Below are 55,792 nucleotides of genomic sequence, written 5' to 3'. Positions count from 1 at the left end.
CTGAAGAGTCAAGAGATTATTCATTCGAATCGTCTTCTTTATCTTCCTCACCGAGCGACTTCTCAGTCGTTGTTCCCAGTCAGTGGAGGCGCATTATAGGGAGTTCTCAGAAGGCCGCAACCCCTAATTTCAAATAAATTACTAACCGTTCTTTTTTTCAACAAAACCGCCCATTTTGGGCGAAAAACAAACAAAAAAGAGGCCCAAATTAGCTTTGGGCCTCTTAATTAGGCTTCTAACCGCTAAAAAGCGAATTATTGCCGTGCGACGATATGATCATTTTCAACATCAATCGTGATCGGTTTACCTGGAATTAGCTTGCCGGACAGAATCTGCTGAGCCAGCGGGTTTTCAATTTCCTGCTGAATCGCGCGTTTCAGTGGGCGAGCACCGTAAACCGGGTCAAAACCAGTGTTGCCTAACAGCTCCAGAGCAGCATCGGTCAGGGTGGCGGTATAGCCATGTTCCTCGAGGCGTTTATAGAGACGCCCCAACTGGATTTGCGCAATGTTCTTGATATGCGCGTGGCCCAGCGGATGGAACACGACAACTTCATCTATACGGTTAATGAATTCAGGGCGGAAGTTGTGTGTGACCACTTCCATTACCGATTCTTTCATTTGTGCATAGGTTGCCTGCCCGAAATGCTGCTGGATCAAGTCCGAACCTAGGTTCGACGTCATGATCACCACGGTATTACGGAAATCGACCGTTCTACCCTGCCCGTCGGTTAAGCGGCCATCATCCAGAACCTGCAACAGAATGTTGAAGACATCCGGATGCGCCTTTTCTACTTCATCTAATAAGATGACGGAGTAAGGACGACGGCGAACCGCTTCTGTTAAATAACCACCTTCTTCATAACCGACATAGCCTGGAGGCGCACCCACCAGCCGCGATACGGAGTGTTTCTCCATAAACTCGGACATGTCGATACGCACCATAGCGTCATCACTGTTGAACAGGAAAGTTGCTAAGGCTTTGCAAAGTTCGGTTTTACCGACACCCGTTGGCCCAAGGAACAGGAATGAGCCAATTGGGCGATTCGGGTCGGAAAGCCCTGCACGGCTACGGCGAATGGCGTTGGAAACAGCTTCTACAGCTTCATTCTGGCCAATCACGCGCTGATGCAACTCATCTTCCATGCGCAGCAGTTTTTCACGCTCGCTTTCCAGCATTCTGGCCACCGGAATCCCGGTCCAGCGCGCCAACACATCGGCAATCTCAACATCCGTTACGCGGTTACGCAGCAGCTTCATGGTTTTGCCTTCGGCCTGAGTGGCAGCAGCCAGCTGTTTTTCCAATTCTGGAATTTTGCCGTACTGCAATTCAGACATGCGGCCCAAGTCGCCGACGCGGCGCGCTTGTTCGAGCGTTATCTTGGCTTGTTCAAGCTCGGACTTGATGTTCTGAGTCCCGGTCAGCGAGGCTTTCTCGGCTTTCCACTCTTCATTAAGCTCAGAGAATTCGCGCTCTTTATGATCAAGCTCGGTATTAAGCATCTCCAGACGCTTAACGCTGGCGTCATCTGACTCTTTCTTCAGCGCCTGCTGTTCCAGTTTCAGCTGGATGATACGGCGCTCCAGACGGTCAAGGGCCTCTGGCTTGGAGTCCATCTGCATACGAATGCTGGAAGCCGCTTCGTCAATCAGGTCAATGGCTTTATCGGGCAACTGACGATCCGAAATGTAGCGATGCGACAGGGTCGCGGCCGCCACAATGGCCGGGTCAGTGATCTGCACGTGGTGGTGCAGCTCGTAGCGCTCTTTTAAGCCACGCAAGATGGCGACGGTGTCTTCTACCGACGGCTCGGCCACAAACACTTTCTGGAAACGACGTTCCAGTGCGGCGTCTTTCTCAATAAACTGGCGATACTCATTGAGCGTGGTTGCACCGACACAGTGAAGTTCACCGCGCGCCAACGCAGGTTTGAGCATATTACCGGCATCCATCGCGCCGTCAGCTTTACCCGCGCCAACCATGGTGTGTAATTCATCAATGAATAAGATGACATTACCTTCCTGCTTAGCCAAATCGCTCAGCACGCCTTTCAGACGCTCTTCGAATTCACCGCGATATTTCGCACCGGCCACCAGCGCGCCCATATCTAAAGAAAGCACGCGTTTGTTTTTCAGGCCTTCCGGCACCTCACCATTAATGATGCGCTGGGCCAGGCCTTCGGCAATGGCGGTCTTACCTACACCCGGCTCACCAATCAGAACGGGGTTGTTTTTGGTACGACGCTGCAATACCTGAATGGTGCGGCGAATCTCTTCATCACGCCCAATAACCGGGTCGAGTTTGCCAAGCTCCGCACGCTCGGTCAGATCAATAGTGTATTTTTTCAAAGCCTGACGCTGGTCTTCAGCACCCTGATCATCCACTTTGTCACCACCTCTCATTTGATCTATTGCTGTACTGACTTTTTCAACCGTTGCCCCACTGGCTTTCAACAGATCGGTCAAGCTACCGCGATCTTTAAGAACGGCCAGTACAAAGAGTTCGGATGAAATGAATTTATCTGCGCGTTGCTGCGCTAACTTGTCACAAAGATTTAAAACGCGTACCAGTTCACTGGATGGTTGAACATCACCACCGGTACCTTCAACTTGCGGCAGTCGCCCCAGAGCCTGTTCGACGTCCGTGCGCAGTTTCGGGGTATCAATCCCGGCAGCGGTAAGTAACGGACGAACGGTCCCGCCTTCCTGAGTAAGCAGAGCGCTCATCAGGTGAACAGGTTCGATAAACTGGTTGTCGCGCCCAAGTGCGAGAGACTGGGCGTCGGCGAGGGCAAGCTGGAATTTACTAGTAAGACGATCCAGACGCATAACACCTCCAATACTGAACAAAATTGCTACTGGAGATTAGATGAGGTCAACCCTCACGTTTTCAAGGTTATCTTGCCAGTATAAATTGAGTACAACGTTAGGCGTCCGTGGATCGTCTTGATTCAATAGGTTATATCAGCCAAATTAAACTTGCCAGCCGGCCAGTCGTAACCTCTCTGCGGTAAGAGTAAAATTTTGTGCTGTCGCTTACAGTACAGAACTCCCCACCATAGATGTCAGTCACGCCGCTCGCGCGTAAACGCAAACGAGCCAGTTGGTAGATATCAGCCAAGAATTTTTGCCCTTTAGGCACAAAAGCCTGGGCGGCTAGAGGATCGATTGCCATGAAAGCGTCGCGAACTTCTCCCCCCACTTCAAACTGCTGCGGGCCAATTGCAGGTCCGAGCCAAGCCATAATGTCAGTTGGCACGGCAGCAAATTCAGCCAGGGTATTTTCGAGAATTCCCGCACACAGCCCTCTCCAACCGGCGTGAGCCGCCGCCACTTCATCACCCGACTTGGTGGTGAACAGCACCGGCAGGCAGTCCGCCGTCATTACACAGCAGACGACGCCCGGCTCTTGGGTATAAACCGCGTCGGCAACTAAAGTGATTTCTTGGGAAGTGTTTTGGGTGAGGCGAATAACCTGCGTGCCATGTACCTGCTCCAGCCAGTGCGGGGCGGCGGGAAGTTCGGCAAATTCGATCAGGCGCTGGCGGTTAGTAAGGACTGACTTGGGAACATCACCGACGTGAAGGCCCAAATTTAAAGAGTCGTAAGGAGGCAGGCTAACGCCTCCATGACGCGTTGTGACACAAGACCGCACCGATGCAGGCTGCGGCCATTGGGGCAGAATCAAATCGCGCATTACCAGTTCATCTGATCCTTGAACTCTTCGGTATCAGCCTTGAGTGCATTGATCAAATCGACCATATCTTGTGGCAGTGGCGCATGCCATTCCATCTGGATACCGGTCACTGGGTGGAACAGGCGCAGCATGGTGGCGTGCAGAGCCTGACGATCAAAACCGCGCAGAATGGAGATAAACTCTTCTGACGCACCTTTCGGTGGACGCGGACGGCCGCCGTAAAGCTGATCGCCCACCAGCGGGTGGTTGATATGCGACATGTGCACACGGATCTGGTGAGTACGGCCCGTTTCCAGACGCAGACGCAGACGCGTATGAGCACGGAAATGCTCCATGATGCGGTAATGCGTGGTGGCAGGTTTACCCATTGGGTGAACGGCCATGTGCGTGCGCTTGGTGGAGTGGCGTGAAATAGGCTCATCTACGGTGCCGCCAGCTGTCATCGTACCGATGGCAACGGCTTCATATTCACGGGTGATTTCACGTCTTTGCAGCGCGTCAACCAAGTGAGTTTGTGCAGGAACGGTTTTCGCCACCACCATCAGGCCGGTAGTGTCTTTGTCCAGACGGTGTACGATGCCACAGCGCGGCACGTCCATGATTTCCGGATAGTGATGCAGTAACGCATTCAATACCGTGCCGTCTGGATTCCCCGCGCCGGGATGCACAACCAGATCTCGGGGTTTATTGATAACCAAAATATCGTTATCTTCATAGACGATGTTGAGTGCGATATCTTGTGGCAACCAGCGCGCTTCTTCTTCAATTTGCGCGTCGATTGCGATAGCCTCGCCACCCAACACTTTTTCTTTTGGTTTGGAGACTTTCTTGCCATTGACCAGGACGCGATCTTCCAAAATCCAATCTTTTATGCGAGATCGTGAATAATCAGGGAACAATTCGGCCAAAGCCTGATCTAAACGTTGACCGAGTTGCGATTCGGCCACGGTCGCCGTGAGTTGTACTTGTTGTGCCATATGCTGCTCTTGGGTAACCTTGGGTTTTCACGGCGATGCCGTTTAAAATAATGTGCTATTGTAGCTGGTCTTTGTCGGGAGCTTAACGGACAGTCTCCCAGAATAACACCTGAGGATAATCAAAACGTCATGACGCGTGTGAAATATCTGGTGGCAGCAGCCACGTTGAGCCTGGCGCTGGTCGGTTGCTCCGGTTCCAAAGAAACGGTTCCCGATAACCCACCAAACGTACTTTATGCTACTGCCCAAGAAAAACTGCAGGACGGTAACTTTAAAGGCGCAATTGCTCAATTAGAAGCGTTGGATAACCGCTATCCATTTGGTCCTTATTCGCAGCAAGTGCAGTTGGATCTGATTTACGCTTACTACAAGTCTGCTGATTTACCATTGGCTCAGGCATCAATTGATCGCTTTATGCGTCTGAACCCGACCCATCCAAATATTGATTACGTCATGTATATGCGTGGTCTGACGGATATGGCGCTTGATGACAGTGCGTTACAAGGCTTCTTTGGTGTTGATCGCTCAGACCGCGATCCACAACATGCTCGTGCCGCATTCCGTGATTTCAGCCAGCTGATTCATAGCTACCCGAACAGTCAGTACGCAACAGATGCTAATAAGCGTCTGGTGTTCCTGAAAGATCGTCTAGCCAAATATGAGCTGTCAGTCGTGCAATACTACACTAAACGCGGTGCATACGTCGCCGTTGTTAATCGTGTTGAGCAAATGCTGAAGGATTATCCGGATACCAAAGCAACGCGCGACGCACTTCCAGAAATGGAAAATGCTTATCGTCAGTTGCAGTTGAATGGTCAAGCGGACAAAGTGGCGAAAGTGATTGCGACTAACAGCGCATCTTAATTTCGTAACTGGCATCACAGTCCCAAAAAACGGTAGCTTCGGCTGCCGTTTTTTATGCGCGCTAACTTGATGTTTTTTAAAGCAGAAAGGCAGGAATTCGCGGAATTTCTTTTCAATCGATCCTATCGATAATGCGTCATCTCATCGAAAGTCACAACCCCTATCCGGCAGTTAATTACCTCAGCTCACAGTTTTGTCCGCCTTGACAAAAAGTGACAAAAAAGTGTGATCTTTATCACGTATTTTGTCGCAAAGGCAGGTATGCTGAACCTATCCTAGACGGAAAGACAGAGAGGTAAGTTATATGACACTGAACATTACCAGTAAACAAATGGACATCACCCCAGCAATTCGGGAGCACGTCGAAGACCGTCTAAAAAAACTGGAAAAATGGCAAACTCAATTAATTAACCCACATATTGTTCTTTCAAAAGAACCTCAGGGATTCGTCGCCGACGCGACCATTACTACGGCCAATGGCCCGCTGGTAGCCAGTGCCACCCATGATGATATGTATGCTGCAGTCAATGATTTGATTTCCAAACTTGAACGTCAGCTGAACAAGGCACAACACAAGGGCGAGGCCCGCCGCGCAGAAAGCTGCGTGAAAGAGATAAACCTCGAGCCGCAAGAAGAACCAGAGTGATCTTCAGGCTCCCGCAACATAATCAGCGCGCTCCCCGGAGCGCGTTTTTTATGGCCTCAACCCAGTTTCCCCTCTTCAAGACAAATCACTCTGCAAAACAAATTGTATTGACACAATGAAAAGCCAGCGGTTACTTTAGAGCCATCTTCATTAAGAGAAAACGCTACGCATGAACACCAAACTGTTTTTCTTCGCATTCTTTTTTACCTTCCCCTGATTGGGAGGCGTTTCGTCGTGAAAGAATGAATGCGAAGACGAACAACGAAGCCTCCTGAAAAGGGGGCTTTTTTTATGCTCATAGTTTGGCAAATTCGAAAGAAAGAAAGCACATAAAAAGGGTGAAATAATGACCGAGAATCCATTGCTGGCTCTACGTGAACGCATCAGCGCGCTGGATCTAAAATTACTGGCTTTACTGGCAGAAAGACGCCATCTCGCGGTAGAAGTCGCACAGTCCAAAATGCATTCTCACCGCCCTATCCGTGATAAAGAGCGCGAGAAAGAGTTGATTAACGCGTTGATTCTGGAAGGTAAAAAGCAGGGGCTGGATGGCCATTACATCACTCGCGTTTATCAGCTAATTATTGAAGACTCGGTGCTAACCCAGCAAGCTCTGCTGCAACAGCACCTGAATCAGACCACCTCTGACTCCGCCCGCGTCGCATTCCTCGGCCCGAAAGGCTCTTATTCGCACCTCGCGGCCCGTCAATACGCCGCCCGCCATTTCGAGCAATTCATCGAATGCGGCTGCCTTAAGTTCCAGGACATCTTCACTCAAGTTGAAACCGGCCAGGCCGACTACGCCGTGCTGCCGATTGAGAACACCAGCTCCGGATCTATCAACGACGTGTATGACATTTTGCAGCACACCAGCCTGTCAATTGTTGGCGAGCTGACCAACAATATTGACCACTGCGTGTTAGTGGCGGCGGATACCGACCTGTCGCAGATTCAGACCGTCTACAGCCACCCGCAGCCGTTCCAACAGTGCAGCCAGTTTATCAATCGCTTCCCGCACTGGAAGATTGAGTATTGCGAAAGCACCGCGGCGGCGATGGAAAAAGTGGCAGCTGCTAACTCTCCGCACGTGGCGGCTCTGGGCAGTGAAGCCGGTGGCGCGCTCTACGGCTTGCAGGTGCTGGAGCATAATCTGGCCAACCAGCAGCAAAACATCACTCGCTTCATCGTGCTGGCGCGTAAAGCCATTGAGGTGACGGAGCAGGTCCCTGCTAAAACCACCTTTATTATGGCAACAGGCCAGCAGGCCGGTGCCTTGGTGGAAGCGCTGCTGGTGCTGCGTGAGCACGGTATTATTATGACTAAGCTGGAATCGCGCCCAATCTACGGTAATCCGTGGGAAGAGATGTTTTATATCGACGTGCAGGCCAACTTGCGCTCGGCAGAGATGCAGGCAGCCTTGCTCGGGCTGGGCAAGATCACCCGTTCATTGAAAGTGCTGGGCTGCTATCCAAGCGAAAACGTGGTGGCGGTAAATCCAAACTAACTTTCTATTGCGAGAAAAGTCTCCATACATAGAAAGCAAAAAGGCCATCTCGTTTCCACGAATGGCCTTTTTAATTCAATCAATTATCTGAGAATTCAACGCTTAGCGGCGAATGTCGTTCGCCTGACGCAGTAGCGCCCCACTCTCTTTGAGGAATCGCGGCGCGTAATCACCAAACCAGTTTTCAACCTGCTTAAACTTGTCGATGAAGGCCTGCTTGTCGCCGTTTTCCAGCAGAGATAACGCATCACCAAAACGCTGGTAGTAACGTTTGATCAGCGCCAAATTGCTTTCTGAAGACATAATAATGTCCGCGTAAAGTTGCGGGTCCTGCGCAAACAGTCGGCCAACCATCGCCAGTTCGAGACGGTAAATTGGCGAAGAGAGCGACAGCAACTGCTCTATCTGCACATTCTCTTCCGACAAATGCATGCCGTAAGCGAAAGTAGCGAAGTGGCGCAGCGCCTGAATAAATGCCATGTTCTGGTCATGCTCGACGGCGCTGATTTTATGCAACCGCGCGCCCCACACCTGCAACTGCTCAAGCAGCCACTGGTAAGCCTGCGGCTCACGGCCGTCGCAGTACACCACGACCTGCTTGGCGAGGCTGCCAACATCAGGGCCGAACATTGGGTGCAGACCTAACACCGGACCTTCGTGCGCCGCCAGCATGGCTTGCAGCGGGCGATTTTTGACGGACGCCAAATCAACCAGAATGCAGTCCGCAGGCAGTTTTGGTAAGCGACCAATCACCTCTTCTGTCGAATGAATTGGCACGCTGACAATCACCATTCCGGCATCAGCCAACAGGCTTTCGGCACGCGGCCAATCTTCCTGCTCCAGCACTTTCACCTGATAACCAGACAGTTCGAGCATGCGAGTGAACAGGCGCCCCATCTGGCCTTTACCGCCAACAATCACGATGGGGCGCAGCTCGGGATTCAGGGTTTTAAAGCCTTTATCATTTTCACTGGAATAGGATTCACGCATCACGCGACGCAGCACGTCTTCAATCAAATCAGGGGGAACGCCCAGATTCTGCGCCTCCTGACGGCGCGAAGCGAGCATCGCCGCTTCACGCTCGGGAACATAAATCGGCAAGCCGTAGCGGCTTTTCACTTCACCAACTTCAGCCACCAGATGGAGACGACGAGACAGTAAATCTAATAAAGCCTTGTCGACTTCATCAATCTGATCGCGCAATGCGTTAAGTTCAGCCACCATAAAACCATTATTCTCCTGCGATTCGTGCCGCCAGCGACTCGCCCAATTCCTGATGCATAGTACGCAGCAATGTTTCAGTGGTTTCCCAGTTAATGCAGGCGTCAGTCACGGACACACCGTATTTCATCTCTGAACGCGGCTGCTCGGAAGACTGGTTGCCTTCGTGCAGATTACTTTCCAGCATTAAACCGGTAATAGAACGGTTACCCGCTTTGATTTGATCTATGACCGACTGCGCCACAATCGTCTGGCGACGGTAGTCTTTATTCGAGTTGCCGTGGCTGCAATCTATCATCAAGGAAGGGCGGAGTCCCGCGTCCTGCATCTGTTTTTCACAGGCTTTTACATCTTCGCTGCTGTAGTTCGGGGTTTTGCCGCCGCGCAGAATCACGTGACCATCCGGGTTGCCCTGCGTCTGCAACAAGCAAACCTGACCAGCCTGGTTGATACCGACAAAGCGGTGCGCCATTTCAGCCGCACGCATAGCGTTGATGGCGGTGCCTAAGCTGCCGTCAGTACCATTTTTAAAGCCAACTGGCATGGAAAGGCCGGACGCCATTTCGCGGTGCGTCTGAGATTCCGTGGTACGCGCGCCGATGGCCGACCAGCTGAACAGGTCGCCGAGGTACTGCGGGCTGTTCGGATCCAATGCTTCGGTAGCCAGCGGCAGGCCAATACCCACCAGTTGCAGCAGCAAATCACGGGCAATGTGCAGACCGGCTTCAACATCAAAAGTGCCGTCCATGTGTGGATCGTTGATCAAACCTTTCCAGCCCACGGTGGTACGCGGTTTTTCAAAATAGACGCGCATAACAATGTACAGACGATCGCTCAGCTCAGCCGCCAACGTTTTCAGATGACGCGCGTAATCCAGCGCGGCATCCACGTCGTGAATAGAGCAAGGCCCGCAGACCACCAACAGGCGCGGATCACGTCCATGCACGATATCGGCAATGGTCTTACGCGCTTCGGCGATGTTGGTTTCATCATTAATGCCCAGAGGGAAACGAAGTTTCAGCTCCTCTGGAGTAATAAGGATCTGTTCTGCGCTGATATGTACGTTGTTAAGTGCGTCTTTTTGCATGATGGCTGTCCACGGTCAGATAAGTAGATTGCTGGATATCAGCATGCAGTGACGATAACACAGCGCGAAAAACTTTCAAACCACCGATGTAAACTTTTAATTACCAATATCACCACCATTCAGTCATTACGTAAACATAAGTTTCCATTTATCAATTATGGAGGTCATTGATGTCCGTTTTAATTTCCACACAATAAGCAAACATACTGAAAGCTACATAAATTGAAGAAATTTCGCACAAGCATGGGAGGACGCGAGGCAGGGCTCTGAAAATAAAATAACGCGGGAGAAAATAGAGGGAGTGAGGCCGAGATGCCACCCGCCATCGTCGCCATTAAGGCGACACTGACGGAGTGAGATGCCCCACCCTGAATGCGACAACACTGCGAGGCGGGTTGGCTGGAAGCCGTCTTAGAGGTTACGTTCGAGGGTGATGAACACTTGGCCTAAGGCTTTCACATCGTCGACATTACAGTCGAAGGTGGTGGCCTGACTGGTGATTTTTAAACGGTTTCCGGGCAAACGCGCCACGTCATACACGTCAACATCGCCATCGATATCAAGCAGCCAGCGGCCATTGCCGATATTGGCGCTGCCTAAATCGATGATCCAAGAGTGATTGCCTTTAACCAGATAGGTCGGCTTTTCCACGGAAGCGTCCACCAGCGAGCTATCAACCGCCCACAGGCCCTCGTCTTCCAACGCGCCGCCGCGCAATCTCAATTTTGCAAGTTTAGTGATGGCGTCGCCCGACTGTTGCGCATTCGGCTGATTGTCATGCATATCGCCCTTGCCCGTCGCCAGCCAACGCAAAGAAACGCCGGTGTCGATAGCGCAAGCCACCACCACATCACCGGGGAAATAATCTCTTCTTACCCAAGTACTTATCGTACCCGAGGAGAGACCATACAAGTCACCTAACTCTTTTTGCATGCTGAAACCGTATGCCTGTAGCATCCGTCCCAGCACGGCTTTACCACCTTCGAGTTCATCCAGCCGCATCTCGCAAAAACCTCTCAAACTTTAAAAACCATCTTGACGACTTGCAAAATCAAGTTTAAATTTCATCTATAGCCTGAAATTGGACGCGTAATGATAACAAATTTCGCGCCAAGGCGATCATTATCTATTCATTCTCAACTTCCAAACCGTGAAAACTGGGAGGAAACCATGTTTATGGGCAGCAAAACCCAGCGTGAACAAGGATTACATCACCTTGAAATGATTAAAAAACGGCATTTCCACACCACGGGCAATCAGATGCAGACGCTATTTGATAACGCGCCGGAAGAGTGGAAAAGAACCCTGTGTTTCCTCGCGGGATTGAAGGTCAGGCATGTCAGCATGACTTTTGAACAGCTCTCTCCCGGTGAAAAACAGTCAGTGATTGACGCCGTGCTGGCGATTAAGCAGTTCGGCAGCAGGCTGAATAATCTCTTCAGGTAAGTCTAGAAACTCGCTCTCCACCTTTAACTCAACAATGACGTGTAACCCGTCGGGCCTCCCATTAGCTAAAACCGGAGTCTGGCGGCTGACGATTTATAAGGAAAACACCATGCCCGATTGGATAGACGATGCGCAAGAGTGGCAGGCCAAAGTGCTCGATGCCCAGATTGCGCAGGCGAAAACGCCGGTACGCCAAGCTTCCGCCTTCTTTTGTGAGGATTGCGCCGAAGAGATACCTGAGCCGCGACGACGATTAATTATCGGCGTGCAGCGCTGTATACATTGCCAGGAAATTGTTGAAAAGAATGCCCGGCATTTTCGACACCCTTAATTGGACATCTGCCCTATGCATCACCTTCATAGCGGGCGTTTCGCCCCTACGCCACCGCCGCGTTTTTCCCCACCCGCCGCCGCGCCCTTTGTCGGCCAGTGGTGGTGGAATGCGCCGCGTAAGGCGATCACTCGCGAAGTTTCCGCGCCAATCTATCAGGTAGATAGCCAAGCCCAGGCGGCGCTGAGCCAGCTTCTCGCACTGCCCGCCTGCCTGCGCTTTCCATTGCAACAGCGCTACCAGCACCTGTTAGATGATGAAGGCAGGCAGAAGGCAAATGCCTTTCTCAAGCAGACATTTGCCCAGCGGCTGTGGCCAAGGGTGCAAAAAGTCACGGGGAAGAATCAACTCAAACGGCAAATTTCGCTGCGCTTTCTGGCCGAAGAAGAGACATATAACCGCCTCCCCGATCTGAATGAAAAACAGCTGAAAAGTCTGGCGTGGCGAGTGGCCGCTCACTGTCACGAAGCTTATGAACACCTGTGCGACCGACAACTTGCGCTGACAAGCTCTCCGGAGGATTTGCTCAGCGATGCCACGCAAAACCAACTCTATTCAATAGTCGCTGGCATGGCGCGCGCCTTAAACGTCACGCCTTTATACTGGTCGCGTTTCAGTGAGGGCAAGCTGGATGCTCGGTCAGCCGTCGCCAGCTTGTCGCGGCTGGTGAATGCCGACTGGTGGCGACGCCAGCTACTTGCTCAACAGGCGCGCTGGCGCGAGGCGTTGATGATTGCCGGAGGTTATGTCAACCGCCGCGTCTCGGCCTATGTCAGCAAAAACGCCCAGCGCGAGGTGCGCTCGCGCCGCCTTTCGATGATTAATTACCTCAAGCAAAACGATTTGCAGAACCAGCAGACCGGCGAGCGCATCAATATGCTGGAGACGGTTATGTCGAGCATTGCTAACCCGGCCATTCGCCGGATGGAGCTGATGACGCTGATTGCCGGAGTCGAGCAGGTCGCCAGCGATCAGGGCGATCGCGGCCTGTTTATCACCCTGACCACGCCGTCGAAATACCACCCTACTCGCATGTTCAACGGCCATGTGAATTTCAACGGCCGCTGGGATGAGCAGGCTTTTTCGCCGAAAGAGGCCCAGCGCTATCTGGTCGCCGTGTGGGCGAAAGTCCGCACGGCGTTCAAAGATAAAAACATCAAAATCTACGGCGTCCGGGTGGTAGAGCCGCACCACGACGGCACGCCGCACTGGCATCTGATGCTGTTTACCGCGCCGAGCCAGCAACAAACCGCCATCGACATTATGCGCCGCTACGCCTTGCAGGAAGAGGGCGACGAGCCGGGCGCAGCTAAAAACCGTTTCGACTGTAAGCCGCTGAATCGCGGCGGCGCGGCGGCTTACATCGCTAAATACATCTCGAAAAATATCGACGGCTACGCGCTGGATGGCGAAGTAGATTTCGACTCCGGCAAGCCGCTGAAAGAGAGCGCCGCCGCCGTCACCGCCTGGGCGTCCACTTGGCGCATCCCGCAATTTCACCCCATCGGACTGCCCTCGGTGGGTACTTACCGCGAGTGTCGGCGCATTCGCGGCGTCAGTCTGGAAAACAGCTTCGATCGCCGAGTGGAAGAGGTGCGCCACGCCGCCGACTGCGGCGACTACGCGGGCTACATTCACTCGCAGGGCGGCACCAATGTTCCGCGCCACCAGCAAACGGTGCGCGTTGCCCGCCAACCCCGCGGGCGTTTCAATTGTTACGCCGAAGAGCAGAAAGAGGTGGTCGGCATCTATGCTCCGCATCTGGGCGAAGATCATTGCTACCAGACACGTTCCAGCCGCTGGCGGGTGGTTCGCCGTGAGCCAAATAGCGAAAGAGTTTCCACCGATAAAGATATTCCTATGCCTTGGAGTTCTGTCATTAACTGTGGAAATGCTTATGTATTAAAGGAGCAGCAAACCACTGGTAAGCCGTCAAAAACGCCGGTTAATGGCTGGGATTCTTTAAAGATGAAAAATGAGTATCGGCGCAAAGAAATAACACTAAATCAATCAATTAGTGCATTTCAAAGACACACAGTATTGACGTGATCCTTTAATTAAATAATACTGTATATAAACACAGTGAATGAAGGGCCGCACGGTGGAAAACCTAAATAAACAACAATTAATACTCTCGCGTATTCAGGTCATTGCCGACATCTCGCAGACGGCGCAATGCAATTCGCAAGAGTTCCTTATTGTCATGTCGTTGATTTCAGAACTGGCGAGTCAGGCCCTGCCTGATAACCATAATGAAACCTTGCTGTGCAATGTGGATGACGATCCCGGTCGCAAAAATCCATAACGCAAAGAGTCAGGCGCTTACGCCACCTTGTTTCGGTTCGCCGAAAGTTGGCTAAGCGCGCCTGCTTTCACCCTGTTGTTTCGCGTCTCCTCCTGTTGCTCCACTCTCCTTAAAAAACGTCTCGCCCCTCGCCCCACTCTCTGTTGTGCCATCAGGTTCACAACCGCGCCTCGTTGCGCCCATAAGCTACATTCCAGACACTAACTACTCCTACCAGCTCATCTACACAAAACCGGAAAACCATCATGAAACTTTATGCACAACAAGGGGATACCGTTGATTCGATGTGCTGGCGCGTTTATGGCCGCACCGCCTCAATGGTGGAAAAAGTCTACAGCCTGAACAAAGGCATTGCGGATTTTGGCCCCATCCTGCCCCACGGCACCCCGGTCGAGATGCCGGATCAGGTGGAGAAGTCAGTCAAAGAGTCCATCAGATTATGGGACTAACCGCCGAACGCGTGGCTTCGGCCTGCGCTTACCTCATCGCGACGTTCATGGCCTGGCTGGGTGGGCTGTCGCTGGAGGATATCGCCTTTCTGGTCGGCTCCGGCGTCGGCATCGGTACCTTTTTAGTCAACTGGTACTACCGGCGAAAAAGCTATCTGCTGCTGGCCCGAAGCGGGCTGAGTAAGGAGAAATATGAACGCCTCAATTCTTAAAAAATGCAGCGCCGCCGTGGTTCTCGGGCTGATGTTTCTGCTGCCGGGCTACTTGTCTATCTCTACCTCGGTCGAGGGGCTGAAGCTGATTGCCGATTTCGAAGGCTGCCAGTTATCGCCTTACCAATGCAGCGCCGGGGTCTGGACCAGCGGTATTGGTCACACGGCGGGCGTGGCGCCCACCGGGCAGATAACCGAGCAGCAGGCCGCCGAAAACCTGCTGGCGGATATCAAAAATGTCGAAAAAGGCCTGCAAGCCTGCATGCCGGTGGAAATGCCGCAAGCGGTGTATGACGCCGTGGTGGCGTTTACCTTCAACGTGGGCGTGCGCGCCTCGTGCAACTCGACGCTGGCGTTTTTCATCAAAAAACATCAGTGGCGCGATGCCTGCGAGCAGCTGCCGCGCTGGGTGTTTGTCAACGGCGTGCGCACCGCCGGGCTTGAACGCCGCAGAGCCGCAGAACGGGCTTTGTGCCTGAAAGGAGCCTGATATGCGCGTGCTGTTTATCGCCCTTTTCGTCTTGGGTCTGGCGCTGCTGGGGATGATTGTTTACAGCCACGGATTGCAACGCGACAAGCACGAACTGACCCAAAGCCGCGACGCGCTGGCCCAGCAGCTCAGCCAGCGCGACCAGCTGATCGCTGAACTCAACCAGCAGATGCAAACCCGTGAACAGGCTGAGGCCACGCTGCGCGATGCGTTAGCGCAGGCCAACGGGCTGGTTTGGCAACGAGAACAACTTTTTCAGAGGAGCCGCAATGATGATCCCTTGGTTAAAACCTGGGCTGATAGTGTTCTGCCCGCTGCTGTTAGCCAGCTGCACCAGCGCCCCGCCTTCAGCTCCGCCACAGATTATTTACATTGGCTGTCCGCCAGTCAGCGCCTGCCAGATACCCGCCAGCCATCCCAAAAATAACGGCGATTTGAGCGCCGACGTCCGTCAACTTGAAGCCGCGCTGCTCTCATGCGGCCTACAGGTCGACGCCATTAAACAGTGTCAGGAGACTTATCGTGTTAAAACCCAAGCAACTTCAACAGCGGCTGATTGAGCAAATCCCCGAGCTGGGCGCGCATCCAGAGATCTTAAAAGTGACCACAGGTCCGGGGAGCGTGGTGGCCACGCCGGCGCCCTCCCTCTCCTTTGAATATCACTATCCCTTAACGCTGACCGTCACCACGGCGGACCTCAGCGAATCCCTTGCCGACCCTATCGTGGTCGAGGTGCTGGACTGGCTGACCGTCAACCAGCCGGAAGTGATGAGCAACAGCGCGCGGCGGCTGACGGACTTCACCTTCAGCCAGTTGGCCGACACATTAACCCTGACGCTGCAACTCACCGAGCGCGTGCAGGTGAAGGACGCCGACGGCGTGCGCACCATCACCCACTTGCCCGAGCCGCCGCTGCCGGAAAACAACGCGCGACCGCGCCAGGTTTACCTCAATGGCGAGCTGATCAGCCAATGGGCTGAGTAACCTTTTCGGCTACCGCTCGTTGTGCCACGGCCCGCCGGACGGTCTCCGATTGTCGACTTCCCTCGTTAAACGGCATCCTTAATCCCATGAACACATACACACAAATCAACGACATGATGCGGCTGATCAACAACCTGATACGTATCGGCAATGTCAGCGCGGTCGACCTCGAGAATGCGCGCTGCCGCGTCGCCAGCGGCGATAACACCACAGCCTGGCTACCGTGGCTGACCAGCCGCGCGGGCAAGAGCCGCAGTTGGTGGGCGCCCTCGGTGGGCGAGCAGGTGCTGCTGCTGTCGATGGGCGGCGAGCTGAACACGGCTTTCGTGCTGCCCGCGATTTTCTCCGACGCCAACCCGGCCCCTTCGGCCTCTGCCGACGCGGTTCACCTCAGTTTCCCGGACGGCGCGGTTATCGAGTATGAACCGGCAACCAGCGCTCTGACCGTGGTCGGCGTGAAAACCGCCACCCTGAGCGCGGCGGAGAAAGTGACAGTCACCGCGCCGCAGATTGAATGCCACGCCAGCACTCGCATCACCCTCGACAGCCCGGAAGTGGTCTGCACCCACAAGCTCACCACCGGTTCGCTCGAGGTGCAACAGGGCGGCAGCATGACCGGCGATATCAGCCACAGCGGCGGTAGCCTGACCTCTAACGGCATCGCCTTACACACCCACCGCCACGGCGGCGTTCAGACCGGCGGCGGCCAAACCGGAGGACCGCAATGAGTGAAGCTAAATATCTCGGCATGGCTCGCGACACGGGACTGGAGATTGAAGATCTCGACCACATTCGCCAGTCGGTGAGCGACATTTTACAGACCCCGATTGGGTCACGAGTGATGCGCCGCGAGTACGGCTCATTGCTTTCCGAACTCATCGACCAACCGCAAAACGACGCGCTGCGCCTGCAAATCATGGCGGTTTGCTACACCGCGTTGTTGCAGTGGGAGCCGAGAGTTTCGCTGACTTCCATCACCTTTAATGCCGACTACAACGGCAAGATGGTGGTGGATATGACCGGCAGCCGTAGCGATACGGACACCGAATTTTCCCTGAGTATTCCTGTGAGCTGAGACTATGGCGACTATCGATTTGAGCCAGTTACCCGCCCCCAACGTGGTGGAGCAACTGGACTATGAAAGCTTATTTGCAGAACGTAAATCTACGCTGATTTCGCTCTATCCGCCCGAACAGCAGGAGGCGATTAGCCGCACCCTGTCGCTGGAATCCGAGCCGTTGGTCAAGCTGTTACAGGAGAACGCCTACCGCGAAGTGATCCTGCGCCAGCGTGTTAACGAAGCCGCGCGCGCCGTGATGGTGGCCTACGCCACCGGCAGCGATTTGGACCAGCTGGCGGCCAATAATGGCGTGCAGCGTCTGGTGCTCAAACCCGCCGACAGCACCACCATTCCCCCTACTGACGCCGTAATGGAAAGCGACAGCGATCTGCGTATGCGCATCCCGCAAGCCTTCGAGGGGCTGAGCGTCGCGGGGCCGAGTGGTGCTTACGAGTATCATGGGCGTTCAGCCGATGGCAGAGTCGCGGATATTTCGGTCATCAGCCCGACGCCAGCCAATGTCACCATTTCGGTCCTTTCTAGAGAAGCTAATGGTGTGGCACCGGAAGACCTGTTGGTGAAGGTGCGTAATGCACTTAATGACGAAAATGTTCGGCCCATCGCTGATCGCGTCCTGGTTCAGTCCGCGAGCGTGGTTTCTTATGAAATTGATGCGACGCTATTCCTCTATCCAGGCCCTGAATCTGAACCTATCACCCAAGCGGCCGAAGAGAAGCTAAAAGCCTATATCAGTGCGCAGCACCGGCTAGGGCGCGATATTCGCTTATCCGCTATCTACGCGGCATTGCACGTTGAAGGCGTTCAACGTGTAGAACTCGCTAAACCGCAAGTAGATATCGTCTTGGATAAAACCCAAGCCTCTTTCTGCACACATTACGCCATCGCGGTGGGAGGTTCGGATGAATGAATCGCTTCTACCGACCGGTTCCTCAAAGCTTGAGCGAGCCGCCGCGGAAGCCTGCGCTCAACTGGCAAATGTCAGGGTTCCCTTAAAAACGCTTTGGAACCCGCAAACCTGTCCGCCGCCCTTTCTTCCCTATCTTGCTTGGGCACTATCAGTTGATCGTTGGGATAGTGAATGGCCAACCGCGACTAAGCGCAGCGTGATTCAGAAGGCGTGGTTCATTCATCAGCACAAAGGAACGATTAGCGCAGTCCGTCGCGTCGTCGAGCCATTGGGATATGTCATTAATATCACCGAGTGGTGGGAGACAAATGACCCTCCGGGCACGTTCCGCCTTGATATTGGCGTACTGGAAACCGGCATTGATGAAGCAATGTATGAAGAAATGGAACGCCTGATTGATGACGCTAAACCGGCCAGCCGCCACCTGATTGGTTTGACCATCACGCAAGATATTCCTGGCACGATTTATATGGCAGCAGCGGCATATGACGCAGAAGTGCTGACCGTTTACCCGAACTGATAAGGATACTTATGAGCAAATTTAAATCAGTCGTTACCACTCTTGGGCAAACGCTTATTGCTGCTGCTATTGAGAGTGGTAAAGACATCAATATCTCCCATATGGCTGTCGGCGACGGTAACGGCTCTCCAACAGAGCCTTCTGTTGAGCAAACGGCACTCGTCCATGAAACCTATCGACTGTTACTCAATTCAATCAAAGTCGATAATAAAAATGCAAATTGGATCATCGCTGAGGCCATTATTCCTGCCAGCGTCGGCGGTTTTTGGATGCGCGAAATGGGGCTGTTTTCTGATCAAGGAGAGCTGATCGCAGTTAGCAATATGGCTGACAGCTATAAGCCAACCCTTGAAGAAGGTTCAGGCCGAACGCAAACACTGCGCATGGTTATCACAGTCACAGACACTGAGGCTGTGAGCCTGAGTATTGATGACACATTGATTATTGCCACAGAGGAATACGTCAATAATCTGCTTGCTGAGCACGAAGCCTCTCGCCGCCACCCTGATGGCACCCTCACAGATAAAGGTTTTGTGCAGCTAAACAGCGCGGTTGATAGTAATAGTGAAACCTTAGCTGCAACACCTAAAGCGGTGAAGGCTGCAAATGATAATGCTAATGGTCGACTGCCTTCAGGTGGAACAGCAGTCGCCGCTAATAAACTCGCTGCTGCAAGAAATATTGCCGGAGTTGCCTTTGATGGGACAGCGGATATTAGTATCACAGCAGCAAATGTCGGTGCATTACCTACTGGCGGCACAGCAGTTGCGGCTAATAAACTCGCCACTGCAAGAAATATTGCCGGAGTTGCCTTTGATGGGACAGCCGATATTAGTATCACAGCAGCAAATGTCGGTGCATTACCTACTGGTGGAACAGCCGTTGCGGCAAATAAACTCGCCACTCCAAAAAACATTTCAGGCGTGCCCTTTGATGGAACAATGGATATTAATTTATCACCTTATAATGTGGGAGCTGTTCCTGCTAGCGGCGGTGATGTCGGATATTTAAATAACGCGTTACATTATGCGAGTAGGTCTGGGACTTGGGAAGGAGCGGGAGCATTCGCCGGACAATACTTGAATAACACCGCTCCATTTATTGTTCCAGCGGGCCTTTCCGCTCCGCTTAATGCAAGCCAATATCATCCTATTGTAAAAGGCATAGTAAATACTCAGGAAGTTAACTATGGGGCAGCCATTAGTTTTGGAGCGCTTACATCAGGAGGTTCCCAATTCCCTAGCGGAGTTATCCATATAATTGGGGATAGTGGATTGTCTCAAGCATGGTCATTCAATGTGAGCGATGGTACTTTTAATAGCCCAGGAAATATTCTTGCAGGTGGTGCAGTTTATGAATCATCAGGCGGAGTGCGTGTCTGGAGTCCGAACAATAGGCCTTCTCCATTAGATATCAACGCAATTGCGGCGGATACATGTAGTTATGCAGGCTTTGCTGCTGGTAACGCCCAACAACCCTATATGCGAAACTCAAATTCTGGTGAAGTTGTCAATCTGGCTCGTCAAGATTGGGTCTATGGCAATTTTGTTAATAGCGTTCGCTTAGCGGGTAGAGCAATTATAGGAGATACCGGCGGTAGGGTGGATCTCCCGAATGGTTGTGTTTATACAGGAATGTCAGGCGCAAATTATTATCCTCCGAATTGGGGGGCCTACTCAGCCATCCAAATTTTGGTAAATGGAAACTGGTTCACTATTGGGACGGTATGAATTATGAAAAACATGAATAACTTTAAATTATATACACCTGTTGAAAATAATTTAGTTGAAGGCGTGTTATTTTTAAAAGATGAAAAGGAGAATGACTGGTATGAAAGCCAAAATAAATTCAAATCTGATTCAATTAAAATAGCTTACAACAGTGAAGGTGTAATATGTTCAATGAATCAGGATGCATCAAAGCTCTGGCCAATAAATCTTTCCGTGACTGAACTTAAGCCCGAAGATCTCCCTAAAGATTTTGTTGTTGATGGGAATTGGATATTCGATGGCTATGGTATTAAGCAGAAGGTCTATAGTAAGAATGAGGAAATTGAGAGGGCCGAATTAGAACGGGTAAATATGATATCCAAAGCCTCGGCAGTAATTTCTCCTCTTCAAGATGCAATTGATCTCAACATGGCAACTGATGAAGAAGAGCAGAGTTATAAAGCATGGAAACTTTATCGAGTACTACTCAGTCGAGTAGATACCACACTAGCGCCAGATATCTCTTGGCCGACTTCACCAGAGTAAAACCAAGCCCCTAATGGGGCTTTTTTTATTCCCTTTTCTTTACTATTTCCCCCGCCCTGTTGTGCCATTCCCCCCACGCCTGCCATCGAGTGCAGGCTTCTCTCTTTGTCGGCATCCTTGCTTCACCACCCACAAAAGAGAGAGTCAACCCGATGGCTGATTATCACCACGGCGTACGTGTTGTTGAAATCAACGACGGTACACGCGTTATTTCCACTGTTTCAACCGCTGTTATCGGCTTGGTTTGTACTGCCGAAGACGCGGACAAAACCCTGTTCCCACTCAACACTCCGGTGCTGATCACCGACGTCCTGGCTGCCAGCGGCAAGGCGGGTAAAACCGGCACGCTCGGCCCGGCACTGCTGGCAATCGCCGACCAATGTAAGCCGGTGACGGTGGTTGTGCGCGTTGCTGAAGGCGAAGATGAGGCAGCGACGACCACCAACATCATCGGCGGTTCTGATGCCAACGGTCGCTACACCGGCATGAAAGCCCTGCTTTCGGCACAAGCCGAACTGGGCGTTAAGCCGCGCATCCTTGGCGTACCTGGGCATGACAACCAGGCCGTTGCGACGGCGCTGGCGGCAGTGTGCCAGCAGCTGCGCGCTTTCGGCTATGTCAGCGTTTATGGTGCGAAAACCATTTCTGATGCCATCAAGTACCGCGAGAACTTCAGCCAGCGCGAGCTGATGCTGATCTGGCCTGATTTCGTTAACTGGAACACCACAACCAGCCAGTCTGATATTGCGTTTGCTTCGGCTCGCGCGCTGGGCCTGCGTGCCAAAATCGACCAGGAAACTGGCTGGCATAAAACCCTGTCTAACGTCGGCGTCAACGGTGTTACCGGTCTGTCCGCCAGCGTGTTCTGGGACTTGCAAGCCACCGGCACCGACGCAGACCTGCTGAACGAAGCTAGCGTCACCACGCTGGTACGCAAAGATGGCTTCCGTTTTTGGGGCAACCGCACCTGTAGCGACGACCCACTTTTCGCCTTTGAAAACTACACTCGCACAGCACAAGTTCTGGCTGACACTATGGCCGAAGCGCACATGTGGGCGGTCGATAAGCCACTCACGCCGTCCCTGATCCGCGACATGATTGACGGCATCAAAGCCAAAATGCGCGAGATGAAATCCGCGGGTTATATCATTGATGGCAACTGCTGGTATGACGAATCGGCCAACACGCCTGAGACGCTGAAAGCGGGCAAGCTGTACATCGATTACGACTACACGCCGGTTCCACCACTGGAAGATCTGACCCTGCGCCAACGCATCACCGATAAATATCTGGTGAACTTTGCCGCCTCCGTGAACAGCTAAGGAGAATTTGACTCATGGCACTCCCTAAGAAACTGAAATACCTGAACCTGTTCAATGACGGGAACAGCTACCTCGGCGTGGTCTCCTCGCTGACTCTGCCAAAACTGACTCGCAAGCTGGAAAACTACCGTGGCGGCGGCATGAGCGGCTCGGTCTCCGTGGACTTCGGCCTGGACGACGACGCGCTGGCGCTGGAATGGACCATCGGCGGCATGGACGAACTGGTGTTGCAGCAGTGGGGCAGCACGGCGGATATCCCGCTGCGCTTTGCTGGCTCCTTCCAGCGTGACGACACTGGCGATATCTCCGCAGTCGAAGTGGTGATGCGCGGCCGCCACAAAGAGTTCGACTTCGGCGAATACAAGCAAGGCGAAGACACCGAAACCAAGATTTCGACCCAGTGTACTTACTTCAAGCTGACCATTGATGGCAAAGAGCTGATTGAAGTCGACACCGTCAACATGGTTGAAATCGTCAACGGCGTTGATCGTCTGGCAGAGCATCGCTCGGCGCTCGGCCTGTAATCCCCCCTGCTCTCTAGCCGGCAGCAATTGCCGGCTTCTTATGCATTAGTCTCCAATATCGTATCGAGGAAATCTCATGAGCACAGTTGAAAACCACGACAACACCGTCGTTCTTGATGTCCCGCTAAAGCGCGGCGATGTAGAAATTAGTGAAATTCAGGTGACCAAACCCAATGCCGGCAGTCTGCGCGGTATCGGCCTGGCGGCGCTGGCGAATGCTGACGTTGACGCGCTAATCACCATTCTTCCCCGTATCACCTACCCGAACCTGACCAAAGAAGAGTGCTCACGCCTGGAGTTGCCGGACCTGATTGCGCTAGCAGGCAAGGTGATCGGTTTTTTATCGCCGAAACAGGACGGGTAGAGATATCCCCCCGCCTGACCGTGGATGATCTCATGGCAGATATCGCGGTGATTTTTCATTGGCCGCCGTCCGAGATGGACGGCATGTCGCTAACCGAACTGATGAACTGGCGATATAAGGCGTTGCAACGCAGCGGAGTAAAAACTGATGAGTAATCTTGAGCAAATGCCCGAGACGCTGGGGCGGATCAGGCAAGAAATGTTGTCGCTGAAACAGGCGACGGGGGACGTTTGGAAACGCTTCACCAAGCTGCCCGAAAAAAACCTGTTTTCCACGGTTTCAGAAGATATGTTTACGGCTTCGGAACAGCTAAAAGTCCTTAACAAACAGTCTGGTCAGTTGGAGAAAATAAATAAGTCGCGAGAGAAGCTAGCGACTGACGGCCCGACGCTTTTTAATACTCAATATTCGATCAATAAACGGGCTAAAAAGCTTAAAAAACAAGGTGTCAATACCGACAAAGCACCCGAGGCGCTGGCCGAGATTAATAACAAAAAGCAGCCCGTCATTGAAAACCTCATTAAATTACGCCAGCAGCGCACCGACCTTATCGAACAAAAAGGCGCGGCAGTGGGTACGCAATATAAAAACCGCGCCGATAAAATCAGTCAATTGAGCAATGCTAGCGCCAAAGCCAAGGCTTTCGCACAACCCAAACTCGAGCTGGCGAAAAACCTGCTCAAGCCCGGTGCCGATTTAGAGGCGGGGCTTTCTGAGGTGCAAGCCCTGCTGCATCTCAATAATGGCGATCCGCGCACGGCGGCGCTGCGCCAACAGAGTCTATCGATGGCGGCTTCTGGCCATGCTCCTTCCGACGTCGTGGCGAAGCAAAAAGAGCTGGCTAAAGGCGGCATGAACGCCGATCAGGTTTTAGCTGAGACTCCGGCGGCGCTCAATGGCGCAACGCCAGCGGAACAAATGGCCGTCACGGTCAAAGGCGACAATCTGGATGGCGATATCACCAAGCTATTCGCCAGCTGGGCCACCATCCGCATCAACCTGTTTGCAGGCCAAAGCGACGCATTGCGCCAGCTAACCCAGACCGCCACCGGCTGGCTGAACACCCTCAACACCTGGATAACCGATAACCCGCAGATGGTGAATGCTCTGCTCGGCTTAGCTTTAGGCGTCACCGGCTTGATTAGCGGACTGGGCTTCTTAGGCGGCGTTATCGCGCCGGTACTGAGTGGCGTAAATATGCTGATGGCCGGCGCCGGGTTGTTGGGGACGGTGTTTAGCACGGTCGGAGCCACTATTGCGGCGGCGTTTGCTGTGATCGGATGGCCGGTCATTGCCCTTATCGCGCTGATTGTTGGCGTAGGTGTAGCTATCGCCAAACTCTGGGAACCTATCAAGGCATTTGTCGGCGGGGTTATTGAAGGATTTAGCTCAGTGCTTGGGCCTATTGGAGAAGCGTTCGCGCCCTTCAAAACGGCATTCAACCTGATTACAGATCTGTTGAAACCGATCAAATACACGCAATCAGAACTGCAAAACCTGAGTAATTCAGGCCAGCAGTTGGGGGAAATGTTTGCAAGGGTCCTGACATTGCCGACCAAGCTGTTCGGCCTGTTGCGCTCAGAAATTAGCAGCCTATTGCAAAAGCTTAATTTCTTTAAAAATTCGGATGATGATGAAAATAAAGCAGATATGGGTAATCAGCCTCAAACTGCGGCTATTGAATCTGCGGCCCAAGCAACTTCGCTGACCACCAATTATCAGGCAGTTAAATCAGCGAATAGCAGTTCAACGGTTAATAACTCTTCCGTTATGAATAACCAAATAACGATCACAGAGGCCAACGATCCTCACGCGACTGCTCGGCTTTTGACGGATCATCTTTCCCAAGAAAAGCAGCGTCAAGAACTTGCCGCCCTCTCTGGTTTTTAAGGAACGAGACTATGTTAATGACATTAGGACTGATGGTGTTTGAACGCCAAACACTCCCCTTCCAGACTCAAAAACAAACCACTAACTATCGCTGGGCTAAAAACTCTCGCGTGGGGCTGCGGCCGTCGATGCAGTTTGTTGGCTTGGGCGATGAAACCATTACCCTTACGGGCAACTTAATGCCTTCGAGAACGGGGGGCATGCTTTCATTGTTAGCATTAAGAACCATGGCCGATGGAGGTTACGCCTGGCCACTTATCGGTGGAAATGGTGCGATTTACGGTATGTATGTGGTCACTGACGTAACCAACACCAATACAGAGCTAACCTCGGATGGCACCCCAAGGAAGATCAATTTCGAGGTCACCTTAAAACGCATCGATGAGTCTATTTTTTCGATGTATGGCGATCTTAAAACCCAGAGTGAATTGCTTTACAAAGACGCAGCAAACTTAGGGAATCAGGTCGTGGGGTGGTTCTCATGATCAGCCCTTCGCGCATGCGCCCAAACAAAATCACTGCTGATTACAGCATTAAGCTTGAAGGTGATCATCGCACCTCTGACATTAGCGCTCGTGTTAACAGCATAGAACTGACGCTCAACAGAGGCATGTCGGCAGATAGCCTGATTATTGAATTTGATGATGCAGATGGCCAGCTCGAACTGCCCAAGCGTGGCAGAAAATTGACATTAGAACTTGGATGGAGCGGAACGGGAAACGCGCTGATTAAACAGGGTGAGTTTATTATTGATGCCGTTATCCACAGCGGAGCTCCGGATAAAATCAAAGTCTCAGGCAACAGTCTCGACTTCCGTAGTTTGACCGACCAAAAGAAGACCGCCAGTTATTCTGATTCAGACACGGACGTAGTAACGTTGGGCGAGATTGTTATCAGCATTGCCAAAAGTAATAATTTAAAACCGGCGGTTTTACCTGAAATCGCCCAGATAAAGGTGGTTCGCGCTCACCAGAAGGAACAGTCGGATCTTAACTTCTTGGGCAACCTGCTAAAGCTTTATGGTGGGGTGGCCATGATAAAACGCGGATATTTAATCGCGACTATTCCAGGCACCGGCCAGAACGTGTCCGGAATGCCGCTCCCTCCGGTACTTATCAATCGCAGCGACGGCGACTCACACTCTTTTTCTGTCAAGGATAGAAATATTTATACCGGGGTTAAAGCTCGCTGGCTGGATATCAAAGCGGCCCAACAGAAACAACTCTTTTTACAGCAAAAAAGTAACGCTAAGAATGCGCCTTCAATTGCTCATCCTGATGCCAAAGCAGCCCAAAGCGATGATGAAAATATCTATTCACTCACAGCCGGTGCTGGCAGCAAGCCATTTGTATTAGACCAATTGATGCCAGATCAGCAGACTGCGCTTCAGGTCGCCAAAGGGAAATGGAATGAGTTGCAGCGAGGTACGGTGGAGTTCAGCCTCAACCTTGCTGTCGGCCGCGCGGAGATAGATGTTGAAACGCCGGTGATACTTCAAGGGTTCAAACAGGAGGCGAACGCGATGTCATGGGTGGTAAGCAAGGTGGTCCATAAACTTGATGAGTCTGGTTTCACTTCCAACCTCAGTCTCGAGCCACTGCCTTATGACTCAAATTTCACAATTAGTTATGAATAAAACAAATCAAACTTGCTTTTGCAAGATTCATGTTTCATAATCACTACAACGCTTACCCAAACGCTGGAGGTTTTTATGATGCATTGCCCACTTTGCGGAAAAGTCGCTCATACCCGCTCGAGCCGCTATCTCAGTGAATCTACGAAAGAACGTTATCATCAGTGTCAGAATATTGAATGCAGCTGTACCTTTGCAACTCATGAATCCGTGGCTCGGGTTATTTCCAAGCCGGGTGTGAATTTGCAAGCTGGAATGCGCGCAGTCTAAGCTTCTTCAGTATCGACAACACCCTCTATTTTTTGCTCCTCCCTTTGCCTGCTACCCCGCAGGCTTTTTTGTGTAGCCAATTTGTAGTCACTGAGCACAAAAAAAGGGGTTAGCCTATGGCTAACCCCTTGTTCTATATTAACTATTAGATGTCGCGTTAGCGATACCTTAGTTAAGACGCTCTTTGATACGAGCTGACTTACCAGTACGCTCACGCAGGTAGTACAGTTTAGCTTTACGAACGGCACCACGACGTTTAACAGCAATGCTGTCGATTACTGGGGAGTGAGTTTGGAATACACGCTCAACACCTTCGCCGTTAGAAATTTTGCGAACAGTGAATGCAGAGTGCAGACCGCGGTTACGGATAGCGATAACCACGCCCTCGAATGCCTGCAGACGCTTTTTAGAACCTTCAACGACCCATACCTTAACTTCCACGGAATCACCCGGACGGAATGAAGGTACGTCTTGCTTCATCTGCTCTTGTTCGATTTGTTTAATGATATTGCTCATAATATGTCTCTTACCCTAGGTAAACTGATATATCGGGAGGGCTCAGCGCTAAGCTTGAGCGTTCCCTTCATAGTCTTGTTGACTGAGTCGATGTTCCTTTTGGAACTCTCTCAGCAACACCTCTTGCTCGTCAGTCAGAGCTAGGTTTTCTAGAAGTTCAGGTCTTCTAAGCCAGGTTCGACCCAGCGACTGTTTCAGGCGCCAGCGACGTATATCAGCATGATTTCCCGACAGCAGAACTGGCGGTACCTCCATACCTTCTAACACTTCAGGGCGGGTGTAGTGAGGGCAATCCAGCAAACCATCCGCAAAAGAATCTTCCTCTGCTGAGGCCTGACGACCCAAGACGCCCGGTATAAAGCGGGAGACTGAATCAATCAGCGTCATTGCCGGTATTTCTCCACCACTAAGAACGTAATCGCCAATTGACCATTCTTCGTCAATTTCGGTTTTGATCACGCGCTCATCAATCCCTTCATAACGACCACAAACCAGAATAATTTTCTGGTGGGCCGCCAGTTCGCAAACACCGGTTTGATCCAGTTTGCGACCCTGAGGTGAAAGATAAATCACTTTCACACCTTCGCCTGCCGCCGCTTTAGCTGCGTGGATCGCTTCCCGCAAGGGTTGCACCATCATCAGCATTCCGGGACCGCCGCCGTAAGGCCGCTCATCCACGGTACGATGTCGATCGTATGCGAAGTCACGAGGACTCCAGCAATTTACGCTCAACAGGCCATTCTTTACTGCCCGGCCAGTTACCCCGTAATCGGTAATTGCGCGGAACATCTCAGGAAACAGGCTAATTATACCGATCCACATAGCCCACTCCCTTCAAACGATTGTCCACCCAACCTGCCTTTAGCTACTTCGGTACAAAATACGTCAGTAAAAGCTACGGAGGTCAAAAACCAGGATCCCAATCTACTTCAATACTTTGAGTAGTGAGATCGACTTTCTTGATAACCTGCCCATCGAGGAACGGAATCAACCGCTCCTTGATTCCGAATGCATCCTTCAGGTTTGCTTTTACAACCATCACATCGTTAGAACCGGTTTCCATCATATCGATGACTTTGCCCAGCTCGTAACCGGAAGTTGTCACTACCTGGCAACCAAAAAGGTCTTTCCAGTAATAGTCACCCTCTTCCAGTGGTGGAAGTTGCTTTGAATCGACGATAATTTCGCAATTAGTCAGAAGATTCGCGGCATCGCGATCATCAACGCCTTTGACTTTGATAATCAGATCCTGAGTGTGGCGTTTCCAGCCTTCCAGCTCGATAACTTGCCACTGACCACCCCGTTGGATAAACCACGGTTGGTATTCGAAGATGCTTTCGGCGTCTTCGGTGGATGAAAACACTCTGAGCCAACCGCGAATGCCGTACGTTGACCCCATTTTGCCGAGAACTATCGGCTCAGCGGGCGTCACTGGATTGAGTTGTTTGCTCATTGTTACCACCGCGACAGATTAAGCCGCTTTCTTAGCGTCTTTGATCAGCGCGTGAACGCGATCAGAAACGGTTGCACCCAGTTCTTGCCAGTGGGCAATACGATCCAGGTCCAGACGCAGTGCTTCAGCCTGGCCAGAAGCCAATGGGTTGAAGAAACCTACGCGCTCGATGAAACGACCATCACGAGCGTTGCGGCTGTCGGTCACTACTACTTGATAAAACGGACGCTTTTTTGCGCCGCCACGTGCTAAACGAATTGTTACCATAACATCCTCTTTAGTTAATAAAACAACCAGACCCCATCGGGGAACGGGGTCTGGTTGCAATATAAAAAGCCCGAAAATTTTACTCATTTTGGCGCAAAAAGCAATCGAAAGCGTAGATTAACCCCGACGCTATTTGCTTGAGTGAGGTAACTGGCTAAAAAGCTAGCCAGTTATGTTGATTAACGGCCTGGGAAACCCGGTGGCATCATACCCTTCATGCCACGCATCATTTTGGCCATGCCGCCTTTCTTCATCTTCTTCATCATGCGTTGCATGTCGTCGAATTGTTTGAGTAAGCGGTTTACATCTTGAACCTGCATACCGGAACCCAACGCGATACGGCGCTTACGGGAACCTTTAATGATTTCAGGCTTGGCGCGCTCTTTCAGCGTCATCGAGTTGATGATAGCTTCCATGCGAACCAGCACTTTATCGTCCATCTGCGACTTGACGTTGTCCGGCAGCTGACCCACACCCGGCAGTTTGCTCATCATGTTGGCCATGCCGCCCATGTTGCGCATTTGCTTGAGTTGATCGAGGAAGTCGGTCAAATCGAAGCCGTCGCCCTTCTTCAGTTTGCTCGCCAGCTTCTCAGCCTGCGCGCGGTCAACTTTGCTCTCAATATCTTCGATAAGCGACAGAACGTCGCCCATGCCCAGAATACGTGAAGCCACGCGATCCGGGTGGAAAGGCTCGAGCGCGTCGGTTTTCTCACCCATACCGAGGAATTTAATCGGCTTGCCGGTGATGTGGCGAATAGACAGCGCGGCACCGCCACGGGCATCACCATCGACTTTCGTCAGGATCACGCCGGTTAATGGCAGAGCTTCGTTAAAGGCTTTGGCGGTGTTCGCCGCATCCTGACCGGTCATGGCGTCGACCACAAACAGGGTTTCAACCGGCTTAATAGCGGCGTGAACCTGTTTGATCTCTTCCATCATCGCTTCGTCGACGTGTAAACGGCCGGCGGTATCGACAATCAGGACATCATAGAATTTGAGTTTGGCTTGTTGCAGCGCGCGGTTAACGATATCAACCGGCTTCTCTTGTGCGTCAGAAGCAAAGAAATCCACACCGACTTGTTCAGCCAGCGTTTCCAACTGCTTGATTGCCGCCGGACGATAAACGTCGGCAGAAACAACCAGCACTTTTTTCTTTTTCTTCTCTTTAAGGAATTTTGCCAGTTTACCCACACTGGTGGTTTTACCGGCACCTTGCAGGCCCGCCATCAGCACCACAGCTGGCGGCTGCGCGGCGAGGTTCAGCTCAGCGTTCGCCTCGCCCATGGCTGTTTCCAGCTCTTTCTGGACAATCTTGACGAATTCCTGACCCGGCGTGAGGCTCTTGTTGACTTCATGGCCAACGGCGCTCTCTTTCACACGGTTAATGAAGTCACGCACCACCGGCAGAGCAACGTCCGCCTCAAGCAGCGCCATGCGAACTTCACGCAGCGTTTCTTTAATGTTCTCTTCGGTCAGCCGCCCACGGCCGCTGATATTGCGCAGTGTGCGCGACAATCGATCGCTTAAATTCTCAAACATCGTCTCTTGCTCAACGTAATGACAGGCCGCCTTGGCGACACAATTGCGGGATTATAACACGAAGCGTTGACGATCTCTGCTTTGGCGTCTCAGATAGGTTGGAGCGTGACGTGCGTAACGTTATACTGTCAGTCTCATTCATTTTTGGTGCTAACGAACGCTATGTCAGTTTTTGCACTTATCGCCATGTTGGCCTATCTGCTCAGCCTTGCCCTGATCGTTCCAAGTATTATCAGGAACAAAAGTGCTTATCGGCGTTTAGCATTGATTTCAGTGATCGTCGCGCTGATTTGCCACGCGGTGGCGCTCCAGCAACGCATCTTCGATGTCAGTACGGGTCAGAACCTAAGCTTGGTCAATATTGGCTCGGTCATCAGTCTGATCATCTGTACGGTAATGACCATCGTCGCTTCGCGCAACCGTGGCTGGTTTATTTTACCCATTGTTTACAGCTTTGCGCTGATCAATCTGGCCTTTGTGACCTTCCTGCCGGGCGAATTCATTACTCATTTGGAGGAGAGCAAAGGGCTGCTGGTGCATATCGGCCTGGCCCTGTTCTCTTACGCCACTTTAATTATTGCGGCGCTCTATGCCCTGCAACTGGCGTGGCTGGATTACCAGTTGAAGAACAAGCGGCTGTCATTCACCGCGGATATGCCGCCGCTGATGACCATTGAGCGTAAGCTGTTCCACATCACCCAAGTTGGGGTGATTTTGCTGACCCTGACGTTATGCACCGGCCTGCTTTATATGGACAATTTGTTCAGCCGGGAAAATATCGACAAGGCGGTATTGTCGATTCTCGCATGGTTTGTCTATATCGTTTTGCTGTGGGGGCACTATCATGAAGGTTGGCGCGGTCGTCGCGTGGTGTGGTTTAGCATGGTAGGAGCAGTATTGCTGACGCTGGCCTATTTTGGCAGCCGCATGATTCAGCAGTTCATGACTCACTAATAAACATTGGCGGATTGATCGCCATCTATCTCATAAAGAAGGAATTTCCCGTTGGAGCACGTCTCGACAACTACCCTCATTATCACGCTGATCATTATGGTAGTGGTTTCGGCTTATTTTTCTGCCTCCGAGACCGGCATGATGACTCTCAACCGCTATCGGTTACGCCACCTTGCCAAGCAGGGCAATCGCGGTGCCCGCCGTGTGGAAAAACTTCTTAAGCGCCCGGACCAACTGATCAGCCTGGTGCTTATCGGCAACAACCTGGTCAATATCCTTGCTTCTGCACTGGCAACAATTGTGGGTATCCGCCTATATGGCGACGCCGGTGTGGCGATTGCGACCGGTATTCTGACCTTTGTGGTTCTGCTGTTTGCCGAAGTATTGCCGAAGACTTTTGCCGCGCTGAATCCTGAGCGTATCGCCTTCCCAAGCAGCCTGCTGCTGCGCCCGCTGCAAACCATCATGATGCCGCTGGTGTGGATCCTCAACAGCCTGTCACGCCTGCTGATGCGCATGTTTGGGGTCAAAACCAACGTGGGGATCAGTGACGCGGTGAGTAAAGAAGAGCTGCGCACCATCGTGAATGAGTCCCGCTCGCAAATTTCTCGTCGCAATCAGGACATGCTGCTTTCGGTGTTGGATCTGGAAAAAGTCACCGTGGACGACATCATGGTGCCGCGCAATGAGATAGTGGGTATCGACATCAATGACGACTGGAAGTCAATCATTCGCCAGCTGACGCACTCCCCGCACGGGCGCATCGTGCTGTACCGCAACTCTCTGGATGACGCCATTGGCATGCTGCGCCTGCGCGAAGCATATCGTCTGATGACCGAGAAAAAAGAGTTCACTAAAGAGAACCTACTGCGCGCCGCAGATGAAATCTACTTCATTCCAGAAGGTACGCCGCTCAACATTCAGTTAGTGAAATTCCAGCGAAACAAGAAGAAAGTGGGCATCGTGGTCGACGAATATGGCGATATTCAGGGCCTGGTGACGGTGGAAGACATCCTTGAAGAGATTGTCGGCGACTTTACTACCTCGATGTCACCTACCCTCGCGGAAGAAGTCACGCCGCAGAGCGATGGCTCAGTCGTGATTGAAGGCAGTGCCAACGTGCGTGAATTGAATAAAGCCTTCAACTGGACATTGCCGGAAGATGGCCCGCGCACCATGAACGGCATGCTGCTTGAAGTGCTGGAAGAAATTCCGAAAGTGGGCGCTCACCTACGCATTGAAAATTACGAGGTGGAGATTCTGGCGGTGCAGGACAATATGATTAAACAGGTTCAGGTCCGGCCGATGCAGTCACTGCAAACCTCGGTGAATCGGCACTAAATCGTTGAATCTGCTGCAAAGAAAAAGACGCGAAATCGCGTCTTTTTTTGTGCTCTGAAGTTCTACACCAAACTAGATGTGGAGTTCAGTCAGCTTCTCTTTTGGCAAAGCTAGATCATCGTTGTGGTTAACACCCACTTCACTGTCCACAATGTGCTGAGCAATTTCTTGCGCTTCTTTCAGAGAATGCATCTCGTAAGTCCCGCACTGATACTCGTTCAGCTCAGGGATTTTGCGCTGATCAGTGACTTTCAGCACATCTTTCATCGCGGCTTTCCATGAATCAGCTACCAACTGCTCACTCGGTACGCCAATCAGGCTCATGTAGAACCCTGTGCGGCAGCCCATTGGTGAAATATCAATGATTTCAACACCGTTACCATTGAGATGGTTACGCATGAAGCCTGCGAACAGGTGTTCCAGTGTGTGGATACCACGCTCAGGCATCACTTCGATATTCGGACGGCAGAAGCGCAGGTCGAATACTGTAATAGTGTCTCCATGTGGAGTTTTCATGGTTTTCGCGACGCGAACGGCAGGTGCTGCCATACGGGTATGGTCTACGGTAAAGCTATCCAACAGTGGCATATCGTCACCTCTCCTAAAGAAAAAAATGTTTTTTATCGAACTCAGGAAACCTTTTCCCATAATGCGGGTCTGATTATTTGAAAGACGCGCATTTGTTATCATCATCCCTGTAAACAGAGATGTTTGTTTGGCCACATTGATTGTGGCCTTTTCTTTTTTAGCCAGCCGCTAACGCAGCCAGATACTCTTCAAAGCTTAGTTTATCATTCGCCTCAAGGTCACGCTGTCTCTGCCAAGATGCAGCACATTCAGCCGCGAGCGCTTCAGGTGTCAGAATTTCTAAAGGTTCCTGCAGCAGCATTTGGCGATACTTATCCGCCCACTCCAGACCAAGACTGCTTTTTCCAGCGGCCTTAATCTCGCGCAGTATGCGCGCCGAGTAAGTCTGATCTGGGTCATCAAACCCTACCACCAACTCACTGCACACGTCCTGGTACTCTTGGTTGCCATTCTGGCTATCCAAAACTTCGGCCACGCGACGCAGATCAGCAAACAGGGCCTTGCCTACTTCGGCGAGCGGTTTACGCTCATCGTGACAACCCATACCAATAGTTTGCCCCGGCTTGCGTCCTTCCAGAATGACGCGATTCCAGTTTTGACGAGTACAAAGCAGCTCGTCACTGTCCATCTCTGGCGCATCGGCCAAAGCACACCATATCAAAAACAGATCGAGGAAACGCGCCTGAGAGGCGTCGATGCCGATCGGCGAGAATGGATTGACGTCCAGCGAACGCACCTCAATGTACTCAATCCCACTGCGCATCAGAGCATCTGAAGGCGTTTCCCCTGAGCGCGTAACGCGTTTTGGGCGAATCGGAGCATAAAGCTCGTTCTCAATCTGTAACACATTGGTATTGAGCTGCAGGTATTTGCCATCCTTTTTCACGCCCATAGCGGCATATTCAGCCGATGGCGTACGAATGGCCTTTTTAACGCCTTGAACATAAGTCTCAAGATCGTTAAAGGTGATACCTAAATTGCTCTGGTTTTTATTGGTGTAGCCCAAATCGCTCAATCGCAGCGACGTGGCGTACGGCAAGTAGCACATCCCTGATTCGGTGTACTCGAACGGTAAATCCGTCTCACGTCCTTTGATGAACGAAGAACAAATAGCCGGTGAAGCACCAAACAGATAAGGGATCACCCAACCAAAGCGATAGTAGTTACGGATCAACTTAAAGTACGCCGCAGAAATTTCGTTTTTACCGCTTTCCGCGTCAGCAATCCCTAAGCGCGCCTGCCAGAACTCAATCGGCAAAGAAAAATTATAGTGGATGCCAGAAATAATCTGCATCAAGGCACCATAACGATTCTTCAAACCTTCGCGATAGAGCGTTTTCAAGCGGCCGATGTTCGAGGAGCCATATTGCGCCAGCTCGATGTCCTGCTCCGCTTCCACGAAACAAGGCATACTGAATGGCCACATTCTCTCTTCACCCAGCTCACGAGCCACGTGGCGATGAATGTCGCGCAGGAAAGTCAGCAGGTGATCGATATCACCATCAACCGGAGTAATGAACTCCAGTAAAGATTCAGCGAAGTCAGTGGTGATCCAATCATGCTTCAGCGCAGAGCCTAAAGATTCCGGGTGTCCAGTGGTCGCCAGCGAGCCATCGGCATTGACGCGAAGTGTTTCGCGCTCAACGCCGCGGCGAATTCCTTTTACTGCGTGAGGATGGGCTTCCAACCAGGAAAGCGCCTGAGATACATCCGGGATCAAATTGACCTCCCGCTATTTGAAGACATTAATTTGCAAGCATACTGAATCTGCATAGATGTAACCATTATGATAAGCGATCTCAATCTAATTCCACCAAGAGAGCCCCTGTAACGTTATGGCAGTTAACACCACATAACGCACTGTTTTCCCTATCAACAGGAAAAACACCACGGGTCCCCAAGGCATACGCAACCAGCCAGCTAACACACATAAAACATCGCCCACCACCGGCAACCAACTGAGCAGCAGCGCGGCTGGGCCAAAACGGTTCAACCAACCCAGCGCAGTGTCTAAACCTCGCTGAGGTTTAAGCTTAGGCAGTAATCGGCCGATTATGATATTGGTAATACCCCCTAAGGTATTGCCAAAAGATGCAGCGAGCACTAATAAAAGTGGTGACGCACTGCCTGCTGTCAGCAGGCCAACTAACAAAATCTCTGAGTTCCCCGGCAACAGTGTTGCGCTGAGAAAGCTGCTACTGAATAACGAAATCAGTGCCAGCGTACTGCTCAAAGTTTGCGGACATCCACGACGGCCATGTTGGCGCGTTTCGCCGCCTCAATACCAAAATCTGCATCTTCGAACACCACACACTTCTCTGGCGGCACGCCAATCAATTGGGCACACAACAAGAAGGTGTCTGGGGCAGGCTTATGGTTCTGAACATCGTTAGCACCGACGATGGCATCAAAGCAGTGGCGCAGGCCAAGGTGGCGCAGGAGAGCGTCCGCCATGTCGTGCTCACTGCCTGTTCCTACCGCCATAGGGCGTCGGCCATGATAAAATTTCACCACCTCGATCAGAGGCAGAGGCTGGACGGTATCGAGCAACATCTCTCGCACTGCTACGGTTTTCTCGGCAGCTAAGTGATGTGGATCCATATTGACCTGATTATCATCAATGATAAATTTCGCGATTCGCCACGTCGGAGAGCCATTCAGAGCAATCATCTGCTCGAAGTCATAACGCATGGCGTATTTCGACAATACCTGATGCCAAGCCTGACGGTGCGTAGGTTCTGTATCCAATATGGTTCCATCCATATCAAAGATCAAACCCTCGTAGAGATCGTACATCTTGTACTCCTGCTCGCGATAAAAACAGGAAACTACTTTAGCGCAAAGTCTATTGATTGTCGCTTTTTGTCAGGAAGGGTGCGCGATTGAAAAACCGCAATATCAGTGGGGTACGAAAAGGAGAAAGCTGAGATTTAAAAAGCAAAAAACCCGCTTTCGCAGGTTTCTCTAATATGGTGCACCCAGGAAGATTACTCCGCTAGCGCCTCGCCCTGCGGGCCGTTGCTGAAGCAACGTTATCTTCCTTCGTGCTCGCTGCCAGCATGCCTGCCATGGTAATCCCCTGGTTGCTGCGACTAGCGTGGAATATGGTGCACCCAGGAAGATTCGAACTTCCGACCGCTCGGTTCGTAGCCGAGTACTCTATCCAGCTGAGCTATGGGTGCATTGGGGTAGTGCTGAGTTTTTATCTAGGAAAATACAAAGAAAGAATGGTGCACCCAGGAAGATTACTCGGCTAGCGCCTCGCCCTGCGGGCCGTTGCTGAAGCAACGTTATCTTCCTTCGTGCAATCTGTCTGCTGAGTGCAATATATGATGTTCACAATCGCTTCAACACACACAAAATATGGTGCACCCAGGAAGATTCGAACTTCCGACCGCTCGGTTCGTAGCCGAGTACTCTATCCAGCTGAGCTATGGGTGGTGCACCCAGGAAGATTCGAACTTCCGACCGCTCGGTTCGTAGCCGAGTACTCTATCCAGCTGAGCTATGGGTGCATTTTAAATGGCGGTGAGGCGGGGATTCGAACCCCGGATGCAGCTTTTGACCGCATACTCCCTTAGCAGGGGAGCGCCTTCAGCCTCTCGGCCACCTCACCATACGCCTCTTTCGAGTTGTGCTGACTAACTTTGTTTAAGCTCATCGGCACTGCGTGGCGCACATATTACTTTCACGGGCTTATAAGTCAAACCCTTTTTTTCTAACATTCGTTCGTTTGAACAATTCACGCGCAACCTGCACAGTTTCAAGGCAAAAAGAGCCTCTTATTGGCAAAAACACCGGATTTTTTCTAGAGATAACTGTTTACAGCATCGCTGAAGCAAGGGAAAAAACAGAGAATAAAACAGGGGAAAACAGAAAGGGATAACGCTTAAACGCGGAATAGGAAGGTCAGCGCCTCGCCATCGGCGAGACGCCTGGTAAATCAGTAACTCGTTTGTTGAGACTTCTCAGCCTGAATGCGCTGATAAATCTCTTCACGATGCACAGAGACCTCTTTTGGCGCGTTAACACCAATACGCACCTGGTTACCTTTTACGCCTAACACGGTAACAGTTACCTCATCGCCAATCATGAGGGTTTCACCAACTCGGCGAGTCAAAATAAGCATTCTTTGCTCCTTGAAGAATTAAAAGAGTCGGGTCTCTCAGTTTCCCGGCCATTATCTATCAACCACGGGTAAAACGTAAGCCATGACCCCCACATAAAACTTAACTAGCCTGCGACCTCAGCCGTGCATATTTTAAGTTTAGCCGAAAACGAGGCGATTGTGGGTTTTCTAGCCTGGCCTACCCAACCTGCGATAGCGAAAACGCCATAGTGCACAATACATTATGGCGTTTCTTTGTGTAGTGATTTATTTCTTATTACAGCTTAGCTTCAAGCCAAGCTTCTACACTGGCAAGGGCTGCAGGAAGTGCCTGAACATCGCTACCACCTGCCTGAGCCATATCAGGACGGCCACCACCTTTACCCCCTACCTGCTGCGCAATAGAGGCAATCAACTCGCCTGCTTTAACGCGATCGGTCAGGTCTTTGGTGACACCAGCAATCAGGCTGACTTTATCGTCAGCGATGGTTGCCAGAACGATAATCACCGAGCCCAGCTGATTTTTCAGGTCATCAACCATGGTGCGAAGCATTTTCGGCTCGACATTATCCAGTTGGCTGACAAGGACTTTAACCCCTTTGACTTCTTTGGTCTGGCTAGAAAGTGAGGCACTTTCCTGCGCAGCCTGTTGGCCTTTCACCTGCTGAAGTTCTTTCTCCAGCTGGCGCGAACGCTCGATCAAAGTACGAATCTTCTCTGAGACGCTGTTTACATCGCCCTTAACCAGATGCGCGACGTCTTGCAACAAATCACTCTGTTGGTGAAGTGATGCAATGGCGTTTTCGCCGGTGATGCCTTCGATACGGCGAATACCTGCGGCAGTGCCCGATTCGCTTTGAATACGGAACAGGCCGATGTCGCCGGTACGGCTAGCATGGGTGCCGCCGCACAGCTCAGTGGAGAAGTCACCCATAGAAAGTACGCGAACATTGTCCTCGTATTTCTCGCCGAACAGCGCCATTGCGCCCTGCTCTTTGGCATCATCCAGCGCCATGATTTTGGTTTCAACCGGCAAGTTGCGACGAATCTGCGCATTCACCAAGTCTTCAACCTGACGAATTTCTTCCGGTTTCATGGCTTCGAAGTGGGAGAAGTCAAAACGCAGGTAGTTATCGTTAACCAGCGAGCCTTTCTGCGCCACATGCTTGCCCAGCACCTGACGCAACGCGGCGTGCAGTAAGTGGGTCGCCGAGTGGTTCAGGCGGATACGGTCGCGGCGAGCAGCGTCGATTTCAGCTTCAACGCTGTCACCCACGCGCAGTTTGCCTGCATTCAGCGAGCCTTGATGACCAATGGCTTTGCCATATTTCTGGGTGTCGGAAACGGTGAAGATGCCGGAGGCCGTTTTCAGCTCGCCCTTATCACCCACCTGACCGCCTGACTCGCCGTAGAATGGCGTGTCATCAAGGATAACGATAGCGTTAACCCCGGCCTGAATCTCCTCCACTGGCTGGCCATCAACAAACAGGGCAACCACTTTTGAATGACGCTCTACATGCTCATAACCCGAGAACTGAGTCACGCCATCAACGCGTACCATGCTGTTGTAATCTGCGCTGAAGCCGCTAGATTCGCGCGCACGACGGCGCTGAACGTCCATCGCTTTCTCGAAGCCAGCTTCGTCAACTTTCAGATTTCTTTCGCGGCAAACGTCAGCGGTCAAGTCCAACGGGAAACCGAAGGTGTCATACAGACGGAAAGCGATTTCGCCATCCAGCGTGTCGCCTTTCAAAGAGGAAAGCTCTTCATCCAACAGCGCCAAACCGCGCTCCAGAGTACGGGCAAACTGCTCTTCTTCGGTTTTCAGCAGTTGCTCAACCATCGCCTGCTGTTGCTTTAACTCTTCTGCTGCCGGGCCCATGACTTCAATCAGTGGCGCAACCAGCTTATAGAAGAAGGTGTCTTTCGCGCCCAGCATGTTGCCGTGACGGATAGCACGACGAATGATGCGGCGCAGCACGTAGCCGCGGTTTTCATTCGACGGGATAACACCATCGGAGATCAGGAATGCGCAAGAACGGATGTGGTCAGCGATAACGCGCAGTGACTTGTTGTTCAGGTCAGTTGCACCCGTAACCTGCGCCACGGCAGCAATCAGTTTTTGGAACAGATCGATATCGTAGTTGGAGTTCACATGTTGCATGACCGCAGTGATACGCTCCAGGCCCATACCGGTATCAACCGACGGCTTAGGCAGCGGCAGCATGGTGCCGTCTGACTGACGGTTGAACTGCATGAAGACGATGTTCCAGATTTCGATATAACGGTCGCCGTCTTCTTCAGCGCTGCCCGGAGGGCCGCCCCAGATGTGGTCGCCGTGATCGTAGAAAATCTCAGTACATGGGCCGCAAGGACCGGTGTCGCCCATCTGCCAGAAGTTGTCAGAAGCGAATGCGCCGCCTTTGTTGTCGCCGATGCGGATAATACGTTCTTTAGGAACGCCAACCTGCTTTTCCCAAATATCAAAAGCTTCGTCATCAGTTTCATACACTGTGACCCACAGTTTCTCTTTAGGCAGATTGAACCAGTTTTCGCCGGTCAGTAATTCCCAAGCGTAGTTAATGGCATCATGCTTGAAATAGTCGCCGAAGCTGAAGTTGCCCAACATTTCAAAGAAGGTGTGGTGACGAGCGGTGTAACCGACGTTTTCCAGGTCATTGTGCTTTCCGCCTGCGCGAACGCAGCGCTGGGAAGTGGTAGCACGGCTGTAGTCGCGCTTATCTAACCCGAGGAAAACATCTTTAAATTGGTTCATCCCTGCGTTGGTAAACAGCAGAGTCGGGTCGTTATTCGGGACAAGCGAACTGCTTGCAACAATGTTGTGTCCCTTACTGTGGAAGAAATCGAGAAACGCTTGACGGATCTCAGCGGTGCTCTTGCTCATAAATGTCCCGGAATCTGGCTTGAAGAAACGGTTCGTAAGCAAGAAAGCGCTGAATTCAGCGGCAGACTGTACGGCCCACGAACAAAAAGTGTGGATAAGATAAAATTTCTTCGCTGGGAAGTAAAATCCCGTATGCGGTCAATCATCAAAATCGCGATAAATAGACTGGATCTCTTCCTGAAAAAAGCCTCGGTAGAGCATATAACGCAGAACTTTTGATTTTTCTTTCCATTCGGTTGGCAAAGGTTCACCAAATTTACGCACTGCGATATCGCGGGCTAAAGCGCACCAGTCCACTTCGCTCTCTTCGAAGGCCGTCGCAATAAGCTCTTTATCGACACCTTTGTGCTGTAATTCGGAACGGATACGCTGCGCGCCATAGCCTTTTCGGCTACGGCCTGAGATATAGCGATCGGCAAATTTAGCGTCATCCAGCCAGTTATGTTGGTAGCAGTAATCAATCACGGACTGCACGTGCTCGGGAGAAATCTCTTCTGGCGGCAAGCGCGCGGCTTTTTGCTGAATTTCTTCTTCCTGCCACTCTTTAGAAAACGACAGGCTAGATTTTTGTGCTTTAGGTTTGGCGGGCTTTGAATAACTTGGCTTGCTGAAAGCAACGGGAGGGGTAAGAAGTTTTTTGCGCAGCTCCATTTCGCCATGGTCGCGCTGCGACAGTAAACGCATCGCACGGCTGATTAAGGCGTTAATTTTAGCTGCATCGCCCTCTTTGGGTGGCGAGCTAAACATAGAGGAATCTTCATCGCCCCCATGTTGATTCAGTAAATCGTCGAGATTGACCTTTTTATCATCGGACATAGTGGGTACCTCATATTGGCAAAATGCCAGCCTGAAACTCAGGCTGGCATTTTATCGACCGCGTATATCCCCTGAGCCGAAGGCTCAGGTTCCAGCGTTAATTAAAGCTTTCGCTATTAAAACTCTTCGCTGGTTTCTACGTTATCGTCTAAGTCTTCAACGGTAGCAGTAGCGCTGATTTCACCGGTGCCGCTCAACAGCAGGTCACGCAGTTTTTTGTCCAGCTCGGCAGCCACTTTCGGGTTTTCTTTCAGGAAGTTACTTGCGTTAGCTTTACCCTGACCGATTTTTTCACCGTTGTAGCTGTACCATGCGCCTGCTTTCTCAATCATCTTGTGCTTAACGCCAAGATCAACCAGCTCGCCGTTGATGTTGATGCCTTCGCCGTACATGATCTGGAATTCAGCTTGCTTAAATGGTGCAGCAATCTTGTTCTTCACTACTTTAACGCGCGTTTCGCTACCTACAACCACGTCACCTTCTTTGATAGCGCCGATACGACGGATATCCAGACGGACAGAGGCGTAGAACTTCAGCGCGTTACCACCGGTAGTGGTTTCTGGGTTACCGAACATCACACCAATTTTCATACGGATCTGGTTGATGAATATCAGCAGGGTGTTGGCGTTTTTCAGGTTACCCGCAAGTTTACGCATTGCCTGGCTCATCATACGTGCCGCAAGGCCCATGTGAGAGTCACCAATTTCGCCTTCGATTTCAGCTTTTGGCGTCAGTGCTGCCACGGAGTCGACGATGATCACGTCAACCGCGCCAGAACGAGTCAGCGCATCACAGATTTCCAACGCTTGCTCACCGGTATCTGGCTGTGAACACAGCAGATTGTCGATATCAACGCCAAGCTTTTTAGCGTAAATCGGGTCAAGGGCGTGCTCGGCATCGATAAATGCACAAGTTTTACCTTCGCGCTGCGCCGCTGCGATAACTTGCAGAGTCAGCGTGGTTTTACCGGAAGATTCTGGCCCGTAGATTTCAACGATACGGCCCATTGGCAAGCCGCCAGCGCCCAAGGCGATATCCAAAGACAAAGAGCCGGTGGAGATCGTTTCAACGTCCATAGAGCGATCTTCACCGAGACGCATGATGGAGCCTTTACCGAATTGCTTTTCAATCTGGCCCAGTGCTGCAGCTAACGCTTTTTGCTTATTCTCATCAATAGCCATTTTTGCTCCTTCGTCTGACGTGGAGTGAATTACTTCACTGACGTCACTGAATGTAATTTATGTACAGGTAATTGGCAGTAATTATACTGTATGCTCATACAGTATCAAGCCTATTTTTCAAGAAACTCATCTAATGCTGTTTGTAGCGAAAAAACAGCAGCTTGCAAGCGAACGGATTCCCGGTCGCCCGAGAAATGTTGTTTGGAAGTGAAAATTCGCCCTTCACTATTCGCAAATCCGAACCACACGGTGCCGACCGGTTTCTGCTCCGTGCCGCCATCAGGCCCGGCAATGCCGCTGATGGATAACGCTAAGTTAGCGCCCGCCGCATGCAGTGCGCCCTTGGCCATTTCGCGCACCGCCTCTTCGCTGACTGCGCCAAACTCCTCGAGTGTCCCGTCAGAGACGCCCAGCAGCTCGTGCTTTGAAGCATTGCTGTAAGTGATAAAGCCACGGTCAAACCATGCGGAGCTGCCCGCAATATCGGTGATAGCTTTCGCCACCCAGCCGCCGGTGCACGACTCAGCACAGGTTATCCATAATCCTTTTTCTTTCAATTTATTACCCACCAGCACGCTCAGCTGATGTAACTGTTTTTCGCTCATCGGAAATCCTTTCTGGTGGTAAAGATATGGGGCGATGTTATCACTTCTTTTCGACACAAATCAGCCTAGTCACCTTTTTTGCGAGATGCATTCAGAAGAGAAAACATTCTATGGTTAAGCCCGTGAAAGCGTTGCAAAGCGCGGTATTATCACCAAAACGCCCCCCTTTGGGTGATCTGGCAACCAACCCCTTTGGGTGATCTGGCAACCAAGTGGAAAGGGCCACGAGAAGTGGCCCTTTGGAGTGATTAAAACAGGTTAGGTAAATCAATTACCAGCGCGCGCCCTGCTCACGGCTTCACCGAGCTGCCAAACCGCCATCGCATACTGGGTACTATGGTTGTAGCGAGTGATGGTGTAGAAGTTCGGCAGGCCGTACCAATACTGATAGTTTTGCCCCATATCCAGACGCAGTAGGCTGGCTTCCTGATAATTGGCCAGTGAGCCGAGTGGGCTAAGGCCAGCCGCTTTTAAGGTGAACAGTGGATATTTGGTGTTAAAGCCATTTTCCAGCAGAGGCGCCTGCCCTGTTGCTGGCACGGCGACAGGTGCCCCGCGCGTCCAGCCGTGGCCTTTAAAGTAGTTGGCGACGCTGCCGATAGCGTCAATCGGGTCCCACAGGTTGACGTGGCCGTCGCCGTCGAAATCAACCGCGTAGTTTTTGAAGGCTGAAGGCATGAACTGCCCGTAGCCCATGGCGCCAGCGAAAGAACCGCGCAGGCTTAGCGGGTCGTCCTGCTCTTGGCGACACATTAGCAGGAAGGTTTCCAGTTCGCTTTGGAAGTACTCGGCGCGACGCGGATAGGCGAAGGAGAGCGTCGCCAGCGCATCAATAATGCGGGTTTTGCCCATCACGCGGCCCCAGCGCGTTTCCACGCCGATAATTCCGACAATGATCTCTGGCGGCACGCCGTAAACCTGCTCGGCGCGTTGCAGCGCATCGCGATATTGATTCCAGAACGCCACGCCATTTTGCACGTTATCCGGCGTAATGAACTTGGCGCGGTAACGCAACCATGCGCCGTTCGGGCCAGACGGAGGTCCGCCGGTTGGGGCCTGCTGGTCCATCAAGCGCAGCACAAACCCAAGGCGCTTGGTCTGCGCCAATACGTCATGCAGCTGCTGGCGATCAAAGCCGTGCTCGCGGACCATTTTATCCACGAAAGCGTTCATCCCCGCGTCGTAGGCAAAGTCACCGTTTTGCAGTTGCCCGCTGTGTTCAGGCTGTAACAGGAAGCCGCCGGGGGCGGAACTCGGCGTGCTGGCGGTACTGTTGCCACCAGAAAACGGATTACGCGGCCCGTCGGGCGGCGGAGTGGGTTTGCTGCTACAGGCAGCAAGCAGGGTAATGATCGGGAGAATGGCAGCCAAATGACGCATCGGATATCCGTATAGCCATGCAAGAAATAAGTGACAGCTATGTTAAAGCATTGGACTGCGTGAACAAACTGGAATCTAGTCTTCGCGGGCCTAAAGCATCAGCCTTTTTGAACAATGTTTTAACTTTTTGCGCAGTATGGAGGAGAAACCCAGACTGACAGGTAAATCTACCAATCTGGGTGAAGTTTTACAGAAACGCGCGGGCGGCAAATTCAGCGATGATCTGGTCTTCCTCTTTGGTTGCGCCGGAGACGCCAACCGCGCCGATAACCTCGCCCGCCGCGTTGCGCAGCGGCACGCCGCCGCCAATGCCAACTAACCCGCCGTTGGTGTTTTCCAGCGAGTAGGCCGCGCCATTAGGATGCAGGTCAACGCCGACGTTGGCGCTGTCATTGCGGAACAATACCGAGGTGCGCGCCTTGCCGTGGGCCACGTCGATGGTGGCGAGGAAAGTACCATCCATGCGGCTAAAAGCCAGCAGGTGCGCGCCCGCGTCGAGTACGGTAATGGACACCGGCGGGAACCGGTTGTCACTTACTGCTTGGCGCGCGGCGGCAATCACGTCTTCGGCCATGCGTAAAGTCAGGCTCATAATCTTCTCTTTAATGATGATTCAGGGGATGTTTTTTACTGTCGATCACGGCAACGGTGTGGATCATCAGGCCGCCGATGGCCAACAGCGCCCCGATCCAACCCGTTGATTCCCAACCCATACCCGCCGAAATCGTCACGCCGCCCAGCCATGCCCCCATGGCATTGGCGATGTTGAATGCCGAGTGGTTCATGGCCGCGGCCATGGTTTGTGCGTCACCGGCGACGTCCATCAGGCGAATTTGCAGCACGGCGGAAAGCGCCACCATGGTGCCCACCAGCATGACGTTGAGCGGCCCCAGCACCGGATGGTGCGCGGTAAAGGTAAAGGCAGCCAGAATCACAATCGACCACAGCAAAATGCCGCGAATAGTCTTCTCCAGACCACGGTCTGCTAATCGCCCCCCCGCCACGTTGCCGAGAATCATCCCTAAGCCGAACAGCGCCAGCACTACCGGGATCATCGACAGCGGCAGGTGCGCCAGTTGCAGCATGGTTGGCTTCACATAGCTGAAGACGGAGAACATCCCGCCAGAGCCGATGGCGCCAATTGCCAGCGTCAGCAGCACTTGTTTGCGGGTCAGGGCTTTTAACTCATTGAGCGGGCTGGCGGATTTATTGCCTTCCACCCGAGGTACCCACATCAGCACCAAAATCAGGGTGATCACCGCCAGACCGCCCACAATGGCAAAGGCCGAGCGCCAGCCAACCCACTGGCCGATAGCCGTGGCGGCAGGTACGCCGATCAGGTTAGCGACCGTGAGGCCGAGCAGTACCATGGATACCGCCTGCGCTCGCCGCTTTCTATCCACCAGACTGGCCGCCACCAGCGCCGCCACGCCAAAGTAAGTCCCGTGGGGGAAGCCGGCGATGAAACGGGCAAAGGCCATAGAGTAGAAAGTGGGCGCTACGCTGCTGACCAGATTCCCTGCGGCAAACAGGCCCATCAGGATCATCAGGAAATTACGGCGCGGCCAGCGCGCCCCTAATATTGCCAGCAGCGGCGCGCCGATAACCACGCCCAGCGCGTAAATGCTGATCAGATGGCCCGCGGAGGGAATCGACACCCCTAGCCCTTTAGCGGCGTCGGGCAACAGCCCCATGATGACAAATTCCCCCGTGCCGATGGCAAAGCCACCCATGCCGAGTGCAAACAGCGCCTTGCCAACGCCGGCGCGAGAAAGTTCCGGCGTATCAACTGCTTCCGCCCTGATGTCTTGTTCTAAAGAGTTCATTGTGGATCCATCTGCTAATTGGAAAGAGATTATACCTCATGTATTGTTGAGTAAAATTCAACGATGCAGTGACTTCTTCTGCGTGAATAATCGAGCCATTTATGCCTACTCTGACGCGCGGCGAGTTAGCCGATCTTAATGTTTTTTCTACTATTTGTCGGCGGCAAAGTTTCCGACTGGCGGCTGCCGAACTGGGCGTCACCACCTCGGCGCTGAGCCACACCATGCGCGGGTTGGAGGAGCGTCTTGGCGTCAAATTGCTGCATCGCACCAGCCGATCCGTGGTCCCCACGGCGGCGGGCGCGGCGCTGGTCAGTCAGTTAGATCAGGGCTTTGAGTTCATTCGCACCGCCCTCGGCGAGCTGGAAAACTACCGCAAGCTGCCGGTGGGCCGACTGCGCATTAATATTCCCCGCGACGCCGCGCGTCTGCTGTTCACGCCGATTTTGGCGCAGTTCAATCGCGCTTACCCGCGCATTCAGCTAGAAATCACCATTGATGACAACATGATAGATATCGTCAGCAGCGGCTACGACGCGGGGGTGCGCTACGGACAGACGGTGCCACAGGACATGATTGCCATGCCGCTGACGGGTAAGCTGCGCTGGGTGGTGGTCGCTTCCCCGGCTTATCTTGCGCAACACGGTACACCGCAAACCCCGCAGGATCTGATGAAGCATAGCTGCATTCGCATGCGTATTGGCGATGCGAGTATCTACAAATGGCAGTTAGGTGAAGGTGAAGAGGCGTGCGAGCTGGACGTGCCGGGTAATTTTGTCGCCAATGAAACCGACATGATTATTCACGCCGCGCTCAACCACATGGGGCTGGCGTACTGTCTGGAGCGCTATATCGCCCCCTATCTTAAGAGCGGGCAGTTAGTGCCGGTGCTGCAAGATTGGGCAGTACAGGGCGAGCCGATCGTCATGTACTACCCTAGCCGCCGCCAGCTTCAGCCCGGCCTTAAGCAACTGATTGAGCTGATTAGAGAACATGCCCAATAAGCCTTGGGCACTCCCTTACTTGGTTTTCACCTTAATACTCTCGGAAAGCAGGTTGAGCTGATGGCTCTCTTGGTGGTCATTCGGCGTTTTGCTTTCCTTGACCAGCAGAGCGTCGTTGTAGGTTTTCACCGTTTCCAGGCTGTGAGTGCTCTGAGACGTGCCCACCGTCGCCAGTCGACCTTTCTTAAAGTCCAGCGTGGTGTCGGTGGAACTGTCTTCATTTATCTGATGATAAGTGTAGTTCTGCGACGACTTCAGCACGCTCAGTGCCAGCGGCGTACCCGCCGTCAGCGACTCATGGAAGCTGGCCTGTAGGTGAGACTTGGTGTTCTGAGTTATCTTGCTGCGAGTGCCGTCCACGCCGTCAATCACGCTGCTGCTCTGGCTAAAGCTATAGGCAAAGCTGTCCTTCTCATCATCTTTGTACGGGTTCGACTTAACATCCGTTTGTTGGAAGGAAGCCGAGAAGTCCGCCAAACCACTCAAATAAGACTGTGCCTTGTTAGTTTCAGTCACTGTGATGATTTGGTGGCTTTTGTCGATTTCGTTTGAGCCATAGTGGCTATTAAGCGCGTGGAACGCCGACTTGAAGCTCGACATCATGTCTTGGTTGGCATAGCCGCGCAGCGCCGCGTTATTCAGCTGTTTGTCATAAGCCGCGAGCGCCTGATCCTGCTGTCCCAGCGTGCCCAATAGCTCAGGATGACTGAGGTCGGTGTTCAGCTGGAATGAGCCGTTAGCGTCTTTATAGCTCAGGGCGCGCTGGGTGAGGTCACTCTGGAAGTTGAGAGACTGCACGGACTGGCCGCTTTCACGTACGTCGGCGTTAAGGTCGACGGATTTGAGCAGCGTGGTATTAAATTGGGTTAAACCATCCACGTTCACCGTCGGCGTCTTGCCGGACATGCCGTCGAGGGTGCTTTGGAAAGCATCTGCCAGACCCGCAATCGCATCGGTCTCTTTATCCGTCAGCTCGCCACCGGTGGTAGTCACCTCGGCAACCAATCCACCCTGCTGGCGAGAGAGCGACACGCTGACCTTAACGCCGCTTTGGGTGACGATGTCCAACGCCACGGCGCTGGCTTTATCGGTGCCACTGGCATCAACGTTTTTGGTAGAACTCACCGCCGCCGAGAAGTCAGAAGGGTTATCTTTTAGCTGCGCTAACAGCGCCTTACCTAATCCCTGAAACGCGCCAGATATCGGCTGATTGGCATTCGCGCCCATCAACACATCCAGCTGGCTGTGGCCGGTATTAAGGGTATTGGTGCGCAGTTTCTGCGCGCTGATGCTGTAAATCGCATTGAGTTCATCACTTGCGTTACTCAGCGTGACGCGTGTTGAAGGCTGAGGCGGCGTTGCCGCTGGCTGGTTTACTCTGGCCCCGTTAGCGCTGGCGATGCGCGGGGGTGGGAACGAAATTCCGCTAATTTGACCTACCATTTGTCCTATCCCAGTTTTCTTATCCGTTATCTGGTATCGGCCAAAATTTGATTAACTTAAGAAGAAAATGCGCAAAGTGTCGGCAGGCAGAAAGTAAAATGGGCCGAACGAGTCGGCCCATTGGGTACAGCTTAAGTCAGGCTTATTTACGCGCCAGTGCCGCCGCGTTACGCCCGGCCAGAATGCCGAAGATGATGATGTCAGCCACTGCGTTGCCGCCGATGCGGTTCGCGCCGTGGATACCACCGACCACTTCGCCCGCCGCCCAAGCCCCGGTGATCACCTGTTTCTGTGTATCGAGCACGGCAGTGTCAGTGTTGATGGTCACGCCGCCCATGGTGTGGTGAACCCCCGGTGCGATGCGAATGGCGTAGAACGGCCCCTGATTCAGCGGATGACGCAGCGCGGTTTTACGGCCGAAATCTTCGTCATTTTGCTTATCCACGAACACGTTGTAACGCTCAAGCGTCGCCAGCAGCGCGTGCATGTCCATGTTCAGTTTCACCGCCAGCTCCTGCGGCGAAGGCGCGCTGACCACAAAGCCCTTGGCGATATACTCGTCGGCGGCCTTGTTGTTGGCGCGAACCTGATCGTCGAAGATCACCCAGGCACTCTTCTCTGGCAGCGCAATGATTTCGGCAGAGACTTTGTCGCGGGTTTCCATTTCGTTGTAGAAACGCTTGCCCGCCTGACTCACCAGAATCGCACCGCCACCGCGGATAGCTTCGGAAATCAAATAAGAGGTGGTTTGCTCAACCGTTGGGTGGATCTGGATCTCGCCCATGTCCACGGTGTCCGCGCCGATCTTTTGCAGCATAGCGATGCCGCTGCCGGTCGCACCTTTGTGGTTAGTGGTGACAAAGCCGTCCAGCTCTGGGCGGTATTTCACCACCATTTCGCGGTTGGCGCTGAAGCCGCCGGTGGCTACAATCACGCTTTTGGCATTCAGAATGCGGGTGTCGTTGTACTCATCAACCACCTTCACGCCGGTCACTACGCCGTTATCAAACAGAATGTCAGCAACGGAAGTTTCGAGCAGCACTTCGATATCGCGTTTGTTGATGTTTTTCACCAAGCCGCTAATCAGGAAGCCGCCAACGGCGGAACGGTCAGCAGGACGGTGAGTACGGTCAATGCTCATGCCGCCAGTGATGGTGATATCGTTCAGCTCAATCTCTTTCGACGCCAGCCACTCTACGGCTTCTGGTGCCAACTCGACGAACTCACGCAGCAGCTCAGGGTTGTTTTTAAACTTGCCGCCTTTCAACGTCTCCTCATAGAACAGCTCTTTACTGTCCTCAATGCCTTTCAGCTTCTGGAAACGCGTTTCTGCGGCGTTCATTCCCACCGAGGCCTTGATGGTGTTGCCGCCGATGGTTGGCATCTTCTCGATGATAACCACGTGCGCGCCTTCGTCATGGGCCTGAATCGCGGCCGCCAGACCTGCGCCGCCGCTGCCGATCACCACCACATCGTAATTCTGCGGAGCCTGCGGGTTACCGCCCTCTTCAATCACGTGCTCTTTGCTGGAGGTGGCCAGCGCGCGGGAAACGGCTTTCTTCAATGCCTCACTCTGTGTAGTCGCGCCGGTAATGGCGTCAACGTGCGGGCTGTTGGCGACCAGAATGCGCGAACGCAGGCTTTCGAAGGTGGTAGTGAAGTCGACGTCGAGGGTGTCGTCCTTAACCAGCGTGATGTCGGTGATACGGTCGGTATCCAGCGTGACGCTGATTTTCAGTTTCAGCGCTTCCGCTTCAACTTTCTCCTGATAGACCCCGGCTTTATATTTACGGCCAGTGGCGCTGGTGTCGCGGATCATGGCGTCAACCAGTGAGAAGCGCCACAGCGGTTCAGGGATGTTCAGGGCTTCGCGTTTGTTGCTATCAATGAACAGCTCGAGGTGCTCATTGTTGATGATGCGGTCGGCCCAGTCCGGGTACGCGATGCAGGCTTTACCTACCGCGACCAAGTCAAAACCGTGCTCCAGCGCGTTTTCCGCGTCTTCCTTGTTCAACACGCCGCCCACACCAATGACCGGGATCTTCGCCAGATTTTCGGAACGCTGGGCGCGATATTTCGTAATAAGCGGCGTTGGGTCGCTGGTGTCGACAATCGACGGGCGCAGCAACTGGCCGACGGAGAAGTGCACATAGTCCAGACCGCGTTCGGCCAGTTTCTCCAGCAAATACATGGTGTCGTCGAAACGGATGCCCGGAACTTCTAACTCTTCTGGCGAGAAGCGGTAGCCGATAATAAAGTCGTTGTGAGCAAAACGCTCGACCATCTTGTGAGCGATATCAAGCACTTCCAGCGGGAAACGGGCGCGCTTGTCGCGGTCGCCGCCCCATTTGTCGGTGCGCTGGTTGGAGTTGGGTGAGTAGAACTGCTGGATCAGATAGGTATTTGCGCCGTGGATCTCCACGCCGTCGAAGCCAGCTTTGATAGCACGGTTAAAGGCGTCACCAAACTTGGTGATCATTACGTCTACTTCTTCGGCACTCAGCTCTTTCGGCGTCGTCGCCCCTTCACGCGGCGCGGCGATAGCACTCGGCGCAACCGGCGTTCTGCCGCCAATCAGCTCTGGCTCAACCATGCGGCCGCCGTGATAAATCTGCAAAATAGCTTTTGAGCCTTTAGATTTAATCGCGTCAGCTATTTTCTTCAGTCCCGGAATTTTATTATCGCTATCAATGGCGATTGCCCCTGGGAAGGCAGGACCCATGCGGTCGATGAAGCAACATTCAACAATAATAGTCCCGATACTGCCCGCGCGGTCGCGATAGTACTCCACCAATTCACTGGTGACGGTGCCATCGTAAAAGCCGGTACAGGTGGTCATCGGGGCCATGACCAGGCGGTTTTTCAGCACGGCGCCATTTGGCAAAGTGAGGTGGTTAAGAACCGGGGTGAGCTTATTCATTCTGAGCAACTCCAACATTTAGAAAATCGTCAATTTTTTCCGAGGGCGTAGTGCATACCGTTTAAATAACCAACGCTGAGGTCATCTAAAAAAATAAAAATCCATCGGCTTATATAAATGGAAAATTTAGTTATGCGTTTTTATTGAAAGGGAGTTGTATATTTAATAGCCAGAAAACCAATAGCACCCTTAATTGTTAGTGATGAGTTGACAAAAATCAACTTATGATTAACATAAAAAATCATACCATAAAAATCAGCAGGTTAAGCCAGGAATTTGGCTTTTACGTAAATTTACTCTACTCTCACTGAGAGAGGACGGTGTTTGATAGATAACGGTGACTTTTTTTAGTTTAGGTCTATATAAACAATGATAATATCCCTCCGTTAAGTCCTTCTCTGGGTAATACTAATCACTTATTCTTTTCATATTATATTCATCATTCTCGGGTAATAGGCGAAAACGCTGGATCATGAAATGAATATATTGCAAATGCCATGGTGAAATAGCATAAGAAATCGTTACGCATCTCAAACGCAAACATTGATAAACGGGGCATCACGCTCCCCCTCACTAACTTGCAGATAAAAACTATGAAACCCACATCAACTTTGAGTGATCCCAATAAGGCCGCGCCTGCCTCATCGGGACTAAAGAAACGCCTGATCATGCTGTTTTTACCGGTGCTCGTGGCTGTCATCCTGCTGCTTCTGCCGGTGCCGGCCGGGCTTGAACCTTACGCCTGGCACTTCTTTGCCATCTTCGTCGGGGTGATTGTTGGTTTGATTTTCGAGCCATTGCCGGGTGCGGTTATCGGCTTGACCGGGGTGGTAGTGATTGCCCTTTTCAGCCAGTGGCTGCTATTCAGCCCTGCCGAACTCGCCAACCCGAAATTTAAAACCGCCACTGAAGCTTTCAAATGGGCAGTGAGTGGTTTCGGTAACTCCACGGTTTGGCTGATTTTCGGCGCATTTATGTTTGCTGCGGGTTATGACAAAACGCAGTTTGGCCGCCGTCTGGCGCTGATTCTGGTGAAATACCTCGGGCGTCGCAGCTTGACGCTGGGCTATGCCATCACCTTCGCCGACCTGCTGCTGGCCCCATTCACGCCATCCAACACCGCGCGAAGCGGTGGGACTATCTACCCGATTATTGCCAACCTTCCGCCGCTGTACGGCTCAAAACCCAATGATCCGAGCGCGCGCAAAATCGGCTCCTATCTGATGTGGGTGGCGATCACCTCGGCCTGTATCACCAGCTCCATGTTCTTATCCGCACTGGCCCCTAACCTGCTGGCACTGGCGCTGGTTAAGAGCATCGTCGGCTTCGAGATCTCGTGGGGGATGTGGTTCCTCGCCTTCCTGCCGCTTGGCGTGCTGCTGATCCTCACCATGCCATTGCTGGCTTACTGGTTCTATCCGCCGGAAGTGAAGATTAATGATGAAGTGCCGCGCTGGGCGACCTCTGAGCTTGAGAAGCTGGGTAAGCTGTCGCGTCACGAAATCCTGCTGCTGGTCTTCGTCTGCTCGGCCCTGCTGATGTGGATTTTCGCCGCCGCGTGGATTGAACCTGCCATGGCCGCGCTGCTGGTTGTGGTGCTGATGCTGTGGACCGGCGTGCTGAACTGGAATGACATCACCAGCAATAAGCCGGCCTGGAATACCTTCGCCTGGTTCGCCACGTTAGTGGCGCTGGCCGACGGGCTGGCGCGAGTTGGCTTTATCTCGTGGCTGGGTCTGCAAGGCGGGCAACTGCTTACCGGCATCGACCCGCAGGTCGCGGCGGTGATGCTGCTGGTGGCCTTCTTCCTGCTGCACTACCTGTTCGCCAGTACCACGGCACACACCACCGCGCTGTTACCTGCGATGCTGACCATCGCGGCGGCCATTCCGGGCATCAACATGCCGGTTTACTGCCTGATGATGGTGACCTCGCTGGGCGTGATGGGGATCATCACTCCTTACGGCACCGGCCCAAGCCCGATTTACTACGGCTCCGGCTACCTGCCAACCAAAGACTACTGGCGTCTGGGCACTATCTTCGGCGCCATCTTCCTCGGCGGCCTGATGCTCATCGCCTACCCGTGGATGGTATTGATGTTCTAATTGAGTACTCAAGGCGTGGCGATCGCTGCGCCACTGTAAAATGGCCAGACGGGTAAACCTTCTGGCCATTTTTTTTATTGTGAAACTTATTCAGTGAGTTCCTGCCACATCACAATGACCGCCTATTTGCCAAGCTTAGGTATATAAAGACGTTATTAAAAAATTGATTTCTAATCCACCGGGTAACTTATTCTTCAACTCATATAAACTAACTAAGTGTTATCCACAATGTATTTCCCCTCCTACATTGCATTAATCACTTTCTCTATTACGTTTAATAAAGCTGCCTCCGGCAGTCAATGATGGTAACAATTATTAGCTTATTATATAAAACTGAGGTTTATATGAAAAACACTCAAGAATTAAGAACATTAACGCTCGAAGAAATCGAAATGGTAAAGGGCGCTGGTTTAGTAGGCAATGTTGTTTCTGGTCTCAATGGCGTAGTCAATTCGGTTGGCGCCTTGCCTCTAGAGGTTATAGAAAATGCATACTCAGTTGGAAGAGAGCAAGTAAGAAAACTGGTGGATGCAGTTCTCTAGCGAGTATTCTCTTTAATGCGGTTTTTACAGTAAATTAGACTACATCGCTAATAGATAGGTTGCATAGCGTTAATAGGGTCCGCTTTAGGTGGGCCTTTTTTAGACTTAGATAAATGTCTGGTGTAAGGCTGTGTGGGTTGAGTTATCAGGGAGTTAAGTAATAAAAGCTCATTTGGCGGGCTATTGGGGAAAAGAAAAACGCCGCTGAGACGGCGTTTTTAGGGACTGGACGAATAAAATAGTTTTCGAAATCGAAAACACTTTCAAATATGTGTTAAGTAATTTCTATAGTTAAATCATTCGCCTAGAGATGTTTCTATTTCTTTAAATAAGAACTCAACGAAACTATTAGCAATGATGTTTTTGTTTTTGTCTCTTTTAAATGATAATTCAGTTTCTACAACAACAGGTTCTCCAGTCTCACCTATGACTGATAGATCCAACGAAAATGAAGGGCCATAACCTGAAGACAATATTTTTATCATTTTATCATCAATGTCGCCTAATTTTCTTGCCTCTAATGTCACATATCTTACATCAGGGGCAGAATTTGCTGACAATCCTTGTTTCGATATTCCATAAAATGACAAACCATTAAACATCAGCGTACCATATTTCCTAAGAAATATTTTATACGATTCAGGAAAAATAACTCCCAACGATGACTCATACAATAGAATTGTATCTTCTGACGCAGGGCCACTGCCATGGGAAAACTCACCACTATCAGAGATTAGTTTTTCAATCTTTAGAAACAAATCATCATTCATTGCTTTATTCTCCTAAAAGTCCAATGCGCGAATTTTCCAGTACTTACTTTTCCATGTATTGAAAGGACCTCGATTCATAGACGGTGGCGCACTATTATATCTAAACCTAGTTCCATCAGGTCCTACCCATGTCTTATCCCATTGATTCGAATACATATGGAGGATTCTGTCATTCTTACTATGGTAACTACTTAAGATTTCCACCATTGAACCAGGCTCATCTTGAGTTAAATGGTGTAAATTTATTTCTAATCCATCATTTCCAACTGGAGCATTCCCTAGCTTCATTCTTTGTATATTAGTTAAACCATCTGCATCAACTCTATGCGGATCGAATAAATTATTTCTTTGATAAACTTTGCGTCCATTAACATTTTTAGCCGCCCAACACTTAAGACCCAGCGGATCCACCCACCCCAGCGGCTCAGGCACATAAGCATAGGTATTCAACCCACCCGCCAGCCCTATCGGATCCGGCTGGGTAAATCGCCCTGCTACGGGGTCGTAGTAACGGAAAAGATTGTAGTGTAGGCTGGTTGTAAAGCTCTA

The 55,792-nt window shown here is 52.0% G+C and carries 57 protein-coding genes, 3 tRNA genes, 2 pseudogenes and 1 other annotated feature; of the genes and pseudogenes, 32 read left to right on the top strand and 30 right to left on the bottom strand.

Features of this window, described 5'->3' with window-relative positions; genetic code table 11:
* Window positions 1-254: 254 nt before the first annotated feature.
* From clpB to rluD, 3 genes are all read right to left on the bottom strand, one after another.
* Window positions 255-2,828: an ATP-dependent chaperone ClpB gene (gene clpB, locus SBO83_RS20765; RefSeq protein WP_396132785.1), complete on the bottom strand. Its 2,574-nt coding sequence runs from the start codon at window positions 2,826-2,828 to the stop codon at window positions 255-257.
* Between the two features lie 130 nt (window positions 2,829-2,958).
* A complete protein-coding gene (gene yfiH / locus SBO83_RS20760; protein ID WP_396132784.1) occupies window positions 2,959-3,696 on the bottom strand; it encodes a purine nucleoside phosphorylase YfiH in 738 nt (245 codons plus the stop codon).
* Window positions 3,696-4,673 (bottom strand): 23S rRNA pseudouridine(1911/1915/1917) synthase RluD, encoded by a 978-nt coding sequence (gene rluD, locus SBO83_RS20755; RefSeq protein ID WP_353501104.1) that lies wholly within the window; start codon window positions 4,671-4,673, stop codon window positions 3,696-3,698. Before rluD ends, yfiH begins: the two co-directional genes overlap by 1 nt.
* A 129-nt stretch (window positions 4,674-4,802) precedes the next feature.
* Here rluD and bamD point away from each other — a divergent pair, with 129 nt between their 5' ends.
* From bamD to pheA, 3 genes are all read left to right on the top strand, one after another.
* Window positions 4,803-5,537, top strand: a complete 735-nt coding sequence (gene bamD / locus SBO83_RS20750) for an outer membrane protein assembly factor BamD (protein ID WP_353501103.1) — start codon at window positions 4,803-4,805, stop codon at window positions 5,535-5,537.
* 304 nt (window positions 5,538-5,841) lie between these two features.
* Window positions 5,842-6,183 carry a ribosome-associated translation inhibitor RaiA gene (gene raiA / locus SBO83_RS20745; RefSeq protein ID WP_353501102.1) on the top strand — a complete coding sequence of 114 codons (342 nt, stop codon included), beginning with the start codon at window positions 5,842-5,844 and terminating at the stop codon, window positions 6,181-6,183.
* A gap of 168 nt (window positions 6,184-6,351) precedes the next feature.
* Window positions 6,352-6,476, top strand: a sequence feature (Phe leader region).
* A 53-nt stretch (window positions 6,477-6,529) separates the two neighbouring features.
* Window positions 6,530-7,687, top strand: coding sequence for a bifunctional chorismate mutase/prephenate dehydratase (pheA, locus tag SBO83_RS20740; RefSeq protein ID WP_353501101.1), 1,158 nt, complete (start codon window positions 6,530-6,532; stop codon window positions 7,685-7,687).
* Between the two features lie 102 nt (window positions 7,688-7,789).
* Here pheA and tyrA read toward each other — a convergent pair whose 3' ends face one another.
* From tyrA to SBO83_RS20725, 3 genes are all read right to left on the bottom strand, one after another.
* Window positions 7,790-8,911, bottom strand: coding sequence for a bifunctional chorismate mutase/prephenate dehydrogenase (gene tyrA / locus SBO83_RS20735; RefSeq protein WP_396132783.1), 1,122 nt, complete (start codon window positions 8,909-8,911; stop codon window positions 7,790-7,792).
* A gap of 7 nt (window positions 8,912-8,918) precedes the next feature.
* Window positions 8,919-9,995: a 3-deoxy-7-phosphoheptulonate synthase gene (locus SBO83_RS20730; RefSeq protein WP_034787741.1), complete on the bottom strand. Its 1,077-nt coding sequence runs from the start codon at window positions 9,993-9,995 to the stop codon at window positions 8,919-8,921.
* A 411-nt stretch (window positions 9,996-10,406) separates the two neighbouring features.
* Window positions 10,407-10,997, bottom strand: a complete 591-nt coding sequence (locus SBO83_RS20725) for a phage repressor protein CI (RefSeq protein WP_100938270.1) — start codon at window positions 10,995-10,997, stop codon at window positions 10,407-10,409.
* A gap of 174 nt (window positions 10,998-11,171) precedes the next feature.
* Here SBO83_RS20725 and SBO83_RS20720 point away from each other — a divergent pair, with 174 nt between their 5' ends.
* From SBO83_RS20720 to SBO83_RS20605, 24 genes and pseudogenes are all read left to right on the top strand, one after another.
* Window positions 11,172-11,441, top strand: a complete 270-nt coding sequence (locus SBO83_RS20720; protein ID WP_396132782.1) for a hypothetical protein — start codon at window positions 11,172-11,174, stop codon at window positions 11,439-11,441.
* Between the two features lie 109 nt (window positions 11,442-11,550).
* Window positions 11,551-11,772: a TraR/DksA C4-type zinc finger protein gene (locus tag SBO83_RS20715; protein ID WP_396132781.1), complete on the top strand. Its 222-nt coding sequence runs from the start codon at window positions 11,551-11,553 to the stop codon at window positions 11,770-11,772.
* A gap of 15 nt (window positions 11,773-11,787) precedes the next feature.
* The gene (locus SBO83_RS20710; protein ID WP_396132780.1) at window positions 11,788-13,821 is read left to right on the top strand and encodes a replication endonuclease; all 2,034 of its coding nucleotides are present in this window, start codon (window positions 11,788-11,790) and stop codon (window positions 13,819-13,821) included.
* A 52-nt stretch (window positions 13,822-13,873) separates the two neighbouring features.
* Window positions 13,874-14,077 (top strand): hypothetical protein, encoded by a 204-nt coding sequence (locus tag SBO83_RS20705; protein WP_034787755.1) that lies wholly within the window; start codon window positions 13,874-13,876, stop codon window positions 14,075-14,077.
* Between the two features lie 245 nt (window positions 14,078-14,322).
* Window positions 14,323-14,526: a tail protein X gene (locus SBO83_RS20700; protein ID WP_353501096.1), complete on the top strand. Its 204-nt coding sequence runs from the start codon at window positions 14,323-14,325 to the stop codon at window positions 14,524-14,526.
* Window positions 14,517-14,738, top strand: coding sequence for an HP1 family phage holin (locus SBO83_RS20695; RefSeq protein ID WP_353501095.1), 222 nt, complete (start codon window positions 14,517-14,519; stop codon window positions 14,736-14,738). The genes SBO83_RS20700 and SBO83_RS20695 overlap by 10 nt, the downstream gene beginning before the upstream one ends.
* Entirely contained in the window at window positions 14,719-15,228 is a 510-nt protein-coding gene (locus tag SBO83_RS20690; protein ID WP_396132779.1) for a glycoside hydrolase family protein, read from the top strand. Before SBO83_RS20695 ends, SBO83_RS20690 begins: the two co-directional genes overlap by 20 nt.
* Before the next feature lies 1 nt (window position 15,229).
* On the top strand, window positions 15,230-15,655 hold the full coding sequence (gene lysB / locus SBO83_RS20685) for an Rz-like lysis system protein LysB (RefSeq protein ID WP_396132778.1): 426 nt from the start codon (window positions 15,230-15,232) through the stop codon (window positions 15,653-15,655).
* Window positions 15,543-15,788: an Rz1-like lysis system protein LysC gene (gene lysC, locus SBO83_RS20680; RefSeq protein ID WP_396132786.1), complete on the top strand. Its 246-nt coding sequence runs from the start codon at window positions 15,543-15,545 to the stop codon at window positions 15,786-15,788. Before lysB ends, lysC begins: the two co-directional genes overlap by 113 nt.
* Window positions 15,751-16,212: a phage tail protein gene (locus SBO83_RS20675; RefSeq protein ID WP_396132777.1), complete on the top strand. Its 462-nt coding sequence runs from the start codon at window positions 15,751-15,753 to the stop codon at window positions 16,210-16,212. Before lysC ends, SBO83_RS20675 begins: the two co-directional genes overlap by 38 nt.
* 86 nt (window positions 16,213-16,298) lie before the next feature.
* Window positions 16,299-16,940 (top strand): phage baseplate assembly protein V, encoded by a 642-nt coding sequence (locus tag SBO83_RS20670; RefSeq protein ID WP_396132776.1) that lies wholly within the window; start codon window positions 16,299-16,301, stop codon window positions 16,938-16,940.
* Window positions 16,937-17,287 carry a GPW/gp25 family protein gene (locus SBO83_RS20665; RefSeq protein ID WP_396132775.1) on the top strand — a complete coding sequence of 117 codons (351 nt, stop codon included), beginning with the start codon at window positions 16,937-16,939 and terminating at the stop codon, window positions 17,285-17,287. The genes SBO83_RS20670 and SBO83_RS20665 overlap by 4 nt, the downstream gene beginning before the upstream one ends.
* A gap of 4 nt (window positions 17,288-17,291) precedes the next feature.
* Window positions 17,292-18,200, top strand: coding sequence for a baseplate assembly protein (locus SBO83_RS20660; protein WP_396132774.1), 909 nt, complete (start codon window positions 17,292-17,294; stop codon window positions 18,198-18,200).
* Entirely contained in the window at window positions 18,193-18,720 is a 528-nt protein-coding gene (locus SBO83_RS20655) for a phage tail protein I (RefSeq protein ID WP_396132773.1), read from the top strand. Before SBO83_RS20660 ends, SBO83_RS20655 begins: the two co-directional genes overlap by 8 nt.
* A gap of 11 nt (window positions 18,721-18,731) precedes the next feature.
* A pseudogene (locus SBO83_RS21430) lies at window positions 18,732-19,349 on the top strand (phage tail protein); the annotation flags it as partial.
* Window positions 19,350-20,453: 1,104 nt separating this feature from the next.
* Window positions 20,454-20,975, top strand: coding sequence for a tail fiber assembly protein (locus tag SBO83_RS20645; RefSeq protein ID WP_396132771.1), 522 nt, complete (start codon window positions 20,454-20,456; stop codon window positions 20,973-20,975).
* A gap of 152 nt (window positions 20,976-21,127) precedes the next feature.
* Window positions 21,128-22,297, top strand: a complete 1,170-nt coding sequence (locus SBO83_RS20640) for a phage tail sheath subtilisin-like domain-containing protein (RefSeq protein WP_396132770.1) — start codon at window positions 21,128-21,130, stop codon at window positions 22,295-22,297.
* 14 nt (window positions 22,298-22,311) lie between these two features.
* Entirely contained in the window at window positions 22,312-22,821 is a 510-nt protein-coding gene (locus SBO83_RS20635; protein ID WP_034787699.1) for a phage major tail tube protein, read from the top strand.
* 76 nt (window positions 22,822-22,897) lie between these two features.
* On the top strand, window positions 22,898-23,185 hold the full coding sequence (locus tag SBO83_RS20630) for a phage tail assembly protein (RefSeq protein WP_396132769.1): 288 nt from the start codon (window positions 22,898-22,900) through the stop codon (window positions 23,183-23,185).
* 32 nt (window positions 23,186-23,217) lie between these two features.
* Entirely contained in the window at window positions 23,218-23,340 is a 123-nt protein-coding gene (locus tag SBO83_RS20625; RefSeq protein WP_034787693.1) for a GpE family phage tail protein, read from the top strand.
* Window positions 23,333-25,075 carry a phage tail tape measure protein gene (locus SBO83_RS20620; RefSeq protein ID WP_396132768.1) on the top strand — a complete coding sequence of 581 codons (1,743 nt, stop codon included), beginning with the start codon at window positions 23,333-23,335 and terminating at the stop codon, window positions 25,073-25,075. Before SBO83_RS20625 ends, SBO83_RS20620 begins: the two co-directional genes overlap by 8 nt.
* An 11-nt stretch (window positions 25,076-25,086) precedes the next feature.
* Entirely contained in the window at window positions 25,087-25,560 is a 474-nt protein-coding gene (locus SBO83_RS20615; protein ID WP_396132767.1) for a phage tail protein, read from the top strand.
* Window positions 25,557-26,711, top strand: a complete 1,155-nt coding sequence (locus SBO83_RS20610; RefSeq protein WP_396132766.1) for a phage late control D family protein — start codon at window positions 25,557-25,559, stop codon at window positions 26,709-26,711. The genes SBO83_RS20615 and SBO83_RS20610 overlap by 4 nt, the downstream gene beginning before the upstream one ends.
* A gap of 75 nt (window positions 26,712-26,786) precedes the next feature.
* Entirely contained in the window at window positions 26,787-26,978 is a 192-nt protein-coding gene (locus SBO83_RS20605; RefSeq protein WP_072009850.1) for an ogr/Delta-like zinc finger family protein, read from the top strand.
* 168 nt (window positions 26,979-27,146) lie between these two features.
* Here SBO83_RS20605 and rplS read toward each other — a convergent pair whose 3' ends face one another.
* The 5 genes from rplS to ffh all read right to left on the bottom strand — a co-directional run bounded on the left by rplS (window position 27,147) and on the right by ffh (window position 30,755).
* Window positions 27,147-27,494 (bottom strand): 50S ribosomal protein L19, encoded by a 348-nt coding sequence (gene rplS / locus SBO83_RS20600; RefSeq protein ID WP_003849035.1) that lies wholly within the window; start codon window positions 27,492-27,494, stop codon window positions 27,147-27,149.
* Between the two features lie 48 nt (window positions 27,495-27,542).
* Entirely contained in the window at window positions 27,543-28,316 is a 774-nt protein-coding gene (gene trmD / locus SBO83_RS20595) for a tRNA (guanosine(37)-N1)-methyltransferase TrmD (RefSeq protein WP_034787671.1), read from the bottom strand.
* A gap of 82 nt (window positions 28,317-28,398) precedes the next feature.
* On the bottom strand, window positions 28,399-28,947 hold the full coding sequence (rimM, locus tag SBO83_RS20590) for a ribosome maturation factor RimM (protein ID WP_034787669.1): 549 nt from the start codon (window positions 28,945-28,947) through the stop codon (window positions 28,399-28,401).
* 18 nt (window positions 28,948-28,965) lie between these two features.
* Entirely contained in the window at window positions 28,966-29,214 is a 249-nt protein-coding gene (rpsP, locus tag SBO83_RS20585) for a 30S ribosomal protein S16 (protein WP_034787667.1), read from the bottom strand.
* A 179-nt stretch (window positions 29,215-29,393) separates the two neighbouring features.
* Window positions 29,394-30,755 carry a signal recognition particle protein gene (gene ffh, locus SBO83_RS20580; protein WP_353501083.1) on the bottom strand — a complete coding sequence of 454 codons (1,362 nt, stop codon included), beginning with the start codon at window positions 30,753-30,755 and terminating at the stop codon, window positions 29,394-29,396.
* 162 nt (window positions 30,756-30,917) lie between these two features.
* Here ffh and SBO83_RS20575 point away from each other — a divergent pair, with 162 nt between their 5' ends.
* Both SBO83_RS20575 and SBO83_RS20570 read left to right on the top strand, forming a co-directional pair.
* A complete protein-coding gene (locus SBO83_RS20575) occupies window positions 30,918-31,709 on the top strand; it encodes a cytochrome c biogenesis protein CcsA (RefSeq protein ID WP_396132765.1) in 792 nt (263 codons plus the stop codon).
* 51 nt (window positions 31,710-31,760) lie between these two features.
* On the top strand, window positions 31,761-33,050 hold the full coding sequence (locus tag SBO83_RS20570) for an HlyC/CorC family transporter (RefSeq protein ID WP_353501081.1): 1,290 nt from the start codon (window positions 31,761-31,763) through the stop codon (window positions 33,048-33,050).
* A 72-nt stretch (window positions 33,051-33,122) separates the two neighbouring features.
* Here the strand turns inward: SBO83_RS20570 and luxS are convergent, their stop codons facing one another.
* The 15 genes from luxS to SBO83_RS20495 form a co-directional block, all read right to left on the bottom strand.
* Window positions 33,123-33,638 carry an S-ribosylhomocysteine lyase gene (gene luxS, locus SBO83_RS20565; protein ID WP_353501080.1) on the bottom strand — a complete coding sequence of 172 codons (516 nt, stop codon included), beginning with the start codon at window positions 33,636-33,638 and terminating at the stop codon, window positions 33,123-33,125.
* Between the two features lie 157 nt (window positions 33,639-33,795).
* The gene (gene gshA, locus SBO83_RS20560) at window positions 33,796-35,358 is read right to left on the bottom strand and encodes a glutamate--cysteine ligase (RefSeq protein WP_396132764.1); all 1,563 of its coding nucleotides are present in this window, start codon (window positions 35,356-35,358) and stop codon (window positions 33,796-33,798) included.
* A gap of 84 nt (window positions 35,359-35,442) precedes the next feature.
* Window positions 35,443-35,871, bottom strand: coding sequence for a YqaA family protein (locus SBO83_RS20555; RefSeq protein ID WP_353501078.1), 429 nt, complete (start codon window positions 35,869-35,871; stop codon window positions 35,443-35,445).
* Window positions 35,868-36,434, bottom strand: a complete 567-nt coding sequence (gene yqaB / locus SBO83_RS20550; RefSeq protein WP_396132762.1) for a fructose-1-phosphate/6-phosphogluconate phosphatase — start codon at window positions 36,432-36,434, stop codon at window positions 35,868-35,870. The genes SBO83_RS20555 and yqaB overlap by 4 nt, the downstream gene beginning before the upstream one ends.
* Window positions 36,435-36,743: 309 nt before the next feature.
* Window positions 36,744-36,820: transfer RNA gene (locus tag SBO83_RS20545), tRNA-Arg, on the bottom strand.
* Window positions 36,821-37,076: 256 nt separating this feature from the next.
* Window positions 37,077-37,153, bottom strand: a tRNA-Arg gene (locus SBO83_RS20540).
* 8 nt (window positions 37,154-37,161) lie between these two features.
* A tRNA-Ser gene (locus SBO83_RS20535) sits at window positions 37,162-37,254 on the bottom strand.
* Between the two features lie 327 nt (window positions 37,255-37,581).
* Window positions 37,582-37,767: a carbon storage regulator CsrA gene (csrA, locus tag SBO83_RS20530; protein ID WP_013574027.1), complete on the bottom strand. Its 186-nt coding sequence runs from the start codon at window positions 37,765-37,767 to the stop codon at window positions 37,582-37,584.
* A gap of 256 nt (window positions 37,768-38,023) precedes the next feature.
* On the bottom strand, window positions 38,024-40,651 hold the full coding sequence (gene alaS, locus SBO83_RS20525; RefSeq protein WP_396132761.1) for an alanine--tRNA ligase: 2,628 nt from the start codon (window positions 40,649-40,651) through the stop codon (window positions 38,024-38,026).
* 138 nt (window positions 40,652-40,789) lie between these two features.
* Window positions 40,790-41,467 (bottom strand): recombination regulator RecX, encoded by a 678-nt coding sequence (gene recX, locus SBO83_RS20520; protein ID WP_396132760.1) that lies wholly within the window; start codon window positions 41,465-41,467, stop codon window positions 40,790-40,792.
* 116 nt (window positions 41,468-41,583) lie between these two features.
* On the bottom strand, window positions 41,584-42,648 hold the full coding sequence (recA, locus tag SBO83_RS20515) for a recombinase RecA (RefSeq protein WP_034787594.1): 1,065 nt from the start codon (window positions 42,646-42,648) through the stop codon (window positions 41,584-41,586).
* Between the two features lie 110 nt (window positions 42,649-42,758).
* Window positions 42,759-43,253: a nicotinamide-nucleotide amidase gene (gene pncC, locus SBO83_RS20510; RefSeq protein ID WP_154146491.1), complete on the bottom strand. Its 495-nt coding sequence runs from the start codon at window positions 43,251-43,253 to the stop codon at window positions 42,759-42,761.
* A 267-nt stretch (window positions 43,254-43,520) separates the two neighbouring features.
* Complete coding sequence (gene mltB, locus SBO83_RS20505; protein ID WP_353501076.1) at window positions 43,521-44,633, bottom strand: lytic murein transglycosylase B; 1,113 nt, start codon at window positions 44,631-44,633, stop codon at window positions 43,521-43,523.
* Between the two features lie 187 nt (window positions 44,634-44,820).
* The gene (locus SBO83_RS20500) at window positions 44,821-45,225 is read right to left on the bottom strand and encodes a heme-binding protein (RefSeq protein ID WP_396132759.1); all 405 of its coding nucleotides are present in this window, start codon (window positions 45,223-45,225) and stop codon (window positions 44,821-44,823) included.
* A 10-nt stretch (window positions 45,226-45,235) separates the two neighbouring features.
* On the bottom strand, window positions 45,236-46,459 hold the full coding sequence (locus tag SBO83_RS20495; RefSeq protein WP_396132758.1) for an MFS transporter: 1,224 nt from the start codon (window positions 46,457-46,459) through the stop codon (window positions 45,236-45,238).
* A 101-nt stretch (window positions 46,460-46,560) separates the two neighbouring features.
* Here SBO83_RS20495 and SBO83_RS20490 point away from each other — a divergent pair, with 101 nt between their 5' ends.
* Window positions 46,561-47,463: a LysR substrate-binding domain-containing protein gene (locus SBO83_RS20490; RefSeq protein ID WP_396132757.1), complete on the top strand. Its 903-nt coding sequence runs from the start codon at window positions 46,561-46,563 to the stop codon at window positions 47,461-47,463.
* Between the two features lie 15 nt (window positions 47,464-47,478).
* On the opposite strand, the gene SBO83_RS20485 is transcribed toward SBO83_RS20490, so the two are convergent.
* Both SBO83_RS20485 and SBO83_RS20480 read right to left on the bottom strand, forming a co-directional pair.
* Window positions 47,479-48,906 carry a hypothetical protein gene (locus SBO83_RS20485; RefSeq protein WP_396132756.1) on the bottom strand — a complete coding sequence of 476 codons (1,428 nt, stop codon included), beginning with the start codon at window positions 48,904-48,906 and terminating at the stop codon, window positions 47,479-47,481.
* 142 nt (window positions 48,907-49,048) lie between these two features.
* Window positions 49,049-51,826, bottom strand: coding sequence for a flavocytochrome c (locus SBO83_RS20480; protein WP_396132755.1), 2,778 nt, complete (start codon window positions 51,824-51,826; stop codon window positions 49,049-49,051).
* Window positions 51,827-52,419: 593 nt separating this feature from the next.
* Between SBO83_RS20480 and SBO83_RS20475 the strand changes: the two genes are divergently transcribed.
* Together SBO83_RS20475 and SBO83_RS20470 are read left to right on the top strand one after the other, a co-directional pair.
* Window positions 52,420-53,931 carry a DASS family sodium-coupled anion symporter gene (locus tag SBO83_RS20475; RefSeq protein ID WP_396132754.1) on the top strand — a complete coding sequence of 504 codons (1,512 nt, stop codon included), beginning with the start codon at window positions 52,420-52,422 and terminating at the stop codon, window positions 53,929-53,931.
* A gap of 344 nt (window positions 53,932-54,275) precedes the next feature.
* Window positions 54,276-54,473 (top strand): hypothetical protein, encoded by a 198-nt coding sequence (locus SBO83_RS20470; RefSeq protein WP_396132753.1) that lies wholly within the window; start codon window positions 54,276-54,278, stop codon window positions 54,471-54,473.
* Between the two features lie 296 nt (window positions 54,474-54,769).
* Here the strand turns inward: SBO83_RS20470 and SBO83_RS20465 are convergent, their stop codons facing one another.
* Window positions 54,770-55,243 (bottom strand): SMI1/KNR4 family protein, encoded by a 474-nt coding sequence (locus SBO83_RS20465; RefSeq protein ID WP_396132752.1) that lies wholly within the window; start codon window positions 55,241-55,243, stop codon window positions 54,770-54,772.
* 12 nt (window positions 55,244-55,255) lie between these two features.
* Window positions 55,256-55,780: pseudogene (locus tag SBO83_RS20460) on the bottom strand (HNH/ENDO VII family nuclease); the annotation flags it as partial.
* Window positions 55,781-55,792: the final 12 nt, after the last annotated feature.

This window comes from Ewingella allii, from assembly GCF_044430645.1.
GTDB lineage: Bacteria > Pseudomonadota > Gammaproteobacteria > Enterobacterales > Enterobacteriaceae > Ewingella > Ewingella allii.
Note: the sequence above shows the minus strand (reverse complement) of the source record. Positions and strands in the feature narration are given on the sequence as shown.

What these genes read in the sequence shown, in the direction of transcription:
- SBO83_RS20725 (WP_100938270.1), bottom strand. Translation starts at nt 10,997, where the DNA reads ATGCGGCTGGATGAACTCGAAGGTGGTAAAGCCGTGCTGGGACGGATG.
- lysB (WP_396132778.1), top strand. Translation starts at nt 15,230, where the DNA reads ATGCGCGTGCTGTTTATCGCCCTTTTCGTCTTGGGTCTGGCGCTGCTG.
- recX (WP_396132760.1), bottom strand. Translation starts at nt 41,467, where the DNA reads ATGTCCGATGATAAAAAGGTCAATCTCGACGATTTACTGAATCAACAT.
- csrA (WP_013574027.1), bottom strand. Translation starts at nt 37,767, where the DNA reads ATGCTTATTTTGACTCGCCGAGTTGGTGAAACCCTCATGATTGGCGAT.
- SBO83_RS20720 (WP_396132782.1), top strand. Translation starts at nt 11,172, where the DNA reads ATGGGCAGCAAAACCCAGCGTGAACAAGGATTACATCACCTTGAAATG.
- alaS (WP_396132761.1), bottom strand. Translation starts at nt 40,651, where the DNA reads ATGAGCAAGAGCACCGCTGAGATCCGTCAAGCGTTTCTCGATTTCTTC.
- luxS (WP_353501080.1), bottom strand. Translation starts at nt 33,638, where the DNA reads ATGCCACTGTTGGATAGCTTTACCGTAGACCATACCCGTATGGCAGCA.
- recA (WP_034787594.1), bottom strand. Translation starts at nt 42,648, where the DNA reads ATGGCTATTGATGAGAATAAGCAAAAAGCGTTAGCTGCAGCACTGGGC.
- rpsP (WP_034787667.1), bottom strand. Translation starts at nt 29,214, where the DNA reads ATGGTAACAATTCGTTTAGCACGTGGCGGCGCAAAAAAGCGTCCGTTT.
- tyrA (WP_396132783.1), bottom strand. Translation starts at nt 8,911, where the DNA reads ATGGTGGCTGAACTTAACGCATTGCGCGATCAGATTGATGAAGTCGAC.
- SBO83_RS20715 (WP_396132781.1), top strand. Translation starts at nt 11,551, where the DNA reads ATGCCCGATTGGATAGACGATGCGCAAGAGTGGCAGGCCAAAGTGCTC.
- SBO83_RS20670 (WP_396132776.1), top strand. Translation starts at nt 16,299, where the DNA reads ATGAACACATACACACAAATCAACGACATGATGCGGCTGATCAACAAC.
- SBO83_RS20630 (WP_396132769.1), top strand. Translation starts at nt 22,898, where the DNA reads ATGAGCACAGTTGAAAACCACGACAACACCGTCGTTCTTGATGTCCCG.
- rluD (WP_353501104.1), bottom strand. Translation starts at nt 4,673, where the DNA reads ATGGCACAACAAGTACAACTCACGGCGACCGTGGCCGAATCGCAACTC.
- SBO83_RS20610 (WP_396132766.1), top strand. Translation starts at nt 25,557, where the DNA reads ATGATCAGCCCTTCGCGCATGCGCCCAAACAAAATCACTGCTGATTAC.
- bamD (WP_353501103.1), top strand. Translation starts at nt 4,803, where the DNA reads ATGACGCGTGTGAAATATCTGGTGGCAGCAGCCACGTTGAGCCTGGCG.
- trmD (WP_034787671.1), bottom strand. Translation starts at nt 28,316, where the DNA reads ATGTGGATCGGTATAATTAGCCTGTTTCCTGAGATGTTCCGCGCAATT.
- SBO83_RS20655 (WP_396132773.1), top strand. Translation starts at nt 18,193, where the DNA reads ATGAATGAATCGCTTCTACCGACCGGTTCCTCAAAGCTTGAGCGAGCC.
- SBO83_RS20690 (WP_396132779.1), top strand. Translation starts at nt 14,719, where the DNA reads ATGAACGCCTCAATTCTTAAAAAATGCAGCGCCGCCGTGGTTCTCGGG.
- SBO83_RS20490 (WP_396132757.1), top strand. Translation starts at nt 46,561, where the DNA reads ATGCCTACTCTGACGCGCGGCGAGTTAGCCGATCTTAATGTTTTTTCT.
- SBO83_RS20645 (WP_396132771.1), top strand. Translation starts at nt 20,454, where the DNA reads ATGAAAAACATGAATAACTTTAAATTATATACACCTGTTGAAAATAAT.
- rplS (WP_003849035.1), bottom strand. Translation starts at nt 27,494, where the DNA reads ATGAGCAATATCATTAAACAAATCGAACAAGAGCAGATGAAGCAAGAC.
- SBO83_RS20730 (WP_034787741.1), bottom strand. Translation starts at nt 9,995, where the DNA reads ATGCAAAAAGACGCACTTAACAACGTACATATCAGCGCAGAACAGATC.
- SBO83_RS20700 (WP_353501096.1), top strand. Translation starts at nt 14,323, where the DNA reads ATGAAACTTTATGCACAACAAGGGGATACCGTTGATTCGATGTGCTGG.
- pheA (WP_353501101.1), top strand. Translation starts at nt 6,530, where the DNA reads ATGACCGAGAATCCATTGCTGGCTCTACGTGAACGCATCAGCGCGCTG.
- SBO83_RS20635 (WP_034787699.1), top strand. Translation starts at nt 22,312, where the DNA reads ATGGCACTCCCTAAGAAACTGAAATACCTGAACCTGTTCAATGACGGG.
- SBO83_RS20485 (WP_396132756.1), bottom strand. Translation starts at nt 48,906, where the DNA reads ATGGTAGGTCAAATTAGCGGAATTTCGTTCCCACCCCCGCGCATCGCC.
- SBO83_RS20480 (WP_396132755.1), bottom strand. Translation starts at nt 51,826, where the DNA reads ATGAATAAGCTCACCCCGGTTCTTAACCACCTCACTTTGCCAAATGGC.
- SBO83_RS20695 (WP_353501095.1), top strand. Translation starts at nt 14,517, where the DNA reads ATGGGACTAACCGCCGAACGCGTGGCTTCGGCCTGCGCTTACCTCATC.
- SBO83_RS20710 (WP_396132780.1), top strand. Translation starts at nt 11,788, where the DNA reads ATGCATCACCTTCATAGCGGGCGTTTCGCCCCTACGCCACCGCCGCGT.
- SBO83_RS20495 (WP_396132758.1), bottom strand. Translation starts at nt 46,459, where the DNA reads ATGAACTCTTTAGAACAAGACATCAGGGCGGAAGCAGTTGATACGCCG.
- pncC (WP_154146491.1), bottom strand. Translation starts at nt 43,253, where the DNA reads ATGAGCGAAAAACAGTTACATCAGCTGAGCGTGCTGGTGGGTAATAAA.
- SBO83_RS20605 (WP_072009850.1), top strand. Translation starts at nt 26,787, where the DNA reads ATGATGCATTGCCCACTTTGCGGAAAAGTCGCTCATACCCGCTCGAGC.
- SBO83_RS20615 (WP_396132767.1), top strand. Translation starts at nt 25,087, where the DNA reads ATGTTAATGACATTAGGACTGATGGTGTTTGAACGCCAAACACTCCCC.
- SBO83_RS20640 (WP_396132770.1), top strand. Translation starts at nt 21,128, where the DNA reads ATGGCTGATTATCACCACGGCGTACGTGTTGTTGAAATCAACGACGGT.
- SBO83_RS20500 (WP_396132759.1), bottom strand. Translation starts at nt 45,225, where the DNA reads ATGAGCCTGACTTTACGCATGGCCGAAGACGTGATTGCCGCCGCGCGC.
- yqaB (WP_396132762.1), bottom strand. Translation starts at nt 36,434, where the DNA reads ATGTACGATCTCTACGAGGGTTTGATCTTTGATATGGATGGAACCATA.
- SBO83_RS20465 (WP_396132752.1), bottom strand. Translation starts at nt 55,243, where the DNA reads ATGAATGATGATTTGTTTCTAAAGATTGAAAAACTAATCTCTGATAGT.
- raiA (WP_353501102.1), top strand. Translation starts at nt 5,842, where the DNA reads ATGACACTGAACATTACCAGTAAACAAATGGACATCACCCCAGCAATT.
- SBO83_RS20660 (WP_396132774.1), top strand. Translation starts at nt 17,292, where the DNA reads ATGGCGACTATCGATTTGAGCCAGTTACCCGCCCCCAACGTGGTGGAG.
- SBO83_RS20620 (WP_396132768.1), top strand. Translation starts at nt 23,333, where the DNA reads ATGAGTAATCTTGAGCAAATGCCCGAGACGCTGGGGCGGATCAGGCAA.
- rimM (WP_034787669.1), bottom strand. Translation starts at nt 28,947, where the DNA reads ATGAGCAAACAACTCAATCCAGTGACGCCCGCTGAGCCGATAGTTCTC.
- SBO83_RS20475 (WP_396132754.1), top strand. Translation starts at nt 52,420, where the DNA reads ATGAAACCCACATCAACTTTGAGTGATCCCAATAAGGCCGCGCCTGCC.
- clpB (WP_396132785.1), bottom strand. Translation starts at nt 2,828, where the DNA reads ATGCGTCTGGATCGTCTTACTAGTAAATTCCAGCTTGCCCTCGCCGAC.
- mltB (WP_353501076.1), bottom strand. Translation starts at nt 44,633, where the DNA reads ATGCGTCATTTGGCTGCCATTCTCCCGATCATTACCCTGCTTGCTGCC.
- ffh (WP_353501083.1), bottom strand. Translation starts at nt 30,755, where the DNA reads ATGTTTGAGAATTTAAGCGATCGATTGTCGCGCACACTGCGCAATATC.
- SBO83_RS20625 (WP_034787693.1), top strand. Translation starts at nt 23,218, where the DNA reads ATGGCAGATATCGCGGTGATTTTTCATTGGCCGCCGTCCGAGATGGAC.
- SBO83_RS20470 (WP_396132753.1), top strand. Translation starts at nt 54,276, where the DNA reads ATGAAAAACACTCAAGAATTAAGAACATTAACGCTCGAAGAAATCGAA.
- SBO83_RS20575 (WP_396132765.1), top strand. Translation starts at nt 30,918, where the DNA reads ATGTCAGTTTTTGCACTTATCGCCATGTTGGCCTATCTGCTCAGCCTT.
- yfiH (WP_396132784.1), bottom strand. Translation starts at nt 3,696, where the DNA reads ATGCGCGATTTGATTCTGCCCCAATGGCCGCAGCCTGCATCGGTGCGG.
- SBO83_RS20665 (WP_396132775.1), top strand. Translation starts at nt 16,937, where the DNA reads ATGAGTGAAGCTAAATATCTCGGCATGGCTCGCGACACGGGACTGGAG.